Below are 56,654 nucleotides of genomic sequence, written 5' to 3'. Positions count from 1 at the left end.
TTTGCGCTGTTGCGACGGGTCTCGAGGTCTGCACGGACTGCTTCGAGCAGCTCGACTCGCTTGCCGAGACACCACAGTCCCGCCGTAGAGGACGGGGCGTTGAACGTACCAATATCGTCGATCATCTGGATCTGTTCGTTCGCGTCGCAAATCGCCCGACGGTGTCCGCGTATCGGTGACAGGGCGTTGACCTGCTGCTGCGCCGTCTGCATCTGGATTCGTGTGTTCGATAGTTCGTCGAACTGTTTGACCACCTCGTCGGCGGTGGCGAGTGTTGACGGCTCTTCGAGGACCATCGTCTTGTACAGCGCGTCGACGGTGGTGATCTGCTGTCCGGCCTGGATTCGCCCGAGTAGCGCCACGGCCTTGTTACCGTCGCCGGCGGCGCCAATCCCGAGGGCGGTATGTAGCCGCGCGACGTACTCCTTGTCGGTGTTGTGTGGTCTTAGCCCAAGTGCCTTGACCGCCTGGTCCGCGAGCCGATTCTTCGAGGCTTGTTCCAGCATGCGGAGATCGAAGGTGTTGTCGCAGGTCGCTCGCAGCTGGACGAGATCGTCGACCGAGCGGGCGGCTGACGGCACGTACCATGCACGGACCGCGGTGAAGGTCTTACCGGTCTGATCTACCCACGTCATCGCGATCGCCGACCAGGTGTCCCGGCCGTCGCCGCGCAGGACTCGGGCTTTTGTCTCGCCGGCGGTTCGGGATTCGTCGATCTTGCCGCGCGCGTAGGAGACGATGTTTCGCTGGTCCTTACCGCGTGGGCGGCCGACGATGCCGCCGTTGGAGGCACCGTTGAACGGCATGGTGTGCGGCATGATCAATGCGATGTAGGAGTCCATCAGCGTGGACTTGCCGGAGCCGGATTCGCCGCAGAGCAGAGTCGCGCCAGGAGAGAGACGCACGCGGTGGTGACCGTCGTATCCACCCCAGTTGATCAGTTGGAGGTCGCGAGCGACCCATTGCTCACCGCGCGACGCTTGAGGGATCAGCCCGAAGAGCGTGTCGATCATGGTCATTATTCAGCCCCCACCGATTCGGCGCCGCCTGCGCCATCTGCGCGGCTGCGCAGCCACTGGCTCAGCTCCCCCAATTTCTCTGTGCTCATCACGACTTCCACCAGCGGGGTGATTCGGTACCGTCCGGCGGTCTCCTCCTCGATCAGCCCTTCTTTCACCAGGCGGGCTGTCGCGGTGCGGATCTCTTGCTGTGCCTTGGCGATGTTCGGGTCCTCGGGGTTGAAGTAGGTGAGCACCGTCTGCTCGAGTTCTTCGACGTCGACTCGTGCGGTGGTTTCCCCGACGGTCCGTTCCCGCTGAAAAACGGTGCGCAGGTGCACCATTACCAGGGTCTCGGCCCGGTTGTAGGGGTCCTCCTTCAGTAGAATCGGTACGTCGAGCTCCTCCGAGCGAACCTGATACTTGTAGGCGATACCGCGATCGTGGTCGACGACGAGCCGGACGAACAGGTCGTGCAGCCGAGACTCGATGAGTTGCTGGTTCTCAAGGAGCGTGCGCCACTGGGCAGAGTTTTTGTCTGCGAACAGAACTCGTCGCTGCAGCAGCCGCACCAATGTCCGCCGCACTTCGGGTGGCAGGGTTCCGGCGTCACCCGGGAACAATTCGTCCGGGTCCTCCTCCATCGATACCGGGTTGATGAAGCCCAAGTCCTCGACCTGATTTAGTTGACGTTCTTCGTCCATCTCTATCTTCCGTTTTCTCGCGCTTTGGGGTCGACAGGACGCCGCCGAAGGCGAACTGTCGGCGGGTGCCGTCGGGTCTGATCGCCTCGACGGTGACGACTTCCTCGGTCTCGGTCATGCCCGCACGGTGTGAGAGTTCGAGCAGGCCAAGGAGATCCACCGGGCGGCGGATATCTTCGGGGGCGTCGCCGAATGCATCGGCGACGGCGGTGAAACCGTGTTCGTTCGCCGGATACTCGGCCAGGTAGGCCGCCAGCGCAAGGTAATTCGGTCCGCCCCAGACGCGGGTGTCGGTCGTCTGCGTCGTGTCGTAGTCCCACTCGGCCAGTGGCGGCGGTGGCACTGCGGGCCGGGGATCGGTGACTGTCTGACGTAGGTGGTCGATGTTCAGAGTCGGCAGCCGACGCAGCGGTTGGATCGCCTCGCCGCGGCGCAGGTCACGCATTTCCCGGTGGAGTCCGACCACCACGTCGCGCAGCAGCTCGTCGACTTGCCGGTCGCGCATCGGGTCGTGGTTCCGCACCTGGGTCGTGATCACGTGTGACGCTTGCCGTTGCGCGGTCAGTACCTCCTTGACGCCCCGTTCGATTCGGCGGGCGATTTCGGTGAACTCACGTCGCTGTGGTTCGCTCATCTGGATGGTGAACCGGTGCCGACTCACCGTGCGCAGGCGGCTGGACAGCTCGTCGATCTGCTCGGGGTCTCCGATCAGCCGCAAGGCGCCGGCGAACGCCCGCCCTTCAGGGGTCGCGTCCATGATCTGCTGCCCGCGTTCGAGGTATTCGCGCAAGACTTCGCCCGTCGGCCGGATATCCTGGCGGAGGTCAGTGACGACCTCTCGCTGTATGGCTTTGATCGACTCCGCGACCCGAGCGAAGTCCGCGGGTAGCTCTCGGGCCAGATGCAGTACGTTCTCGGCTTCTTCGACCAGTTGATCATCGTCGGCCGCCTCGATATCGCCGCCGGCTTCCATCCGCCGCAGCTCCTGCTGGCGTTGGGCGATCTCGGTTTCGAGGCGGGCGACGTAATCGGCCAGATTCGGGTCGGAGTTCTGTGCCAGCCGCTCCACCGCGTCGAGCAGAGTGCGGACCCTCGACTCCGACACCCGGGTCCGTGATCCCGCCACCCGGCCGGCGACCTCCAATGCGCCCACGCCGTGGGCGGACAGCCGGTACACCTCCGTGTTGTCTTCCAGCGCTTGGCAGATGAGCCAGCCGGCATTCACCCAATATCGGCACAGCTCGCGGGCGTTACCGGTAGGCAGCGGTAGCTGCCCGTCTTCACCATATCCGGATGACCGCAGCTGGTTCAACGCGTCACCGATCTCGGCTTGTGCGTCGGCGACCGTCACCGTGGGCCGGTCGGCAGTGAACATGCTTGCCAACATGGTGACGACGAACGGAGCGTAGGTCTGGTGGAGCAGGTCGAGCATCGGTGTCTTGAACGCCCGAAGCGCTCCTTGGTATGCGCCTTCGATATCCCTGAATGCCATTACTTCAGCGCCTGCAATCCGCTGGCTACATCGGTGTTTACCAGTTGGTCGCGTTCGGCGGCGGTGAGCCAGTGTGCTGTGGATCCGGTGGGTTCGCGTTGTACCCACAGGACGTCGTCGACGGCTTCGGCGACGGCGAGCAGGTGGCTGATGACGATGACCATGCGGTCGCTGCCGGCTTGGGTACGCAGGACGTCCAGTGCGGCTTCGAGGGCGTCCGTGTCCAGGGTGGCGAATCCCTCGTCGAGGAATAGGGATCCTAGGCGGGGGCCGCTGCGGGAGTGTAGATCGGCAAGCGCCAGCGCCAGAGCGAGGGAGGCGAGGAATTTCTCTCCGCCGGAGAGCCGCCCGGCGGGATGTTTGACGCCGGTGGCTCGGGTGACGATTTCGAAGTCTTCGGCGAAACCGAACCGGTCGCCGGTCATTTTGCCGAATAGGTCGCTGGCGATGCCGAGCAGGGAGCGAGTGTTGCTGAGTGCCAGGTGCCGCAGAAATTTGGCGTCGACGAGTTCACGCCGAAGCACATCGACGGCGGCCGCCCGGGTCTTCCCGGCCGCAATCGCGAAGTCGAGGTCGGCGGCCGGCTTCACCTGGGCGCTGGCGGTCACTTCAGCGGTTCGGCGCTCTTCGGCTTGCCGGACCGCAGTGGCTTTGGCCGCGACCAGCGGGTGCAGCGCGTTCGGCTCGGTCAGGTCAGTTGCGGGGTCGAATCCGTCTATGTCATTGAGGGTTCCGGCCAGCTCGCGCAGTTCGGTGGTGTGGGCGTCAACGGAGTGCTGGTGTCCGGTGAGGATCACGGTAAGTTCCTGGATCAGCAGGCCGGTGACCTGTGCCATATCGACGGCGAATTCCCGCACCGCACCGATGTCGGGTACTGCGGGTCGCGGCGGCGGCCGGTGGCCGAGGTGGTGCTGGTCACTGATGCGCTCGGCGGTGCCGGCCCGCGTGCAAAGTTGGTGCAGCAGTTCACCGACGGGCGTTTCGACTTGCTCGCGGATGGACTTCTCGAGCTCACGTTGGTCGGCCTGGAGTGTGTCCAGCAGCCGGCGAGCCTTTTCTCGCGAGTCGACGAGCACTCTGGTCTGTGCCAAACGGTCGGTTATCGCGGCTGCGGCGGCGGTGATTTCGGTTGCTCCGAGGTCGTGGAGATCGTTCGGGAGCAGGGTGCGGATGGACGTCGGCAACGTCGCGACATCGCTGGTGATCCGGGTCCATGCCGTGTCGAGCCGTGTCGAGCCCGCAGCGGCTTGACGACGAGCTTTCTTGAGCGCATCGCGTCGGTCTTGTAACACACGAGTTTCGGCGCCGACGGAAGCGGCATGGCTGTCGGTTTCCCGGCGCTTGGATCGTGCCCGGTCGTCGAGCTCACGTTCGGCATCAGTGATCAAGGTGACAAGGTCGGCAATCAGGGTTTCCGGATCACCGACTGTTTCCGTCACCTTGGTGATGGCCGCTTCGAGCGCCGCGGTTGCGGCTTTAGCGTCGAACGTGTCCGTGAGCGGAGCGAATTCCATGAGTGATTGGTCGGCAGCTTCGGTCGCCTCACGGGTAGCCACCCGAGCCTGCTCGAGGGTCCGCTCCTGTCGGTTCACCGTGTCCACAGCCGCGGTGGCCGTCACTTGTGCCTTGGCGAGTTTGTCGCGGAACTCGCGCCACCGCGCTCGGGCTGCGGCCTGCGCTGTCAGTGCGGCATGGATCTCGGTGCCGGTCGCGGTATCGCCGGGGGCGAAGGCGGCGGGAAGTTCACGCTGACAGACCGGGCAATCGTCGCCCGGATGTAGGTTTGCGGAGAGCACGGCGGCTTGGTTGCGCTGGGTGAGTGTCGCTACGCGGGCCTCGGATGTCTCGACATCCTGAGTAACAGTAGCCCCGTCGGCACCCAACGTCTCGAATGCCTGCGTCGCCGCTCCTTCCCGTCGCACCGCGTCCTGCCAGGTGCCAACGGCCTCAACAGTCCTGGACGCGGATGCTATCGCCGCAGTGACTGCGGCTCGTGCCGCGCTCGCTCGCGCGCGGGCGGCCGCCGCCTTCAACTCGGCGGCCTCCGCTGATTCGGTCAGCGAGGTAGTTTTCGCTGAGCGTTGGTCGAGTTCGGTAGTGGCCGCGCCGATCTGATCGTTCTCGGCGGCCAGTTGGGTGTTCCGCTCGGCTGCGTCAGCGCTGGCGATGCGATGGTCTCCGACCCGGGCGAGTAGACCGTCGATCAGAACGACCGCCTTGCCGAGAACCTCGACCCCGTCTTCCGCTGATTCCCGGGCCGCGATCCGTTCCACCAGGTCACGTTCGGCTGTGGTGGCCTCGGAGATGCGGCCGACGAGCGCGGCCTGCTGGCCGGCGAGGCGATCGGCGACCGGCTGCAGTTCGTCCAGAACCATCACCGGGTTCGCATCGGCGGAACCCTCAAGCCGGCGGGCCGCGTCGCCCACCCGTCGCATGGTCTCCCTGCAGTCGGAAATCTGTTCGCACAGAACCGAAATGGTGGTGATGACCCCGGACAGCTGTTCGGCGCGCGCTTCGAACCCCGCGGCCGACTTACCTGCGTCGTGCGCGGCCTGAGCGGGATCGTCCGGCATGGTCGCGCGTTTCAGCTCCGCCTGCCCGATCAACCCGTTCAACCGGTCGTGTTGGGCTCGTGCGGTTTCGCGCGCCTGGGTCAGCAAGTCCGCGCCAAACAGTTCACGCAGCCGGGTCGTGCGTTCCCTGCCTGAGGCGACGAGCAGTTGATCGAACTGGCCCTGCGGCAGCAGCCCAACCCGCAGAAAAGTCTCCGATCCCATCCCGAGGATCAATTTGATCCGGGCGTCGACCGCTCGGGCATTGTCGATCTCCTCGCCGGTGTCGAGATTGGTGAGGTGGTGCCGGGCCGGGGTCGTGTTGCGGAAGTTGGTCCGTGACACCCGCCAGCGATGTCCGTCGTGCCGGAACGTGAAGTCCACGTTCATCGCGTCGCATTTGTCGGCGATGAGTTGGCTGGTGCTGCGGGCGTCCCAGGTGGTCACACCGAACAGCGCGTAGGTGATCGCTTCCAGGATGCTGCTCTTGCCCGCTCCGGTGTCCCCGAGGACCGCGGTCAGCCCCTTGCCGGTGAAGTCGATGGTGGCCGGAGCCGGGTAGCTGCGAAACCCGGTGACCGACAATGTCAATGGCATCATCAGCAGGCCGCCTTTGCCTCGGTGCCGGTAGCGTGGAGCAGCCCGGCGCGGTCGGTGTCGGTGATGTCGTGCCCGCCGATCGCGGCGTTGAGTACGTTCTCCTCGCAGCACGGTGCCGGTTCGGCTTGGTCGGGTTCGTTTTGGATCTGTGCGAGTGCGGCCAGTACGTGGGCGAGCTGCTGTCCGGTGACCTTGCGGTCGGTCAGGTAGTCGCGCAGCAGATCGGTGACGCCGGGAACCTCGGCGGCGGCGGATCGGTCCAGTACTTCGCTGGTCGCGCCGGCGCGACGCTCCTGGATGTCCACGATGGTCGCTTTGGGCAGCATGGCGGCCAAGGTTTGTGACAGGTCGGTGATTGGGCCGTCGGTGTCAACGATCACCTTCACCCAGGCGTCACCGATCCGGTTGGCGCGCTGGGCGATCGAGTCCAGGGTTCCGGTCAGGTTCGCCAGCCGCCGGCCGGCACTGAGCGGAACCAGTTCGATGTGGGGATCGCGGCCGGGTTCGATCTCGGCCAGGACCACACTCTTGGTGTCCTTGGTCTCGCCGAAGTCTAGTTGCAGCGGCGAGCCCGCGTAGTGAGCGGGAAAGCCAATGGTGTCAATCCGTTGTGGCTTGTGGATGTGCCCGAGTGCGCCGTAGTCGACCAGCGGCAGACCGGCCGCCGCAACCGCGTAATCCGAGGCCAGCGAGATCTGTCGTTCCGAATACGCCGGCACCGCGCCTTCGACGAACAGGTGCGCGGCGTAGACCAGGACGTCTCCGGGACCGCGCCCCACGGCCAGCCGACGGGCGACGTCGGCCTGTACGTGCCGCATCTGCTGCGCGAACGATGCGGTGGTCGCAGCGGGATCACCAAATTCGTAGGTGAACCGGTTCGGGTGCAGGTAGGGGAGCGCGCCGATGCGGATGGTCTGCTCGCCGCAGGCGGCGGGATAGTCGGCGACCACGAGCCCGTCGGCACCGGTGGCGAAACGTACGCGGCTGGAATCGCCGGTCAGGGTGAGCATGTATTGCAGGAAGCCGAGCACCACGCGGGTGTCGTGGTTGCCGGCGACGACGACGGTGGGCGCGATGTTCCCCAGGCTGCGCAGGGTGTCGGCGGCCCGCCGCAGATCCTCGAGGTTTGGGCGCGGCCCGTCGAACAAGTCGCCGCTGTGCACGATTAGGTCAGGCGTGAAATCCTCTGCGATGGCGATGATTTCGTTGAGCACCGCGTCGAACTCGTCGTCGCGACGGTACCGGCGGTGACCGATCTGGCGGCCCAGATGCCAGTCGGAGGTGTGAAAGATGCGTGCGGTCACTGGGATTTCTCCGGGAGATGACAGACGACGAACGTTGCGCCGTCGCGAACCGAATGGAGCCGAGCACCCACGACTCTACGTCAAACTCGGGAGAAAGTCTGGAAAATTCTGGAACTCTGGTATGGTGGAGCTATGAGCGAACCGCTGGACGTGCTGGAGAGAAACATCGCCGCGCTGCGTCGAGCTATCCGCGACGCGTCCACCTCCGGCGACGCCGAACGAGCCACCGAACTCCGCGCCCAACTCCGGCGCGCCGAACGCGCGTGGGACGCCCTGCTGGACACCACCGAACCCGCGCCTGCACGCGCCGAGGATCCGGCCGCAGACGCAGCAACGAAGTCACTGGTCTCGCAGGCGATGATGTTGCCAGCGCGCGAGCATGCGCACCGTGCGCTGATGCTGTTGCAGGCCCCGGCAGCCCCGAAACTGATCGTCACCGTGCACGAGGCGTTCTTCCCTGGCGAATTGTCTGCGGCGAAATTGTCGAGCCTGCGCCGCGACGAGGAACGGTCCTACCGGACTGCGCCCGGCGCGCGTCCCTACTATCTGTGCCCGGCACTGAACTACGACCTGCTCGGTCCCGCCCGCGCACTGATCACCATCAGCACCTGGTCGCTGGAACAGCGGATCCTCGGGCCACTGTCGCCGCGAGTGGACTTCCTTACCAGCACGATCAATATCGCCGAGGCGGTCCACCTGGCCGGCGGAGTCGGCCCCACCCCGGCAGCGCTTCGCCTACTGTGGCGATTCGCGGCGACCATCACCGACGCGACCGCGGCGACGTCGACCGCCGGGGGAATCGGTATGGATCCACAACGGGTGATCGACGCCGCCGCAGCAGAACTGGCGATCCACGAATCCGCTGACCAGACCACTCGCGCCGAAGCCGCGCGGCGCGCCCGCAAACAACTCACCGAAGAACAGCAACTCTTCGGCATCTCGATGCGACAGATCAACCAGGTGCGGACCGGCAGCTGACCGGTCCGCACCAGTTCCATCCCACTGTCCTTGCTCTTCCTTACCATCACCGAGGAAATCGACTCCCTGTGACAGCCCCCGACACCCGGCTGGACGCGCTGCGTGGCTCCACGGCCCGCCTGCCCTACAACGCCAGATCCCTGGCGGCATTGGAGAACAACCCGCGGTGCTCCCTGCGCGCGGTCCTGGACGCCTCCGGCTCCGACAAACAGGCGATCGCGAAAGCCGCCGGCTACGAAACCCATTACGGGCAGTCCGTTTTCGCCATCACCCGCGGCAACTCGTTCGAAGCGATGGTCAAGGACAACGGCGGCACCGAACTGCTGCGCGTACTGCGGGAAACTCTGAAGCTGGATCCGTCCGAGGTCGCGCACGCCGACCTCAACGAGGTCTCCGGCGACCCGACACCCTCGGTCCGGTACACCCGAACCTGTCATCGGCTGGTCGCAGTCGCCCGCGGCGAAGAACAGGGCACGCTGTTCGATCACCCGATGCTGATGTTGACCGTCGGCGGGCATAGGGCGTTCCTGGAACCGGACCTGGTGGCGTTCCGGGTCCGCGGCAAGTTCCACATCGTGGAGATCAAGAGCTTCCCGATCATCGACCGGCAAGCCAACCCGGACCTGGTCCGCTCGGCCACCACCCAAGCCGCCGCCTACATCATCGCCTTGCGAGCCATGCTCGCCGAACACGGCATCGCCCCGACGGCGGTGTCGGACGAGGTAGTTCTTGTGGCACCGAAGAACTTCAGCAACCGGCCCACCGGCGAGAAGATCGACGCCCGCAAACAGGTCCGCAACCTCACCCGCCAGTTGCAACGGCTTGAGAAGATCAGCGATCTCGTCGACAAGCTGCCCGCTGGCCTCACCTTCGACCTGTCCGACGGCGTCAGCGGCGAACGTGCGAAAGAAGACCTGCAGAAGGCGCTGTCGTCTGTGGAGTCGGACTACCGGCCGAGCTGCCTGAATCACTGTGAAATGGCGTTCTTCTGCCGGTCCAAGGCCAGGGCGTGCGGATCGGTGGACGTCCTCGGTCCGGCCGTGCGCGAACAGCTCGGCGGCATCGACACCGTCACCATGGCGTTGGGTCTGGCACGCGGTGAACTGACCCCGACCGCGGATCAGGCCGAGATGGCCGCGGCCCTACGGCACGCCGCCCGCCTGCGTGCCGAACTCGCCGAAACTCCGGCAGCAGGTGCGCGATGAGCCGAGTGACCGCGCTACTGCGCCTCGAGGCAATGGAGACCATGCGGGCGGTCCCGATCACCGAGTACCGGCATCGGCGACTGTCGCCGCGGCCGCTGGTGGTCGTGCCACTATCGATGGCCGGGGAAGCCGGGGCGCCGCTGGCGGCGATCGTCGGCCAGGCCCGACACGGGCCGACACTCTTGATCATCGAGCAGCCACGTGACCGGGTGCAGCGGTTTGAATTCACCGCCGACCTGGGCCGCGAAGTCATGGGACACATCAATTCCTGCCGCATCGACCGCCGCAACAAGCCCAAGACGAGGGGCGAAGCCCAGTCCTTCTACACCGACGCCCCGCAGATCCTGGTCCCAAACTCCGGCGGTATCGGGTTCCTGGCCACCTTGGGACGCGCCTGCCGGTTCCGTGAAACCGGCGGTGATTACCCGGTTCCCGCCGGCGTCCCGGAATTCGGTCGCTGGCTGACCTTTCTCGCCGACTCCGCCGAACAAGCTGGCACCTCGATGCTGATGGCGGTCACCGACCTGCTCGCCGAACACTGGGCCACCGGGCAGAGCGGCCTCGAAGACCGGAATCTGGCGTCGCTGATGGCCTGGATCGAACCACCCACCGGAACCAGTGTCGAACAAGCGATCCTGGACGCGGAGGACCCGATCCTGTGGCCACCCGCCGGGCCGGTCACCGACCCGAACTTCGACACCAAGGACCTGGGTCCAGCGCTGCGCCAGCTCGACGCCGCCCGCGCACACGGCGACCACACCGCGCTGGCTGCGGCGCGGACCGAGCTCCGCGAACTGCTCAGCGGACAGATCAACCCGACCTGGCGGATGATGTGGCAGGCCATCGCGTTGCTGCGGGGAATACCCGAAGCACCCCGCGTCGAACGGCGATTCACGAACGACCGCGAGCAGTTCACCTACTTCTCCGACCTCCAGGACAGCCCCGACGCCCGACCGCAACCCGCCCGCGACGGCGCCGTCGCCGCAGCCCGGCGACTCGACCGGCTCGAGCGCGCGCTGGCCGATTTCGAAGCAGCCACCGCGATGGACGACAAATTCGTACTCGCCGACCGCCGCAGTGTCGGTGAAGCGTTCGCCGGCGAGGTCATCGACACCGAACCCGACCGGACCGTGCTCAGCGACAAGAACCGGGCCACGCTGCGGCCCCTGATCACCCTCCGCACCCTCGACCCCACCCGGCTCGCTGACGGCACCGAACTGATCAGCCCGCACATGCCCGACGGCCACAAAGCCACCATCATGTCGACCGTGTGGGAAGGTTCCGCGAGCATCGTGACCATCGAGGTCAACGGCGGTATGGGCACCCCTGCCAAGCCGAACCGGTCGGCAGTGCCGGATATCGGCCGCCGCATCGCCTACCTGCCGAACCCGGGCTGGCGACCGCGAGCGGTGTTCCCGGACCGGGCCGACACACCCTGGACCCACACCGATGCCGAAGCTCCCGATACCGACGACGGTGTGATCCCCGATGACGCGCACGCAGAGGAATGGGGCGATGATGATTGACCACACGAACGCCGCCGAGGCCGCCGACGCGGCCACGACCACGATCCTCACCGACATGGACGCCGGCCACCGCGCGATCGTGGTCGACTCACCACCCGGCGCCGGTAAAAGCACACTCGTAGTGCGTGCGGCCGGACACCTCGTCGACCACGACGAGCAACCGATCATCGTGGCGCAGACCAACAATCAGGTTGATGACATGATCGCGCGCCTGTCCGCCGAACATCCGAAGCTGAACATCGGACGCCTCTCGGGCAACACCTACGTCCCGACCCCGGCCGTGCGGGCCGCGGCCACAGTCGGGCAGAAGATCACCGATCTGACCGGATGCCAGATCATCGTCGGCACATCGGCGAAATGGGCGACCGTACCCGATGGACGATACGGGTGGGCGATCCTGGACGAGTCCTACCAAATGCGATCGGACATGCTGCTGCGGATCGTGGCGCGCTTCGACCGTGGCCTGTTCGTCGGAGACCCGGGACAGTTGGACCCGTTCACCATGGTAGGCACCGAACGCTGGATCGGCCTGCCACACGACCCCACCGTGAACGGGGTCACCGTCATGCTCGACCACAACCCCACCACCCCAGTGCGTCAGCTACCGGTGTCGTGGCGGCTTCCCGATACCGCGGCCCCGACCGTCGCCGACGCGTTCTACCCCGAAGCCCTCTTCTCGTCCGGCACCGGACCCGGCACCCGCGCCATGGAGTTCCGGACCGCCGGGTTCGGCCGCACCGATCTCGACGAAACCCTCGCCACCGCATTCACGGCCGGGTGGGCACTACATGAACTGCCTCGCCGTCACGTGCCCCGCACCGACGGCGAAACCATCCAGGCCGCAGCCGATCTCGCCGCCCGCATCCTCGACCGCGGTGCCGTCGCCACATGCGAACGCCACTGCGACGGCCGAGTCCTGACCGCCACCGACATCGCCATTGGCGTCGCGCACCGCGACCAAGCCGACCTGGCCCGAATCGCGTTGTCCAACACCGGTCACCCGCACGCCCCCAACATCGCGGTCGACACCGCGAACCGGCTGCAAGGCCGCGAATACGACGTAATGATCGTCGTCCACCCCCTCTCCGGCCGCCGCGACGCCACCTCCTTCCACCTCGAAGCCGGCAGGCTGTGCGTCCTCACCTCTAGACACCGACAGGCATGCATCGTGGTTGCACGAGAAGGAATCCCGGACCTGCTGGACACCCATCCGTCGACCGAGCCGGTACATCTGAGGGTGGCGGCGAAGTTTCCAGACGGGTGGGAGGCGAATCAGGTAATCATGGAGAAATTGGGGAAGCACCGGGTGGCGGCGTGATGCCGATTACTAGGTAGCTCAGCCCCGATCTGGCATCTCTGCGGCGCGGGCAGCCAGGGTATTGGCGGGCAAGGCCATTGGTGTTCTCGTTGCTGCCGCGCTGCCAGGGACTCTGCGGGTCGCAGAAGTAGACCGGAACACCGGGCGGCGACGCCTTCATGGCGTTCGTCGAAGACCCCGACCCGAAGATGATCGAACGGTGCCAAGCACCGTACGAGGCCGCTGACTGGCTGGTGGTGTGGCGGCAGGACTACCTCGTGGCCGGACCCTGGTCCGCTCACGCGGATACTTCGCGTGGGAGCGGCGAGGCCCTGCGTGTCAGGGTGAGTTGAGACCACGATCAGGATGCCGCCAATCTTTTCTTCCAGCTAGTGGCTTCCAGATATGAGCAGGGCTCGATAATGGTGACATCGAATTTGCCGTTCGGGCGGTGGGGAGAAACGTTTTCCGATGACGTTGTCGCCGCGGCGATGATCGATCGCCTGGTCCATCACGCCGAGGTCCTGACACTGACCGGGGACTCCTACCGGACCCGGCAGCGACGCGACTTGCTTGCGAAAGATAACCGGGTCACCAGCAACTGACCAACCCCGGGCTGCTCAGATTCGATTCGGCAACCGCTGCGCAGGATTCGGTCGGCATTGACAAATGGCAGCCCCAACCCGGACCGAGCGACCACGCCGTGGTCGTCCAAGCGGCGGCCTACCTGAACTGGATAGACATCCGCCCGGACCACCCTGCCTCCGGCCGCGTGTCGGTGGTCTCAAATACACTCTGTGACCATGACCACAGGGGAGTTCTCATCATTGGCGATCGACACGTTGGCAGGCCCCGGTGCCCCGGATGGGGTGGTGATCCGGTCGGACTTACTTCCACCGACTACGCACGGGTCGAACATCCGCGGGATCGTGGACAAGAACGTGTGGGATGCGCTGCGAATTCCGGTGTGCTCGGCCGCGGGAAACCGCTGTGAGGTCTGCGGTTCGCAGGCAGTCAGGAACGGCCGTCCGTCTCGTCCAGATTGTCACGAGAAGTGGGTGTTCGAGTTCCGTGACCGGCGACCAGTGCAGCGACTGGCTCGCCTGATTGCCCTATGCCCTGGCTGCCACCAGGTGCAGCACTCCGGTTTAGCGCGGGTGCAAGGCCGCGAGCATGAGGTCATCGACCGCTTGCGCAGGCTGAACAACTGGACAGAGGCCCAGGCTGGCCAGGACCTGAACCGTTCGAGCGATCGATGCATGGCGTTGGATCGGTTCGCGTGGGATTTGGACCTGTCGGTGCTGCGGGGACGGCTGATCGTCAACGGCTATCCCGACCTGTACGTCCCTGCGGCTGATCGTGCGCGGCTAGGGAATTCGTTCTTCGGTACCCCACGCGCCGGGCAAGCTGGTTTCTTCTAAGAGCGGCGGCGACGGGCTGGCATCAGCGTTCAACAACCGTGACGACACCCGGACGGATCTCGCCGCAGTACTCGGCGCGGCGTTCGGCGAGTATCACCTGACCGACATCGGCGACGTCACCCTGTTCACCACCTCACAACCGCGTCGATAACCGCTAAGCGGCCGACCCGGAGCTGCCATCCTGTTGGTCGGGCTCGGCTACCACGAGGTGCAGCGCGAGCACGAGCGGGGAGGAGCTCGAGATGGACGTGGCGTGGGATGTCCGGCAGCAGGTGATCGTCGAGGCCTCTGAACTCGCCTTCCACCAGGGTGCAGACTTGGGTCCGTTCGAGTGTCTCGGTTGTTTCCAGCCGGCCACCGCGGTCGCGGTCCACACCGAACACACCACGGCACACTTCCGGGCGAAACACCTCGAAGATTGCATGATCTCGGGCGACCCCGCCCTGATTCGCCGAGACGGCGTGCTCGCACCGGCCCGCGAACAACTCACCGATACCGCCGACTATCCCGCTCGGATGGTCGAACCCGACAAACGCGAACAGATCGATTCCGCGGCCGTGGACCCACCGGAGCGGCCCTCGACTCGCAGCAGACAACGAGCGGGATCCACCAGAGGCGGTCAGGGGCGGCGACTGAGCACCGCGACCACGATCCGGCCGTTCTGCCGCACGTTCATCCTCTACCCCAACAACCGGGCCGAGCTGTCCATCAGCCTGCCCGGTGTCGACGCAGACAAATACCTCTACGCATTCAAGCGCCTGGACAAGGAAACCATCACCACCTACCCGAACCGGCGAATCTTCTACGCAGAGGTCGCCTGGAGCATCGGCCCCGACCTCACCGATACGGCCGCAACCGTCTACCTCTACGCAGGCGAACGCGACCCCGACACACCAGCGAAGGTAACCAACCCTTACCTGGTCGTCATCGACTGGTCGTCCTGGGACAACCGGCTCCGCGCCAGCCTGCGCCGGGAAATCACCTCCGCCGCCAAACAGGCACGCGAACATGCAGGCAGCTCGGTCCGGTCCTGGATGTTCTTCCTCGCCGACCAGGACCCGACCGACCACACCACCTTCCACCTCGACCACCACGCCTACTACCGGTTCGCCACCGCCGCCATCACCTACCCGGACAGAACACCGAGGCCGCATACGCGCCGATCGACCAAACCAACGTGGGCGCGGGGCGCCAAACGCCAACCGGGCCGCCGATGACGAACCGGCGCCAAACCACGAAAGTTGTCGGTCCCCTGGTTGATCCTGTCGGTATGTCCGCTCCACGAGAGAGGTTGTCCCCCATGATATCCAGTGAGGCGCTTCCACCCACCTACCGTGAGGCAGCGCCGGCAAACTTCAAGACCACCGCACAGTTACATGCCGACGGGTTGGTTCCGAGCAACCCTCAACGACCGATTGCCTATCTGGAGAAGCTGATCGACGGAGATATCTGGCGGACCGAGCTGTACGACGTCATGACCGCAGTCTCGATGCACCAATCGCCCGATCCCGGACCCGAGACGGTTCCCCCACCGTCGGTCGAGACCGAACGGCTGTCCGTCATCCGATGGACCCGCAGGTCCCGCCCCCTGGTAGGCGGCCAGTACGTCGACCACGAAAAGCCGACAAAGAACCACGTAACACTGGACGGGACGAAAACCGTATGCGGGGCAAAGATTCCCGGTACCGCCGTCACCGTGACGACGAAATCGGACGAATGGCATCTGCAGGCGAACTGCTACAACTGCGTGTACCGGCTATGGGATTCACATGCGCCCGAAGGATACTGCCGCCCGAGCAGCGGCCAGGACTTCCCGCTGACTCGAGCGTGTGAGCACGGCCGCCGACCCCGCGACTGCATGAAATGCTCCCCGCCGAAGTCATGGTCCTGCCCGAACGGGTGTACGGAGCCGCACGACCCACTGGTGAGATATCCCAGATGCACGGTATTCCCACCACACCGAGATGTACCGGGGGGCGAGCGCTGTCCTGACGGTACCTGCGAATCCACAGAACGCGCCCTTGAGCGAGCCAATCCCGGACTGTTCTTCGATCTTGCCGACAGCGCCTCTATGACCTGCTACCACTGCCACAACGCCGTGTGCGTCAACTGCGAAAGGAACCCGGTCAACGGTCCGCTGACATTCTGCGACCCTTGCGCTGAGGCCGAGGTACGAAACCTCGAGATGCTGGACGACGGCTTGTAACAGCAGTACGAGGGAATCGACCGACTACAGGTTCTCTCCGGCCGCCTGCACGTTGCAGCAACGCCCGACGACGGAGCCGATCCTGCGCACGGCGGATAGAGGCAAACTCAACGCTCGCGATCTGGTCGGTGGTCAACACCTTGTGTTCGGCAAGTAGTGAGAGAAGACGACGGTCACGATCGAGCAGACGAAACCACGGACCCGCGTCCGGATGTCCGCCACGGTGCACGGCACGGCCGGGTGCTCGGTGCCGGACCCGGCTGTCGCTGGTCTGCGGCACCAGTTTCGGCTTGATCTGCCGCAGCCCATTCTCGAGCTTCAACCAGTTGGAGGGTCAGGTTGGATTTGTCCTGATCCAGATCGGTGATCCGCCGATCTCGATCACTAATCTCATATTTCAGGTCGGCCACGTAGTCGTCGAGTTCGGAAATAATCTCGTCTCTGGCCCGCCGCGCCACCCCTCGCGCGAGTATGTCCCGATGTTGACACTGAGTCGGGATTTCGAACCCACCCTCGGATTGTCGGCGTCAGCGGCGCGGACGCCGACGCGGTGTTCGGCGTTTGGGGTGGCGCTAATAGGACGCCGAGCAGACGCCGACCCATCCGCGCCACCAACCGCCGACCCGAACGCGGCCCCGTGGTCACCGTGGCCGGTCATCGGGCACCACCGCCCGCGACCGGTCGGGCACCTACGGCCCGGATGATCACGTCCGGCCCGTCGACCAGCATCGCCCGGTTCGTATGCCGGTCCGTTAGGTCCACAAACAAGGCGTGACCTGGGAAATCTCCCAGGTCAACAGCCGAATCAATCCAGCACAGCGCATGTACAGCAATGTATTTCATCGGTACGGCAGAGCGCACGGGGACATTTGAGCTGGACGACCTACGCGAGCTCAAGCAGCACTTCGAGACCGAAATCCGGCGCAGGAATCGCAGCAAGACGACCACTCTGGTGATGTCAGGGGCGAGACAGCTCGTTCTCGACGAGATAAGCAGAGGAGTAGGCGATCCACAGGCGATAGTGATCGATCGCCCGCCGTCTTCAGATCAGCAGCTCGGTGCGGTACTGATCGGCCAAACGCATGGCCCGCTCGCGGGATTCGGCTTGTTCGGACTCGCTCAGGGTGGGTGGTTCGGCGGTCGCGCTCTCGACCGGAACGGCGACCTGCAGGAAGTACTCCTCCTGGCCGGCGGGTGTGCACATGCACTGCATTCGAGCGGGACGGTCGGAGACATTGCGAAAGAAGTGCGGGGCGTTGGCGGGGATGTTCACCGATTCACCGGCGTGCACCACCACTTCCTCGCCGCGGAAGGTGAATAGGAGCTGTCCCTCCTGGACGAGGAACAGTTCCTCGAAATCGTGCCGATGTGGCGGCGGGCCACCGCCAGGCGGAATACGCATATCGATCAGGCAGTACCGGCCGCTGGTCTGCGCGCCGGATACCAGGATAGTGTAGACATCACCGACCAGCGCGACACTGCGCAGTTCGTCACTGCTCGGCCGGACAACGGTGAGCTGTCGATTCGGATCGTCGGATGGAATCATCGGGTGCCTCCTCGAGCGACACCAACGCTATCCGATGAGCGGAACGACCGGCCCCGTTTGCAGCAATTCCGAACCAGGACAACCATATTCGGCTGGCCTGGCCCCGTCGCTACGCGGATTGGTTGGCTCTCGCCGCAAGTGCAGGAAGCGCCACACCGCAGACGCGCCGCCAGGTCCTGCTTCTCGAAGCGTTCTGCCGCAGCTCGATATCGGGCACACCGACAGGCGAACTGGGACCTGTGGAACCACCGACCGGTTGTCGAGCGAACCTCGACCTTGGTCCGGCGATGATGTAGTCGCAATCGCCACTACGCGGCAGCGGCCCGAGGTGTCGAAGAGAAGACCGGTTGGCGGCCGAGCCGATCCGGTCGGCGGGTCACTGGGATATCGACAGGTCTCGGTCCACCTTGATCGTCATCCCGGCCGCGCGCAGCCGCGCGGCGAGCGCATCGCCCATCGCGGTGGCCGGTGTGAGGACTCCGGCGCGGTCGGGTAGCTGCGCCGTGTCGAAGGCCAGGCACAGGCCGCTCTCGGCGAGCATGACGGCGGTGGCCTGATATCCGGGATCACCCTGTCCGGCGAAGGTGGCCAGATAGTTCGCGCCCGTCACGGTCCGGGTGTAGGTCGCGGTGCGGAACCATCCTGCGGCGCGGTCCTTTTCGTTCGGTCCTGTCCCCGGCGCGGGCAGTAGGCGATCAAGCAACCGGCGTCCCGGTCGCGACCTGGACAGCACCGCCACCGCCCCCATACCGGCCGCCACTCCCCCTGCGGTCGCGGCGGCGATGAGCGGGGCGGCGGGTTCGGCGCCCGCGTCCATGACCTCCCGGTAGCGAAACTCCGGTCCGTAGGCCCACCCGAGCAGTCCGTTGCTGCGGCGGACGATCTTCGTGTTGTGCGGCGCCATGACGAAGGTGCCGACCCAGCCTTTCAGTTCGGGGGCAATGCTTTTCGCCCGTCCGAGGGCGTGGTCGGATTGGCCGCCCGCTCTTGGTTCCCGCGCTCGGTCGGGGCTCAGCGAATACGGATCCGCGATCACCGCCCGCAGGGCTGGTTCGGCGGCGATCGCCTCCCACATCGCCCGCGCGGAATCCACTGTGCCCCCGCTGACCCCGCCCTTCACCGTCGCGATCAGGGTCGTCTGCCCCAGTGCGCCCGCGTTGTCCGCGGCGGCGGTCCGGTGCAGCAGGTTGACGCTCAGGTCGGAGGGTATCGAGTCGAATCCGCACGAGTTCACGATCCTGGCGCCAGTCGCGATCGCCAGATCGTGGTAGCGGTCGATCGCGATGCGGGTGAAGATCGATTCGCCGGTGAGGTCGGCGTAGTGGGTGCCGCGCTGCGCACATGCCGCCAGTAGTGGCAGCCCGTACCGCTGATACGGACCGACGGTGGTGATCACGACGGCGGTCCGGGCGGCGAGCGCATCCAGCGCTTCGGAATCGGCCGCGTCGACAGCGAGGAGTTCCCACGCCGCCGCAACCGGCCCCAACCGGTCGCGGAGTGCGTTCAACTTTTCCACGGACCGCCCGGCCAGCGCGATCCGCGCACCGTCAGGTGCCGATGCCGCCATATAGTGTGCTGTCGTCTGTCCGACAAAGCCTGTGGCGCCGAACAATACGAGGTCGAATTCGCGATTCTCGGTCATGGTGAACCTACTTTCGATGTGGAGCAGGCAACTGGTCGATCCCGCGCCGCTCGGGTAATGAGCGGCTGTTCGTGGGTGGCGCGCACCGGAAGCCGCGGTTCCACGCCGGCGCGAGCAGTGGCCGCATTCGGTCGCGCAAGCGAGTACGGTGTACGTGCCATAAATACACCGTACCCAATTGCCCGAAAGTTTGCACTACATGCCAGATTAGCTGCATTTCGGGCTCAGCTTTCGACACGGTCGACTACAGCAGCAGACTTTCGACACCAAACTGCTAGCGTGACGAAAATAGATCGAATTCCCACCTACCAGGTCTGCGCCCGTTCGGCGAGCACCTGCGCGAGATCGCTCCGAAGCCCCTGCCCCATCGAACCAGGTTCGATCGGACTCGCCGACGCGGCATCGACGAAACGGCAGGTAGGCTTGCCTGGCCTCGATCAGCAATCACCGTAGTCCCGATTTCAAACCCTCGATCTCACCGAGGAGGCAAAGATGATGCCGGTGGCCCGCGACCCCGTCGGAGACGGTCTGGAGCTGGCGCGGACGCGACTCGTTCGCTACGACGTGGCCTTCTCCGAAGAAGCGATCGAACAAACGCTTGCCGGCGCGAACGAGTTGCTGCGTTCCGGACCAGCGGTGCCCGACCGCGCGACCGAACTCACCATCGAAATGGTGGCCATCGCCGCGACAATGCGCATCCACTACGGGGAGCCCGAACTGTCCTTCAACGAACTGGCATCGTTCGTCGATGTGTTCCGCCGCTTCATGAACAGCTGGTGGCATGAGTAGCGACGAGCCGACCAGCCGCGTGAACGACACGATCGGCCGACGACTCGAGAAGTACGCCCGGTTTCAAAAGCTGACCATCTACCTGGGTGGCGGGCTCGGTGGTCTCGTACTCTTCGGCGATCTGGCCAAGGACGTCTTCCTGCTGGTCCCCGACTGGCTCCGCGCGGCTTTCATCGCCGCGGCGCTGGTGACCGGTGGCTGTATCGGGTATGCGTACAGCGGATTTCAGTGGGCCGAGACCCTGCTACAACGTGAACTCGACGACAACCACCTCTGGGTCAGGTCGTCGAAGATCAGCGAGGTCGCCGGTCATGAATGGCCGACAGTCGCGTACGTCGAGTACAACCTGGCACCGGCGCTCATCGGATTGACCGCATTGCTGCTGTTGATCGCCGCGGTGTGGTCCGTCGTTGCCCCCTACTGAACCGACAGCCCATGCTCAGCTACCTTGCCGTTCGGACGATTCGGTCGCCGTCGACAGACTCTTCCCCGAGTGGACCGAATACTTTGCCGTTCCGGCGCGCGTGACGGTCGATCAGGCGATGGATCGGGGTGGCGGCGAAGGTGGTGATGATGGTCATCAGGGCCAGGATGGTGTAGAGCTCACCGGTGATCAAGCCTGCGGTCAGGCCGATGTTGAGCAGGATCAGTTCCATCAGACCGCGCGCGTTGGCCAATGCGCCCATCGCGGCCGATTCTCGCCAACCCATGCCCTGCCACCGTGCCGCCAATCCGACGGCGCAGAATTTTCCGGCGAACGACACCAGCAGAACGAGTGCCGCCATCAGCAGGACATCCGGTTTGAATATCAAGCGGAGCTGGGTGTTCAGCCCGGAGTAGATGAAGAACGCGGGCAGCAGGAGATAGGCCACCAGCGGTTCGAACCGATCGCGGATGCGGTCCAGAAGCTCACCCCGCGGCATTACCGCCCCGGCCACGAAGGCGCCGAACACTGAGTAGATGCCGACCCAGTCGGTGAACCAGGCGGCCAGCAGCACCACAATGAGAATGATGGACAGGTGCGCGACAGGCAGGCCCCCCACCTGCTGGGTGTTCCCTGGCGGAGTCCAGGTGTTCAGCTTCGCCAGCCAGCGTCGCGCCACGAACACCATGAACACCAGAAATGCCAGGCCACCGGTGACGGTCCACAACGCACCGCTCATATTCTCCTTGGTCGTGGCCACCACTGTCGCCAACAGGATCCACGCGCACGCATCGTCAACGGCCGCGCACGACAGTGACATGGTGCCCAAGCGGGTATTGAGCAGTCCGGATTCGTAGATGATCCACGCCAGCATCGGAAACGCGGTGATGGCGACTGCGGAGGCCATGAACAATCCGCCCTGCCAGCCGACGACTTTGCCGGTGAAGTAGTTGCCGTGGCCGACCATCCACCAGCCGACCAGACCGCCGAGCAGCAGCGGAACGGACACGCCCGCAAACGATGTCGCACCCGCCTGGCGTAGATGCGCACCGAGGATGTTCAACTTGAACGAGGCGCCGACCAAGAACATGTAGAACACCAATCCGACCTGGCCCACCACGTAGATGGCCACCAGATTCGGATGGGTGATCGACGTGTCGCCCAGTGTCGTCGGAAACAACCATTTCTGTGCCTTCGGTAGGACCGCTCCGAGCACGGACGGACCCAGGACGAATCCGGCGACCATGATCGCGACCACCTGTGTCTGCCCCATGCGCCGGAAAACGAACCAGAGCAGTCGACACGTCACCAGGATGAGGGCCACCTGGAGAAAGAAGTGGGTAGTGACCTCGAGTAGCGTGGGCACGGCAGGCCCCTTTCCCTATTCGTTGGCAACTTCTTCATTGATCGATCCGATATTTTCGCTGTAGAGCGGTAACGCTCTGGTTGCCCGACGAACATCGAAGATCACGCCACGTTGCCAAAGGAATATTAGGCAGCTTCTCCTTGTGCGCATACCCCCCATTCGGGGAGGCCGCTGCCCCTGGAGCCCGCGCGGCGGTACCGCCGTACACATTCCCCCCGAATGGGGGGAAGCAACGGCGGAGATAAGCCGGTACCCTCGGACCGAATGGGCAACCGGGGCACCCATGGCTAATTCATGCGGTCGTTCCCTGAATATGCCACAGGAGAATTTACTTCCCGGTCACACTGGAAGAATTCACGCGCGACCCACGTCCAAATCGGCGGAGCGACCATCATCCTGACACCCGGCCCGCTCCACGGCGTTCCGCAGCGGCAAGGAAGGTCTCCAACACGCTGTTGAACCCTGGCGCACGCGGTACGGCATGCCCGGCTCCGGGTACGCAGGCGCGCTCCGCGCCGAGTAGGTCGGCGACCGCGTCGCACAGTCGCTCGAGCGCGGGATGGCTGTCACCCGAAACAACAAGCGCCGCAAGCCCCGCCGCGGCGAGCACCTCGAATCGAGGAGTCGCCTCCCACGGATCCCGATGCCTACGCGCCAGTTCCAGTGCCCGACGGATGTCATCCGCACCGGCGGACATGTTCTCGTCCACCCCGGCCAAGGAGAAGAACTCGCGTTCGGCCTGCCTGTCGTCGGCGTCGGCCGCGAACCTGGTGGTCAGCGCCGCCAACTCCCGAACGGACTCGTCCCCATCGGCCGCGACCCACAGCGGCACCTCGATCAGGGTCAGTGATCGAATCCGGTGCGGCACTTGTTCGGCCGCGAGACACGACCCCAAACCGCCATAGGAGAAGCCGACGAGGTGTACGGCCTCGGGCTCCTGGTCGATCAACTCCACCAAATCCTCGGCATCGACGAAGAAGTCCTGCCACGAGGCCGCAGGGCTCGGGGGAAATCCTCGCCGACTCGGGATGATCAGCGACCAACGGGATTCCAGATCCGACTGGCGCGACCACGTGACGCGGGCAGGCATTCCGCCGTGCACCAGCACAACCGACGGGCCTGAACCCGACCGTCGAACAGACAGGGGCGCCGGGGACGCCGCGCCCATCGGATCTCGCATACCTACCCTTCGGATATGAGGCGGTGCAGTTCGGCGGCGGCCACCGCGAATTCGTCGGTGGTGAAACGATAGGCCGTATCGAGACCGCCATCGTCGGGGCGCAATTCGTCCACGCCGAACCGGCCGCGCACCCGGTCCATGACCCAGGTTCGATCGCCGCGCCGGACGGTCAGATAGAAACCTCCGTTGGGGAGTTGATCGACCTCCGATGCCGTTCCCGGATAGGCGCTTTCGAGCGCTCGGGCCAGCTTTCGCGGGTCGTCCGTCACGGTTTGCCACCTCCCGGCTTGCTGAAGACCACGGTGGGATCACCACGCCGGGTCTTGAATGTCATACCACCGTTCGCGTCGATGTCGATGGTGTGCCCGCGTGTTCTGGCTCGGATGCTACCGTCCGCCGCGCGCGTCACGCTGTCCGCCAGCGGCGGGTACATCCGGCCGTCCGATTGATTCGGCGCGGGCGGCGGTGTCTTCTTGGGGATGCCGGACAGTTCGTCTTCCACCTGGTCCAGGGTTCGGGAGATTTGTGCGAACGCCTCGTCGGCGCTCGACGCGGGTGGCTGAGCCCGCAGTCGCGCGAAATACACATCGAGGCGTTCGTGGATGTTCATCCTCGGTGCGATCGGCGGCTTCCCACTGCCCTGTTTCGGCACCGTCCGACGGGTCGCGATCAGTCGACCGCGCCCGCCCGCGCTCTCCACGCCAACGGCGCCCGCGCCGATGGTGATGAGGAAGAATACTGTCGGGACAACCCCCAAGAAGAACAATTGGTTGTACTCCTCCATCACCTTCAGGGCTTCTCGCTTGGCAGCCCATAGGCGCGGCGTTTTCTCGGTGATGGAGTCGATCGCGATATCTTTCGTGACGCCATAGGGATAGGTCACCGTCAACCATTTGGAGAGATTTCCCTTTTCGGATCGATAGTCCAGGTCATACCGGGTCGATTCGAAATCATCGGGTCCCGGCGGGGTGACGGTCGGCCATCCCTCGTAGAGCCACAGCGGGTCCTTCTGCTGCCCGGCCTCGTCCACCGACTCGCCCCAAGTCTTCGGCTCCTTCGCCAGACCGGGCACCACCAACAGGGGAATCTCGGCGGGATAGGTGAGGGTCCACGGATCGGCGCCTTCGAGACCGACCTCGAACCGCAGTCCGCTGCGGACCGCGGGTTCCCGAATCGACCATTGTCGGTGCGGCAGATCGAGCGCGAGCCGGTACCGGCCGGGCTTCAGATCCGTGCTCACCTTTCCGAGAATCATTCGCCCGACCACCCAGAAGCCGACGCGCCCACGAGCGAGCGAGATCACCAGGTATTCGACACGCGAGCCCGCCATGGGATCCGCCGGTGCCGTCTCGACGTCCGCATCGTCCTTCGGGGCTCGCGCGAGCAGGACCGGCATCCGAATCGATTGCGGTCCACGGGAATCGCCGTGTCCGTGCACCGGGATGCCGGTGAAATCCCGATCGATGTCGAGGCGTCCGGGGACCGGTCCTCGGGCCGCGGCGCTCTGTTGAACGACGTGGGTCAACTCGTGCGCCAACAACCTCGACCCGGTCGAGCTCGCGGGACGGTACCGATCCGCCCCGAACACAACATGATGACCGACGGTGTACGCGAGGGCCTGCACCGCCTCCGCCGACTCGGCCGCCCTGGTATCGGTATGCACCCGAACATGACTGAAGTCGTGGCCGAATCTCGATGCCATGGCCATTCGGGTTCGTTGATCGAGCGGGTGTCCGGGCGAGTGCAGAACCTCGTGCACGATCGGAGGCGCGGCTTCGGGCATCCGCCGGGATCGATCCGCGGCCTGCTTCGCACCGACCCCACCGCTCATGGTGACCCACGCTCCGTTACTCGCTCGCCCGCCATCGCATCAAGTAACCCCCGGAGTTCCGCGCCGCGACAATGAATCCCCGGATCCGTCTTTGCCTGAACCCGATCCGGACCTCAACCATTCATGTGCGAAAGCCGCTCGCGGAAAGGAAGATTCGTCGGCACAGACATCGCTTTGAATCTCCCTTTCGGAGCAAATATCGGATGAGAACTCACTACATTTCGACAAGGTGCGGCAACATCCCGCGCTCGGTCTGCTCGCCCCGAGTGGATACAGCCGGTCGGTCGCCGAATCAGACTGCGCGGCTTCATATCCGCGACACCCGCTATCGCATGCACCGCGAACATGCGGCCGACCAGGGCCGATCACAGTCCACCTCTTCGACACCGACGATTCGCTCCCCTGCGACCACCTGATATGCAACTATTTGACTGCGTTAACTTGACGATAGCAATCACCGACTCGGGGAGGATCGAGAGCGTTCGGCCATTTCGCGCCGCTACCTGTGCTCATCTCACACCTACCGCAGGCGGTCCCTCGAAACGACGGAGAGGGACATACCCATGCAGCCTGCCGACCTGGCACGACCATATTCCACACTTCGAAAGAGATTTTGATGTCCACTGATGAGGCGTCCCGAATCGACGAGGTCGGCGATATCTACGACGCGATGGCCGATATGATCGAGGTCCAAGGGGGAAGTATTCATGTGGGATATTGGGAGTCCGACGATGATCGGACACCTCTTCTGGAGGCCATCAACCGATTGACGGACATCGTCTGCGGAATGCTGGATCTCCAACCCGGACAGCAGGTACTGGATATCGGCTGCGGAGTCGGCGAGCCTGCCATCACCCTCGCGCAACGCACCGACGTGAATATCACCGGGGTCACCAACAGTCGGTGGCAGGTGTACGAAGGCACCCGACGCGCGAATGCGGCCGGCTTGCGCGGACAGGTGCGCATCGAATTCGGTGACGCCGCCGCCCTGTCGTACCCCGACAACTCTTTCGACGCCGCGCTTGCTTTCGAATCGCTTCCGCACGCACAGGATCGTGGGCAGTGGCTGCGCGAAATGGCACGCGTGGTGCGGCCGAGCGGCCGAGTCGTGCTGACCGAATTCACCTGCGATGACGCGTTGTCCAGCGATGAAGCGGCGATTCTGCGCGGTGTCGGCCTCCAGCCACCGACGACCGAGCACGAAGTTGTCGAGGATGTACGCCGCAGCGGGTTGCTCGTCGACGAAGTCCGTCCCTGTAGCCAACAGATCCGGCGATCCTATTCCGCGTACTTCGACCGACTCGCACGAATGCGGCCGAGCCTGGTGGCGGCAATCGGCCAAGAACGAGTCGAGGCACAGGAACAGGCGATGCGTCTGCTGCTGCCGATCTATCGCGACAAGATCGGCTACGCGATTGTTGTGGGCCATCTCCCATCGTGAGCACTACGATTCTCGGCGTGGGCGAGCGGAGGCGTTCCAGGTCGGGAGCTCGACATATGCTGTCGAGCCTGCTGGTGGCGCTCTCGGTCGCCGCCTTGTCGGCCGCCGGAACAGCGCGGGCGGAGGCCCGGCGATGGGGCGGCCGCAGCGCCTGGCACCCTGCGCCGCTACGACCGCGACACCGGCGCGGTCGACATCCTGCTGACAAACCTCAACGGCCCCAACGGGCTACTGCTGCTGCCCGAGGGCGACCTGCTGTTCACCACGATCGGCATCTCCGGGACACCGGACGGTATCTCCCGATACCGGCCCGCCACCGGGGAATACACGCGAACCTGGTCGAATCTGCCGTGGACCAACGGCATTGCGCCGGCACCGGATGGAAAGTCCATCTACACCGACAATCTCACGCTGCGTGTCTTCCAGATTCCCTGGACCGGCCGAATGGGGCGACCGTGGTGGTCGGCCCACCACGGTTGCTCGCCCTGCCCGACGATATGGAGGCGACCAGGAACGGTTCGCTCTACCTCGCGGGCACCTGCGGGGCGCGGTCTACCGGATCGATCCGGCCACCGGAGCCGCCTGCACCATCGTCACCGGGCTCCGCAAACCCGGCGCGACCCGCATGCCACCCGACGGCGCCACCTCGGTCCGGATGGCCAGGGGTGGGCGCTGTTCGTCACCAGCATGGACGGGTCGCTGCGCCGCCTGCGTGTCGACCTGACTCCGGCTGATCCGACACACCGTTGACATCGGTTGCGACGCAGCGGGTTTCCATCATCGTGGGCGTCGCACCGTTTGCTGGGTTTCCGAGGTCGCGACCAAGAACGCGGCGGTGCGTGCGCGCAGACCTGCACGCCGGTCCGCGATCAACTCGTCGGTCGCCGGGTCGTACCGACCGACGGACGGTTTCCGGTTCGCATTCACGTTGCAGTCCAAGTCGGCGCACAGGTGCAGACCGCGTCCGGACAATCGCTGCCGCCGGTCCTTGGACGGGCGACGCGCGGTGAACAGCGCGACTTCGTTGAATCGGCGCGAAGATCGGCACAGATCGCACATCATCGCCCTGGATCCGAGCTCGGCGCGGGTGGGTGTCTGCTCCAGCAGTACGCCCACCGCGGCGCCGTCGATCTCGGTAACCAGGTAGACGCGCCTCGGGGAGCGTTGATCTCGCCACCCGAGGTATTCGAGCCTGTCCCAGTCGATCTCGTCGAACCAGGTCGGCAGCCGCACCCGGCTGCCCGGCGGGTCGGTATTCACGATGGCGGCGCGTACCTCGTCTCGGGTCATGGGTCGCATGACGGATTCCTTTCGGATGTTGGGAAATGATTGCTCGGCGGGGCAGTCGTATCTGCTCCGCCGAATGCTCGGGTTGAAGGGCGCGGGTCTGCGCGATGTCGCGGATCGGCCGCAGCGTCAGCCGCAGTGGGTGCTCGTCACCGGCAACGCGAGATCGACGCCGAGTTCGCCGCAGGCCGGTCGTTGGTGGATGACCAGCCATTCACCGTCGGGCCGGGGCGTCACGCTCACCGTGTCCATCCGACCGCGACAGGTTGCCCGGCGATCGGCGGGAATCCGCCGGTCCACGTGCACTGGCGTCGAACAGTTCGGGCAATGATCGCGATGCCCGGCGCGTGCACCGGCACATCGAGACAGCAACCGACGCAACGGAAATCGGCCTCGCGATGGACAACGGCGACATGCGTGCACCGCACCCGCCTGCGACGCGGTCGACGCGTGCCGGGACCGCAGACACGACGCGCAGTCGTTGCGACGTGCGCCCGCGCAAGTGGATACGACGAGTCCGCACCACATGCGGGTGAAGGTTTCGAGCTGTTGAGAGGTGCTGATGGTAGACACCCGGATACTCCTTGCGCTGAAAGTCCGACAGACAGCAGGAGCAGGCCGAGCGATCCTCGACAGGACCTACCCGCGATCGAAATCTCCCGGATTCACGAGGGTTCGACGGGTAGGTCGGGAAAGGGGCACCGGAACAGACGCGTCCGGCGCGCCGGAATCAACGGCGGGGTGGACGCACGGTTACGCGGCGCTGCGAGGCGCGCTCGGCGCTGGCCGGGACATCAACACCATCCTTCTAGAACCGTTCATACAGAAAACGACCGGTACGGTCGCGATCCACTGTAGCAGCCCGACCGCAACCACCGTCAACCGAGATATCGGCAACCGAAGCGACCTGCGGCTTGTCCGTGAGCGATGACAAATTGCGAATGTCCGCCATCGATGACATTTGAGTCATGTCCGCGTACGATGACATCGTGCCCGAAGAATTCCAGGTCACCGATGCGCAACGTCTCGGCGCGATTGTCCGGGAGTTGCGGCAAGCACGGGGGTTGACCCAGGCGGAACTTGCCGCGCGGGCTCATGTCTCGCGCGGATATCTCATTCGACTCGAAAAAGGGCACCCAACTGCCGAGTTGGGGACGATCCTGCAAGTGCTGACCGCACTCGGCGCTCGGCTCGGCGTGACTGCGGTCACCGAGTCCGACGAGGAGCGCCTACTGCGTGAGGCGTTCGAGAGGATCGTGGATGGCTGACGAGTTGGTGGTGTTTCTGGCGGGGCGGCTCGCCGGTTACGTCGATCGCTCGCCGGGTGGGCGGTACCGACTCACCTATGCCCCCGAGTACCGCAGGCACGGCCAGGTGCCGCTGAGCCCTGTCCTGCGGATCGGTGACGGACCGTTTCGTTCCGAGCATGTGGAGGCGTTCCTCGACGGCTTGTTGCCGGAGAAGGTCGACGTACGCACGGCTTGGGCGGCCGAGTTCGGCACTACCGATGAGGTGATCTCCCTTCTGGGTGGCATGGGTCTGGATTGCGTCGGCGCTGTGCAGTTCGTTCGCCCCGGCGACGAGCGAAATATCTTGGACCGCAACGCGGAGTACCCGGATCGGACCGATCGAATGATCGGGGCGCGGTTGCGGGCTCTCCGGGAGACCGGTGCCTCGTGGACGTTGCCGGGCGAGCACTGGAGTCTGCCGGGCGCGCAGGACAAATTCACACTGACCGCGCGACGCGGCCGGTGGAGCGAACCATTCGGGTCGGGATCCTCGACGCACATCGTCAAGCCGGGCATCCATCGGCTGCACCATCAGGCAGTGCTGGAATACGCGACCATGCGGGTGGCTCGCAGGCTCGGTTTGCGAGTGGCGAACGTCGAGTTGTGCGATTTCGCAGGGGAATCCGCGATCGTCGTCGAGCGCTTCGACCGGATCAGCGTGCAGGAACAGATCTTTCGGCTGCATCAGGTCGATTTCTGCCAGGCGATGGGCCGTACGCCCCCGACGGGCGGGCTCGGATGGCGCCGCTGTACGACCTGTCCACCGCGATGGCCTACGAACCGCGACGCGGTGGCTACGACCTGTCCGGAGCGGCCATGTCGATCGGAGGCAGGCGGAAGTTCGGGCAGGTCATCGAGAAGAACTGGATTCGTCACGCCCACGAGATGGGAATGGATCCCGGTGAGCGACTTGATCGTGCCGCGAAGATGGCCGCCGCGATCACCGACCTGTTCCGGGACGAGTTGGCCGACCTCGGCAAGCCAGGGCGTGAACTCGCCGATCACCTGCTGCCTCGGCTGTCGAGACATGCCGCGGAGATTGTCCGGCGGACGAAACCGGCTGCCACGGTGATGAATACGCCGATCGGGCAGGGACGGGATGCGCTGGGTAGGTTCAGCGGCGGAAAACAGAGCCGTCGATACCGTGCGCTACGGGTTGGTCGATAGGGTGAGCCGCATTTCGAATTCCAGGCGCGGATCTTCGGGGGAGATGGTTCCGGTGACGCCGGTGCGGCGGAAACCGTGGCGGTGATAGAGGCGTTCTGCGGTGGCGTTGCCTGCGGAGACCTCCAGGTGGATGTCGGGATAGTTCTTGGCGGTGGCCCAGTCGATGACGGAGCGGACGAGCAGGTCGGCGACGCCGGTGCCGCGCGCTTCGGGAGTCACCCACATCGAGATCAGATGTGCGGCATTGTCTTCCGCGATGGCGCCGACGGTGCCGAGATCGTGATCGTCCGCGGTGGCGAGGAACTGGGTGCGCAGGGCGAGCAGGTCGCGCCAGTTCTGGTCGGTGCGGGTCTGTGCCCAGGACAGGGTGGAGCCGAAGGCGTAGGGGGCTTCGGCCAGGGCCAGCAGGCGGATGCGGCGCAAGCGCTGCCAGTCGTCGGGGCCGAGTTGGTGGATGCGGATCGACTCGATATCCATGGCGTTCATCATTGCCCACCGCGACCGGCTCCGACACAGCAGGCGGCACAGTGAAACATCCTGGTAGGCGGCATGGCCCGTTGCCTTGACCTGCACTATGGTTCAGCTTCTACGGTTGACTCCATGATTGATGCGCTGATCGTGGTCGATATGCAGAACCTGTTCGTCGACGTGGTCGGCGCCGAGGGTCCACGGGTCATCGCCGCCGTGAACCGGCAGGTGGCGCTGGCGGTCGAGAGTGGTCGCCCGGTGTTCTACACCCGCGACTTCGCGCCGATCGATCTTCCGGATGGTGATCCGGAGAACCGGACCGGACTGCATCCCGATCTGGATGTTCGAGGCACTGTCGTGGAGAAGGGGCCGGGAAAACGCGGCGGCTTCTCCGGCTTCGTCCTCGGCCCGGTGCTGGAACCCCAGCAGGCATACGGAGGCGGCAGTCTGGGACCGTTGGTCGGGCTGGTCCGCGCCAGCGGGGCCGGTTCGGTGACCGTCGTCGGTATCGCCACCGACGTATGCGTCGCCGCGACAGCGCGCGATGCGGTGCGCCTCGGCTACAAGGTGACGGTCCCGGTCGAAGCCACGGCCTTCGGACACGCCCATCCCGAGGGGGACCGAGCCGCGTTGGCCGAGTTGCGGGATGCCGGAATCCTCGTCGTCGAGTAGGCGCGGCCGGTTGCGGAACCCGACGCTTCGACAAACAGTGACGACAGGCGGGCACCACCTGCGATTCGGAGCTACCGTGAAGAGCAGAGTCCGGAGGCGGTCATGGGCGATGACTTCGACGAGCACACCCCGCGCGATCGCACGTGGGCGGGTTCGACCGATCACGCCGACCGATGCCGCATCCGCACCGATATCTGAACTCACACACCATCATCCGTACACCGGGGGAATCCGATGTCTGATCTCGACCACGCAATTCGCGCACTGCGGGAGGGCCGCCCCTTGGACCGCGGCCAGCTCGAGCTGATCCGAAATGCCGAGCGGCTGCGCGAGCAGCAGCGCGAACGGGAACGCGCCGAACAGGCCAGAGCCCTCGCACGGGCTCAGGAGGCCGCCGCGAGGGCGAAGGCCGCCCGCGATGCCGCGGTGCGCGCCGAACGAGCCAGGGCCGCACGGGAATCGTATGAGCAAGAGGTGCGCTCGATACTTCCGATCGAAGTCGCGGCCGTCCTGCTGCTCGGACAACCGGAACCGCTGGATCTGACCCTCGATGCGCCCGCCCCCGAACTGTCCGCCGAAACCACCCGCGCCGGAAGGGAAGCGCGCGCCCGAGCGCTCGAGCCGCGCGGAATGGAGCGCGAGCGATAGATTCGGCGCTTGCGGCTCTAAGGTCTAGGTCCGGATGCTGCTCGCCCAGTGCGGGTTTCGTCCGGATGCCGCTACGACCCGGAGGAACGGGTCGGTGCCGTCGGTCCACGCGACCGCTTGGGCGAACATGTCGTAGGCGCGGTACCGCTGGGCACCCGAATCGATGATCTGCTGCAGGGTCGCCGCCGACGCGGCGGACATTCTGAACTTCTGGCCGGTCGCGACGGCCACATCCCACCCGTGCAGTGCCAGCTCGGGAAGCAGCATCGTAGCGACAACGGGGGCGGGCGTCGACGTCCCGCTGAGGTCGATCTCCCCCTCCCACACGCCGGGATCGGTCCAGGCGTGCACTGCTCGATCCAACTGTGCCGCATACGCTTCGGCCCATTCCGGGTCGGTCGTGAAGTCACGATCGCGCAATTCCTCGGGAATCGATCGGCGCAACGCTCGACACTCCAGCCCGTAGGACGAGTGAAGCACCCAATGGTTGACCAGCGCACGTAGATCGAATTCAGTACACGGAGTCGGCATGGACAACTGGTCCGCACCCACTCCCCTGGCTACCCGAGCGGCTTCGGCGGCACACTCCTTCATCGCGGAAAAGATCTCATTCACGGCTGGAAGGCTAGGGGGCTACCGACGACCAAGTATTGGAAAAATACGACACTGCGGTGCCCTACCCCGCCGACGCGACGAATTTCGGACTCGGGTCTGCCTGCCGAATCAACCCGGATGGACAACTCGGCGATCATCGCCCGCCAGACGCACCGAGATCGCGCCGGCGAGCAGTGCCAGCGCCACTGTCCAGAGCAGGCGACCGCCGAGGACGAATGGTTGAAACGGCAAGGGCAGCAGCGGGAGTAATGCCAGCGCCAAAGCGGCGACGGTTCCGGATGTCAGCCAGAATCGGCGCGGCCTACGGCGAACGGTGGGCGGTGCGCCGTGCCATTCTCGGAGCAGTCCGCGACGGCCGATGAGGTAGAACACTCCGACCGCGAGCAGTGCGCCACCGAAAGTCGAGGCTTGTTGGAGCAGATACCACCACGGCTTGCCGAGCGGACTCTGTTGTGTCAGAACGGGAAAGCTCGCCACTCCCCAGCCGTGCCCGCCCGCGGGATCGTGGGTGAATCCATCCCAGAAGATGTGGGTGAGCGCGCCGAGCAGAATCGAATATCCGGTGATGTACCAGCGATGTCGCACCGAGCCGAGCACACCATAGGCGGGCAGGTCGAATTCGCCCAGGCGCGGCAGGTGGGCGGCGATCGTCCCGGCGGACCGACGGATGACCACTGTCGCCACTATCCCGATCGGCAGGCACCACCACAGCAACGCCGAGAGCGAGTGCGGCTCGGGCATCGAAATCAATCCGGCCAGTGGATATGCCGCGTCCGGCACCGCCGATCCGACAACCAATGCGACACCATCGAGGTGGCGCGGCCAACGAATCTTCAGCGGCAGCACCGCTAGCGCATGCGAGGGAAAGGTGAGTGGCACGGTCAAGTGTATCCGCGAGCGACCGTCGACCCGGCGGGGTGCGAATTCCCAGCCGGGTCGACGGTAGGCATTCGACTACGCGTTCGAATTCCGCCGCCGGAACGCCGAAGTCATTCCACCCGTTCGAATTTCCAGAGTTGGTGGGGCATGAATTGCGGAGGCATCGAGCGCGTCGAGATGATGGGCGAGATCATGATGGCCGGAGATTCGCCTTGGTCGGTCGGAAGCGTCCAACCCAGTTGCGGTTGATCGGCGAGCGCGATTGTGAAGGCATTCTGGACTTCCCGATGGGTAATCACCCATTCCCGCTCTTGTTCGGGATGGATACTGGCGATGACCTTGTTCTCCGCGACGCCGGTGTGCGGATAGCGGCCGACCGAGAGCCGATACCGATCCTGCCCCACCTTCACCACCTTCCATTCGGATATCGGGGCTCGGGCGCGGACCGGTTGGACCGCAGGCAGGATCGGAAAGACACCGATTGGCGGATTTCCCTCCGCCAGACTGGAAATCCGGAAAACATTGCCATCGGCGATCTCGGATTGATCGGCGACCGCGATCGGAGCGGCAACGCCCATCATGCCTGCGACCGCGAGCCCGACGGCAACGATGCCGAGCATTCGCGATATCCCGCGGGTGATGCGAATTCCCTTCTTCGACACGCGATGGCACTCGCCGCCACCGACAATCGGATCGGGGACCCCGACCGCGAACCACCTGCCCTCGGCACGGTGTGCACGCATAGCACTACCCCTTCCATAGCTGGTGAATGTTCGACCGACCCGCCGAGTGATCAACCACCCCGAAACGGACCGCGACTCAGGCTAGCAGCGAAACAGGCCGAATCCCCGAAATGGAGTGGCAGGCGGTGTCGCGTCGATTTCACTCGCCACAGATGGGTTCTCGTGCGCTACCCGAAGGAGAATAGGGATCTAATCCGAAAGGCCCGGTTCGGTTTCCAGAATTGCCGCGTTCCGGGTGTTTTGGGCGGCGATTTCCTGAAGCGTGGCCAGATGGGAGTCCAGCCGGATGCGGCCGGATCCGGTCAGGGACAGCCATGTTCTGGGGCGGCGCCCGATATAGCCTTTGCGGATTTTTAGGTGGCCCTCCGATTCCAGAGCGGTGGCCAGTTTGCTCAGGGTCGGTTCGGAGATTTCGCAGTTCTCGCGGACCGCGCGGAACTCGGCCTCGACGCAACCCGAGAGGAACGCGACCACGGCCAGCCTTGTCGGGTGCAGGAAGGCGGGTTCCAATCCTTGGTGCGCCTTGGTCATTGGTGCAGCCGGGCCAGGCGGAACCATTCGGTCAGGCCGAGGGTCAGACCCATGCTGACGAGCATCCACCCCGCTCCCGCCGTCAGGCCGACGACCAGGGTGATAGCGGCCGCCGCCAGGCTCGGCGCGCTATCGGCCCAACGCTCGCGGTTCGATCGCGCGGCAGGCCGGCGGAGGACGCCGCCTCGGCGGGTCATCACCACGATGACGACGGCCATGGCCACCCAGGCGACGAGGCCGACCGCGAGGAGCACCACATGCGATGCCGGGGAGACGTTCACCAGCGCCGAAGCCCCGCAGACCACCGCACCGGCGGCCCATAGCACGCCGACCAGCGGCGGATACCACTTCGGCGCCCGGTTGCGAGCGGCGGCCCGCTGCGCGTCGGTGGCGATGCGGATTGCTTGTTCTGCGTCCATATCTGGTCATTCCTGCCGAGCGCGGCGAGCTGATCCCGCCGCGAGGTTGTACCCAATCGTGGCATCTACTTTCCTTATTGGCAAGTAGATGCCCGTGGGCAGGCTCAGATCGGCGCGACTCTCTGAATATCGGTCGACTGCACCTATCTCGAAATAGATGGAACCGACCGGCCGCCCCGTACGTCCTATATCGCGACAGCATTGACGGCGAGAGGGGTCTCGCCACGAACGATTGGGGTCGTGGTGCGCAGCAAAGTTGGCTGGATGCTATTGGGGATCTTCGGGCTATTCGTAGTGCAGGGATTGTTCGGGGCGCGTCCGGGCGCACGGGGAATCACGGTGTCGGCCATGACTTTCGGCGAAAGCAACGAGGCGACCGTCACCGTGGCCCCGGCCTCGCCCGGATTGGTCGGGGTCCTGCATCAGGCCGCTGCCATCGCCACCGGGCACGGACACGACATGGTGGGGGCCGAACACCTACTGGCGGCGATGCTTCCGGAACAGGGCGAAGTAATTCAAGGCGAACTCCGCTAGCGGATGGGCACGGCGAACCCGTGCCCATTTCCATTGCGAAGGTTCATGAACCGCCGCCGCAACTGCTTCCGCCGCCGCCACAGCTGCTGCCACCACCACAGCTACTGCTGCTGCCACCGCCGCAACTGCTGCTGCTTCCGCCACCGCAGCCACTGCCTCCCCCGCATCCGCTGTGCGAATGCCCGTGATGGCCACCCGAGGAGGATCCGGAATCGGAGGTCCCGGAATCGTAGAAACCGCTCGCACCACCGGAATCCGGCGACGACGAACCGTAAGACCCGACAACCCAAGGGCTCACACCCGAAGCGGCCCTTCGACGCTCTACCACTCCCCGGAAACTCCGAACAATCCACACCGGAATCGCGAAGATGAGCAGTACGCATCCGATACCGAGAAGCAAGGCCAAGATCCCTCCCATGCGACAACCGTAGCCCGATAGAGTGAACCGTGTCGCTTTTCAGGAGGGGTCGCCGAATCGACCGGGAGACAGTCGCGGCGGCGGTAGCGGCATTGGAACTTCCTGAGGCAGTGTTCAAAACCTGCCCGTGGCAGCCGAGGGAGTTGGTCGAGACGGGCCTGCGGCAATGGCTGCGCTGCTGCGGCGCCGCCCTGCGCGACGACCAGATCATCGGAATGCCTTCGCACGCGGTGGATGAGGCGTGGCACGGCTTGATCCTGTGCACGCAACGCTATGCCCGCTTCTGCACCGACGCGTATGGGCGCTTCCTGCACCATCATCCGGAGGGCGCGGGTCCGCCGAATCCGGCACACGGCACCATGGCCCAACAATTGGGCCGCACGGTGGTCGCCTGGTCGATGATGCGCGAACCCGGCGAGGAATGCGTCCTGTGGGACCTGGACCGCGGGGTCGGCGTCGAAAACCCGTGGGGCATCGACGCCACCCGCGTCGAAGCCATCGAGGCCGAACTACTCCGAACCGCATAACCTACGTGCCCGCGAAGAGTTGCCGCGTGCGATGGTCGTCAACCGAAGAAGGGCTATCGGCGTGCCCGATGCCGGAATGGATGGTCAATCTCGCGCCGATCGCGAGGGGGGTCGGCGCGCGCGCAGACTCTGGATCGCATAGACGATCGCGCTGACGGCGAGCAAGGCCGCGGATAGCAGGAGCCAGCGCTGGAGAAACGGTTGCTGGGTGCCTCCGGTGGCCGCGTGATAGGTCACCGCACCCTGCCGGATGATGCCGGGGAAGAACAGTAGAAACGACAGCCCGATGCCGAGCAGGGGCACCCGGACATAGTTCAATGGCGACACCCGGAGTCGAGTTCGGGCCGACGCCGCGGCCAGGATGCGATCAACGAGCGCGTATGCGGGAAAAAGTATGAGGTCGTGCGCGATAATGGCCGCCACGAACCATACCGCGATCGCCTGCCACCACACCTGATGGTTCCACAGGGCATCGAATCCGAGCACCCATACGGTGTACCCCGCGAGCGCGAATGCCATCAGCAGTACGAGTAAATGCAGTGGGTGTGCTCCGTACGCACGTTTCCAGCGGCGGATCAGCCTGGTCGTGCTCATCTCAAACCTTCCGGAATTCAATGCTGGAGACCCATTTCGTATTGTGCACCCCCGGCATGGCGGGGACGATGATTCGCGCCGGGTATCCGTGGTCGAGCGAGAGATCCGCGCCGTTCACCCGCAATGCCAGCAGTGCGTCGGAGTCGAGCACCTGATTCGCTTGCAGGAGCGCGCGATTGAATGCTCCGTCCCTTTCCAGCGAGGTAACCACCGCGGAAAGGGGTTGCTCGACACCGGCATGTCGGGCCAGATCGGAAAGCCGCACCCCGGTCCAGGTCTGCACGGTGGACCACCCCTCGACGCAGGCGATGGGCAGCCGGGCGACATGTTGGGGCATGGCCAGCAACTCCCCTCGGCCGAGGCGTACCGCAGCAGGCCCGCCCAATAAACTCAGCGTCCAGGAATCATCGACATCGGCGGTGGCGATTCGGGCCGCGGCGGCGGTGCGGTTGATCTGAAAGTCGTTGGCGTCGTGGCCTTCTCCACCGCCGCGCGGCAGCAGCAGTGCGGCCCGGCGGGTGAACCCGCCGAGGGTCTGGCCCGCGCTGAGCACGACGACGAACAGGACGCCACCGCCGACGAGTGCCAGGGCGCCGCGCCGGCTCATGGTCGGCTCGGCGGGATCGGTGGCGACCAAACCGTCCGCATCCGCCGGTTCTGGCTCGGTATCGGCACGGGAGGTGCGCAGCACCGCCCACAGTGATCGTGACCGCAATGCGGTGATCATGCGCGGCAATTTGATGGCCACATGGGCCACGAATCCGGCGATGAACACCCACGCTCCGAAGTAATGAGCGGTGTAGAAGGAGAATCCGAAGATGTAGTCGTACTGGATATTGAGTATTCCAGTGGCGATCTCGAACAACACGCCACCCACCAGCAGCACCAACGACACCCGTTCGATCGCCTCGGCGACCGACCGCACCGGAGGCCGCGCGAACAGTCGCGGGATCACCGACCACAGCTTCGCCGCCACCACCGGTACCAGCGCGAGCCCCATCCCGACATGCAAGCCCTGGGTGAGCCGGTACAGCCACGAGGGGCGAGTCGGCCAATCGAAGGTGGGCAGTCCGAGGCCCCTGACGGGTGACGGGATCGCTTGCCCCAGCTGCGGACCGTAGGCGATATACGACAGTAAGCCGGTGAGGACAACAATCGAAAGACCCACCAGCAGCACCGAACCGAACACCGAGGTCAGCCACGGACCCCGCAGCGGGCTGCGCCACCGAGGGCGCGGCAATGATCGAATGCGCTCATTCATGGTCATTCCGTCTCTCGCCCCGCGAAGCCGCGGATATTTTGCGTTCGTGTCGGAACTCGGTGACACCGCGTTTCAGCGGTGCGATGAGTTGAAGATACCTCGCGACCTCCGGTGTTCTGGTCGACACGAGCGCTGAAACCCCGTTTCGGGATCCATATTTCCCGGCCCGAACGGGGCGAATGACGAAATAATGACAGTTCCGACAGATGTAGGCCATGACGGTTTCGACGCGGCGGCTCGCCGATCGACGCTGCTGCCGTGGGCGGGCGGTCACGGCCAACCCCACCCGCGTCGAAGCGGAGCTGCTCCTAACCGCGTGAACTACGTCAACTTCACCCGCGCCGCGAAGAACCGGACCAACCCCGGCGCAACCCGATTCACCACATACTGCACCCGCGCCTCCGGCGTCACCGGCACGATCCCGCTCTACCGCGCGCACAATCTGCTCGGCCACCTTTTCCGGGCCGTACCCACGCCTGCGGTAGAGCCCGTCATAACGCTGCTGCTTGCGACGTTCGTCCTCGACACCGAGACCCGAGAAACGGGTATTGGCAACAATATTGGTGTGAACTATTCCGGGGTAGACGGTTGAGAATGCACCAATTGCACGTTTCTGGTGGCGAGGCGATCGGCGTACAGCGCGCCCCGTTCATCGGAAAATCGAACTGATTGTGCACCAAGCGATTCCAGTGACGTACGTCACCGAGTCGTCTGGAACCTGCTGCGCCACAAGGGCGTCAAAGAACAGTGAAGGAATCGGACTGTCAGATGGGAAATCCATGAACACTGCAATGACCGCCCGCCGGTTCGTCGCGTCGATCGCCCTGTCCGCAGCCTGCGCCGCAGGGGCGTCAACGATGGGGGTAGGGCTCGCGGCGGCGGAGGCACCGCCTGCTGCAGCTCAGACGATCGGCGCTACGCAGCCGGGATGGCAGTTCGAATTCACCGCCACCTACAAGGCAACGGTGTCCTGCTACTTCGAGAACTTGGACAGGACAGACGCCACGGGTCCGTTCACGTTCACCGGCACCGGTAAGACGAAGGATGGTGCAGTGAATGATGCGAAGAACAACGCTCAGAAGGCTGTACCAGCAGGAAAGAAGTTGAAGCATTGCCGCACAGTGAGCGTAGGCAAGTAAATTGGTAGAGGAGTATGGATTACATGGACAACGATGATCGCCGCATCTGGCAGATCGCAGTAGGGCTCGGGTTACCTGACCTCACTGGGCCTGGATCTCTTGCTAGCGAGGAGATCCACCCGATCGCGCTGATCCTTGAAGGGAGTGCGCATCGGATCCGCGGCGTGAACAGGATTCCGTGCTATTCCGAATTCGGCCAGGTCAGTGAGATCGACAACTTGGCTGAACGACTTCAGGGTGACGCCTATGATCCGGTCAATGTGCCGGTCGAATGCACCCTCACCGTATATGTTGCCGACGACGAACTGGACGAACTACTGCCGGTGATCATGGAAGACCTCGGCATCGATAAGGACGGCTACTCAGCTGCGGCTGGCCGAACGGTCACCCTCGGTCTGCGCGACATCTCGTCGAGATCTGAGCCGAACGGTGTCTACCAGGGCCTCATCGACCAGTATGAAAGTCAAAGCGGAGCGGACTGAGACACGCTGTTCAGCGGGTTGCCACATAAGGCCGTGTTGTGCGCGGTTACAGAGCGCACAACACGGTGGATGGCCGCCGTCACTGGTGATCGAGTCGAAACAGTGTCCTTCCCGCGGGATCGGCTGAATATGTTGGTCCCACGGTCGAATACTAGGTGAGCTTCACCCGAGCTGCGAAGAACCGCACCATTGCGGGCGCGAACCTGTTGAACTGCAACTGCATTCGCGCTTCCGGCGTGATCGGCACGATGTCCCGGTCGCGTTCGACGGCCCGTACGATCTGCTCGGCGACCTTGTCGGGGGTGTAGCGCCGCATCCGGTACAGATTGTCGTAGCGCTCCTGCTTCTGCTTCTCCTCCGCCGCGCTCACACCCGAGAATGTGGTCGTGGCAACGATGTTCGTGTGGACAACACCAGGGCAGAAGGCGCGAAGTGCACCAATTTGTTATGTTTCCAGAGCCACGGCGCAGGTGCGCCGCGAACGGCTAGTCCGTAGCGCGACAACCGGATTGACGATGCAAGGCACCCCTGATCGTGCTCCAGTGGACCCCCATCGATATGCCGAACAGGTGGCCTCTGATTCGAGATGTGCCATGTTGAGCGTCGAGTCTTGGACTGAGCGAGTTGCAACCACGGAGCAAGGCACGGCGCACCGGCAAGCCGAGATCGATTACCGCAGCGTCCCGGCCGTCCGACCGCAAGTCACCCTAGTGCGGAGGAAGATCCCGGTGCCCATTCATGAGCGCGGAAAGCAATTCACGCAGATGACCAGGGACGTCATCGAATTCGATTCGTTCCAGCGGCAAAACCTCGGCGCCTGGGTCGGGGTGCTCCAGCAGTTCGCCGTTCTGCCACCCGGTAAACGCGCCGAGTGTGAACTTCAGCTCGCCGCCACTCAGGCGGCGGGCAGCGTGGAGCCATTGGCCGTGTGTGTTCTGAATCCACAGATCACTACGGCCATCTCGATAGACCCCCGGCTGCGATGGGAGGCCCATCAGTCCTGGATTCCGGCATAGTTCGCGAGAGCGCGCAATCCGCTCGAGGCGCGTCGCTGCTGTTCGGCGGTCGTTTTTATGACCGTCTTGACTGCTCGGGAATGCCTGAAGTACTCGGGCGCGCACAATCGCGCCTCTTGCAGAGCATCAACGGCCTTGTCTGGTTTGCCAGCGACGAGCGCGGCTCGCGCGAGGTCAAGCCAGAAATGCGCCTGTCGCTCGCGGGGGAAGCTCGTAGGCAACTGGACCGTTTCGGCGATCTGATCCGCTACGCCGATGCGACCAAGATCGACGGCTGACCCGATCTCCCATAGCTTCAGGTTTGTCGGACCAACAACGGTTCCCAATACCTCACGATCGCCGACGCGCGCCGCTAGCGCGGTGGCCTCGGCATAGTGGGTGTCGGTCGTATCCGCGTCCCAGCCTGTTGCGGCTAGGCCCGCTCGTCGCATGTGAAGCGCGCACAGCACTGCCGCCCCGGTCAGGTCATTGGCCAACGGCTCGACATCGGCGATAGTGCGGTCGGTGAGCTGAATGGCCTGTGCGCTCGCGCCAATTCGAGCCAGCGCCGCAGACTTCACGTAGCGCGTCGTCGCCAGCAGGAGAGGATCATCCGATTGCGACGCGGCCCAGACCATTCGATCGGTGGCCAGCATGGATAGGTCGTGATGTCCCAGTTTGTGGCTGAGGGTATTCGCAGCGCGGTAGGCGTAGGTCAGCAGCGAATATGCCTCGGCACCGTCGCGCTGCGTCGCCGTGAGGAGCTGGTCCGTGAGGTCCGGCAGGAGTTTGGTCATCTTGTCGTAGGCTGCCGCGTGCCGCCATTCCATCATCCGAAGAACCAACGGGCGCAACCGATCCAACGGCTCGGGTTCAAGGTCGGGCAGCAGGTCGGTAGCGGCCAGCACTCGCCGGACAGTCGGAATGATGCCGTCGAGATTCGGATACTCAGAGTCTTCCCCGTACAGCAATGAAGCCTCGACACCGAGCGCGGTCGCGACGTAGCCGACCCACACCTGGGAGGCCGCAGCGTGCCCACTCTCGACCTTGGCCAACGTTTGTTTCCCAACGCCCGCGGCCCGCGCGAGCTGAAGCTGCGTCATCCCACGCAGCTTGCGATACTTCGCGATTCGCCGACCGACCGAGTCCTCTTCCTGCATGGATCTCACGCTACGCCGCACCAAGTTTCCAGGGAAACACTGAAGGAAACTTTTAGGAAACTTCACGACATGTGACCTGCGTAACGTTCCCAAGTGCCCCGGTGCCGGGCCGGCCATCCCCCCGACTCCGGGTGCACACCATTCGTTGCGGACTTCGAGGTACGACATGACCTCTACGGCTTGCGATCCAACTGCCCAACTACGGCGATACGCCGACCGCGCGCGTCGGTCCGAACACCACAGCCGCCAGCGGCTCCGCGCGCACGAGACCAACTTCAGCGATCCGATTGAGGTTTATCGATGAAGCTTCGTAATGCGGTGCTTTCGCGCATCCACTACTACCGGGATGTGTGTGGACTCCCCGCAGTCCTGCACGCCGCCACAGGCCGAATCGCGATACGCATCTCACCCCAGCTCGGGGCGATCAGTCTGCCCGGTGTGCTCGGCGGGCAGGTCGCGGCGCGGCTGGACTATTGGCATGGGGTGCTCGTGCCGGTAGTAATGCATCCCGCGACCGGACGCCGGATCTTCCTCGTACGAAACGACATTGACGACCGTGCCGGGGTGCAGGAATGGCTGCACCCCGTCAACGGGGACGTGCTCGATACCGATGTCGAGGTGGCATTGCCGAGCCCGGTGCTCGGTGTCGAGCGGTGGACGTGGGTGGATTGGCCGCAGGACGCCTACCTGCCGTCCGGGGCGGATGTGCTGGCGGCGATAGGCGACTGCGCGGGCCTGGCGGTGGCCCGTGCCTGATGAGCTGAAACTAGCAGTGCCGGACCGTATTCCGGGGACACACATCCACCCCGCGCTCGATGCCGGGGCAAAGCATCAGCCGCCATCAGAGTGGGTCGATTACCTGCGGGCGGCGAGTCCCACGGAGGAACCGCTCGCGGCGGTCGCGCAGGAGGCGCAGGCATGAATGACCTTGTGTGGGGCGAGGGATTCGACCCGACCGCAGTCGGCATGTACTTGTCCCTGGCGCAGCCGGTCTTAGACGGATTGCGCCAACTGATCACCGAGCATGCGGAACTGGAGGCGAAGCGGTGACCCGTCCGAGCGCTTTGGGGTATCTGCGCCGCGACATTGCCGGTATCCACCAGACAGCGATAGAGCCCCGGATGCGCAGTGCAGCAGGAAATTTCGGGTACAGCCTCATCAAAACTCTGGCGCTTTCCGACCCGGACACAGCGGAGAACGTCCTGATTGCTTTGGTGTCCACTCTCGGCGTGCCCGCCGTGCTTGTACCCAGCGTCGAGCATTTCGAGGGAGGTCGGCCGCCTGAGCCGCTGCTGAGCTTGGTGGACGTGCTGGTGATGGAGCCGAAAACGAAGTTCGACCGGATCAAATTCAAACAGGCGGCATCGTGACCTGGGGCCTCTTCGCGGCGGCGATTTACCCGGCCACGGCTTTCGTGTGGCAGCTATGGCAGTACCGACGACAAGCACACGGAGATGATCCCGGCACCGGTGAAGGCTGGGACGAGCTGTGACCTGGATAGACGCAGTCGCGGCGGTGACCGGCGTGGTTGTGATCACCGCGTGGGAGCGGATATCGCCTGTGCGGTGGCGGGGACCGCACGGGGACCCCGCGACACACGATGACCTGAATGACCGCGTAACACGTTGTGACACAACATATTCAAGGAGGACACCGCATGCGTGACCCGAGTCCTCAGCAGCCCCACCGGCCGCGGCTTCCCGCTGTGGTGGAGATCGTGGCCGCAACGCACGGAGACATCCTGCAGGAGCATCCGGCCCGCGCGATTCTGGACGAATCGAGGCCGAACGCAAACGGCGCACTCAGGGCGGTGACGACCACGCGGGGTGCCGATTCCCGCCGCGTGGCGGGGTTCGTTCTCGGGTGGGCGGTCGGCGTTCTGGTCGGCTGGGCGGCCGGATGGGTATGGGAAACGGCGGTGTGCCGGTGATCGCCGGGCGGGGTTCGGGTGTCGTGGTCCCGACGGGGCAGGTGATCGTGAGCGCGTGGGACAAGCGGCTGGCTCCCGAGACAGCGGGCGTACCAGCGTTGTTGGCGGCGGCCATCGACATCGCGAAGTGCCAGTGGAGTATGCGGGTATGGGTCCTGCAACGCGCGGTGAAGCATCCGGACGCCACGGCACCCGAACTCTTGGCCAGAGAGGGCGATTTCCCGGTGCATCACGCGCTGGAGTTGGCGGTGCGGCGGGTCGAGATAGAAGACCAGTTCGCCCGTCACCTTCCCGGCGACTCTGCCGCGCCGCCGCTGGAGTTCTCGCCCGGCGAGGCGATAGAGAACATGGCGCGCGCTTGGACCGCGATAGAGGCCGACCGCCAGATCGCCCGCTACGAGCGCGAGCACGGCCGGGTACCACCGGACCACGGTGCGGCACCGAACAAACGGGAACTCGAACACTGGACCAGCGCCTACGAGGCCATGGTTGCCGACCTGACCGCCGGGCGACGCCACTACCGCCTACCTGACCACCCCACCCCGGCGGAATCGACCGAGGATCGGACCGGATACGCGAGTCTGATGGACGATACTGACCTGTCCGACACCCCGACACGAACACGGAGGCACCGGGTGAGCGACGAGCAGCTTGGCTTCGATATCGACGTTGAACAGACCGCTTGGGGCAAGTGGGTCGATCCGGACCGGCGGGCCGCGCAAGTGCGGAAGTTCCTGGACTACGCCCAGATTCCGCGTATCCCCACGAAACCGTGGCCCGAAGACTCACCGGAGCTGAAGCAGCTCGACACCGTTGTCGAGCGCCTGTTTCCGGACTTGGCTACCGCAATGGCCCCGGAGAACGCCGATATGGCGGATGCTTTCATCTGTTTTCTCGGTGAGTGCTTCATTAAGTTCGCGGGCGCACGCTGGGAGCCCTATGAATGGTTCGGCCGCGACAAGTCGTTCTATGACGACGTGAATCCGATGCTCGAGTATGGTTTCGATACCGATGGCGATACTGCTTTTGGGTTGATGAAAGTAATGATTGATCATTATGATCCCGCCGACGGTGGCATGTTCGCCGGTATGGCCGAGATGATGCGCGAGTTCGCGGAAGAATACGCGGCGTCCAACAGCGACACATAGACATACAGTTCTTTCTTGCATATGACAGTAACCGGGGGTGGGTTCCGTCATGCCCGACGAATACGATCAAATCCGTGAACCATACGACAACCCGGCTCGAGGAAGGATATTCGAGAACGGTATCGAGCAACTGTTTCATGATCGACAGAACGGTTATGTGCCGAAGCCCGATTCGTACTCTACATCGATCGGCCCTCGGCACTACGACAAGGCGAGGGCCGACGAGCACGGCAGAATCCACGCCGCCGAAGACAAATCAGGAAAGACCGGCAGCAGGAACGATCTACGAGAGTTGGAGAAGGACCGCGAACTGCTCCGGAAAGGTGTCATCGAAACGCTCCGCGTCCGGACCGTAGCAGGTGAGAAGATGTCATCGGCCTACCGGGAACTTCTGACGGAGATGCAGCAGGAACTCGGCAGCCGGGTAATCCACCAGGAACTCACAAGGGAACAAGCCTGTTTAGCATTCGATATGGGGCTCGCCTACGAGAAAGATGCCCGGCAACTCGAGCTTAGGACACGGCTGGAATTGGACCGCGCCGAGCGGGCGCGATTGCGGCTGGAGAATATTCGAGAAATAGTGAAGGCACGGGAACGCGCCGAAGCTCTCGAAAGGGCCGAACGTGCCCAACAAGCCGGAGAGCAAGAACAAGCCCGGCAACGCGATATAGAGAAAGCGCGGGAACGGGCCGCCCTGTTCCGCGACATGGAACGGTTCCGGGAAGGTGTCGAGCGCGGACAGGTGGAAGCCCGCGAAAGGGCCGAGCGGGACCGAGAGGCAAGAGAACAAGACCAAGCCCGGCAGCGTGAGGAAACCGCCAGAATACGGGACCAGCTCAGTAAGGATATCCAGGCTCAAACCAAGCAGATAGCGCGGGATCGCGAATCCGGTCGAGAAATCGACCCCGACAGGCTCTACGAAATTCACAAAGACCTCGTGCAGGGCTTGAATGTGGTTCGAGAGCGGGAACGGGAAGACACCCGAGAAATGCTTGAGACGCTGCATGTGAGCAGGGATCAGGCACGCAGCATGGAACTCGCGTTCGAGTTGTCCCGCGAGGAAAAACGCGAAGACGTGGTGAAGGGCCTGAATGAAATAGCGCTCACCGTGCAGCGGGAAGACCAGCGACGCGAAGCGGTGGAGAAGGATCGGCGCGAGCGGGAGGCGCAACAGCGCGAGCGGGAGGCGCGCGAAGCGTACGGCCAGGCGTTACGACAGCGCGGAATACCGCCCGAGATAGCCGCGCTCGTGCAGCACCAAGAAGCGCTCGACCACGCGATGGAGCGCGGCCGTGAGCTTGGAGTCGAGCCGCCGCAGGTGCAGGGCCGCAGCCGGGGCGACCCCAGCGGCAGAGGCATCGAACGCACACGGGACTGATGCCAGACCGAGAAGCCTCGACAGCACCGGACCGGGTCACGCCCGCACCGAGCGCGATTCACTACCCGATTCCACCACGCGCGCTTGGCCGGTTCATTTGAATTGATCGCTACCCGATTCGGATCGTCGAGGGTATCGTCTGGCGCGAGCCATTTTGTTAGCAGGTAACGTAAAGGTCGGCTCGTAACGAGGACCGGGCCGACCACCGTAGTGGCCGACCCGGGACCGGGTTCAGCGCTGAATGATCATGTAGATCAGCAGCAACAGCAGCGCTGGACATGGGCAGCGCAAGGGAATCTCAGCGGTGAGTGCTATCACCGCTGAGACTCTTGCCCGTGCGTCACCCCGGCACCCATCATCTGGCACCAGCGTTCCTCCTTTCAGGACGGGTCGCCAAGCACACTGCTCGGCGACCCGTCCCGCAGGAGGGGAAGCAGAGAGAACCGTAGCCGAAATAGGCTCCGCAGTAGGCGAAATCACCGCAACGTCGATCGCTCGATGCGTCTGGACGCAGCATTTGTCGCGGTTGTAGCCTCGTCGCAATCACACGAGGGGAACTTATGAGGACTGCCGCACTACTCGCCGCTGCGCTCACCGGACCACTACTCGCGGGTTGTGGTGCAGCCGACAAGCCCGCCGCTGCGCCCAGTTCGTCACCTGCCGGCACGACAACGACGTCGACCGCGGCCACTGTGTCGGCCAAGTCCCCGCGCGGCAACCTGGTGAAGCCGATTGGGTCCGAGGCGGGGATCGGGAAACCCGGTGTCGTGCCGGTGATCTCGTGGACGGTGACCAACGTCCAGGTGGGTGCACCGTGTACCGCCGCCTCGCCGCAGCCCGCACAGAACGGGCATTTCGTCGTGGTGTCGGTCGAAGCCCAAACCTCCACGGATCTCGAACCGTCGAGGCTGCCCGGTGGGTTCTTTCACCCCGGCAACTACTGGAATGTCGTCGACGCCACCGGCGTTACCCGCGTCCACCCGGATACCGATCCGACCTACCGCTGCACCAAGGCGGATTGGCCGGTCGACCTCACGCCGGGATCGCGGTATCAGTTCCACCTCACATTCGATTCACCCACCCCAACAGGCTTTTTGACGTTCGTACCCACAACCGGCCAGCCCGGGTGGGAATACCCGTTCTGAGCGGGTAACCCGGACACGACAGCATCGCCCCAACCGCGAAACCGGTTGGGGCCATGGTCTTTCGGTGTGTCCGCGCTACAGGTCGTATGCCTGGATAGAATCGACGGCGGGCGAGCGGTATTCGCTCATGAAGAGGGGATAGTTGCCCTCGACAGCGAACCCCCACCGCCGATTCGTCGGTCCGCTGCCGACGATGTTGTTGATATCGGTCCAGGTCAACAGCGCTGCGCCGTTGCGGTAGGCGGTGAATACCTTGCCGACTCGCCGGAATTCGATCAGATCGCCCGCGGCGATGTTGGTCACGGTCGACGCCTGCACCGTTTGGCCGGTCTGATCGGTGGTGACGCCTGAGCTCGGTGGTAGCCCGGACTGGGTCACGATGCCGCATCCGCTGCCGGTGCTGACCACCAGGTAGCACATGACCCCGGCACCGAACGCATCGGCGACAGCGAGCACGATCGCGGTGAAGTTGTCCGTCGCCGAATTCCCCACAGGCGCAATGAGCTGCGCCTTCACGGCGTAGTTGTCGCTGCCGAATCGACCGGCCGCAGCGCCGCCGCCCTGGTAGCTCGCCCAGCATCCCGCGCGGCCGTCGCCGCGGTTCATCGTCTTCATCTGTGCGCGGTTGGTGGCGATCCTCGGTGCCCCGTTACGGTCGATACGCCAGTCCGTGCCGAGCGAGACATCGTCGGCCCGGTCGAACGAGTCGGCCCAGCGGTAGCCGACCGTCACGGCGGCCGAGGTTGTACCGCCGCCGGTCGCGGGTGCGGAACTCGTTGCCGTGCGCGCAATCACCACCGATGCGGTGCCGTCGCCGTTCGCGGCGGCGGGGATGGGTGCGCCGGGCGTGATGGTCGCGGTGCCTGCGCCCATCGCGGTTTCGGTTGCCTTGACCGCGGCGTGCTCCGAAGCCGCCTGAACTACGTCAACTTCACCCGCGCCGCGAAGAACCGGACCAACCCCGGCGCAACCCGATTCACCACATACTGCACCCGCGCCTCCGGCGTCACCGGCACAATCCCACGATCCCGCTCGACCGCACGCACGATCTGCTCGGCCACCTTCTCCGGGCCGTACCCACGCCTGCGGTAGAGCCCGTCATAACGCTGCTGCTTGCGGCGTTCATCCTCGGCATCGAGACCCGAGAAACGGGTATTGGCAACAATATTGGTGTGGACTATTCCGGGGCAGATGGTGTGGACGGAGATGGCGCTGCCCGCGAGTTCGGCGCGCAGGCAGTCGGAGAACATGAAGACCGCCGACTTCGAGGTGGCGTAGGCGCTGAATCCACGCTGCGGGCTGTAGGCGGCCATACTCGACAGGTTGACGATATGTCCGCCGAGTCCGCGATCGGCCATGGCCTTGCCGAAGGTGCGGCAGCCGTTGAGTACGCCGCCCAGGTTGACGCGCAGGACGCGATCGAATTCCGTTGCGGGCGTATCGAAGAAGTCGCCCGCCTGCCCGATGCCCGCATTGTTGATCAGAATGTCGGGCACGCCGTGCGCGGCCAGGACCGCGTCGGCGTGCTCGGCCACCTCGTTCGCGTCCGAGACGTCGAGCGAATAGGCATGCCCCACACCACCTTCGGCGGCGATCAGCTCGACGGTGTCCTTCGCGCCGAGCACATCGAGATCGGAGACGACCACTTCGGCGCCGCGCCGGGCGAAGGCGAGCGCGGTCTCGCGGCCGATACCGCTGGCGCCGCCGGTGATCACCACCAGTTGATCCTCGAAAGCTTTGCGCGCACGTCCGACTTCGGCGCGACGCAGTGCGCGGGGGGACGGTTCGCCGCCGAGCGCATCGGCCAGTTCGATGGCCGAAGTGGCGAGCAGTTCCGGATGGGAGAACGGAACCCAGTGTCCCGCAGCGACATTGCGCCGCCACAGGCGCGAGGTCCACTTGGGCTCGTCGTCGTAGCCCGCGGGTCGCACCGCGATATCGCGGCCCGCGACGATCAACTGCACGGGCACCTCGGTGCGGCGTTCGCGGGGCGCGAGCATGCGCTGGACGATATTGGCACGGTAGATCAGCAGACCGTCCACCATGTCGCGTCGGAAGCTGGGTCCCAGTTCGATATTCGAGGGCGCGGTGTCGTTGAGCAGTCCGACGAAGCCGCGCCACAGCCGTTCGGTGCCGATGACGCCGAAGGTGGCGCGCGGCAGGCCGGGGGTCATGAAGAAGAAGGTGTAGGCCGAGGACAGCGCCTGGGTGAACGGCTGCCAGACATTGCGCGGCGTCGGCCGGGCCAGCCTGTCGCGCATCCATTTGGCCAGGTGGTCCAGGTTGGGGCCGGAGACGGAGGTGAACGACGCGACCCGCGTCTCGGCGGCCGGTTCGCACACCGCCTCCCACACCTGCACCGAACCCCAGTCGTGGGCCAGTACATGCACGGGCCGATCCGGGCTGACGGTGTCGATCACCGCGTAGAAGTCCTTGGCCAGTTCTTCCAGCCGGAAGTCCTGTGTGCGGGCGGTTCTGGTGGATTCACCGTGGCCTCGGGTGTCGTAGGTGACCACGTGGAACCGTTTGGTCAGCAGCGGAACCACCCGATCCCACAGATGGTGGGTGTCGGGCCAACCGTGCACCAGCACAATGGTTTCCGCCGTCGGGTCGCCGCTTTCGAAGACGGCGATATCGAACTCGCCGCTGCGCACGGTCCGCCATTTCGCGGGTTGGTTCGTGGCTGTCATCGATCTATCTCCTTGCCTGCGCGATCCGACTGCGGCCGCGGCATCTTCACAGGTCCAGCACGAGTCGTCCACCGGTCGCGCGGGATACGCAGACCAGCATCTCCCCCGCCGCGTGTTCGGCGGGGGTCAGCACGGTTTCGCGATGGTCGGGCTCCCCCGCGAGGACACGCACCTTGCAGGTGCGGCAGAATCCCTGCCTGCACGAATAGGGCCGATCGGGTTTGCTTTCGAGAATCGTGTCGAGCGCGGATCGATTCGCTGCCACCTCGACCACCGTTCCGGTGGAGGCGAATTCGATCTCGAACGGCACGCCGTTGACGACCGGCGGCGGCGAGAAGCGCTCGGAATGCAGCTCCACGCCGGGCATTTCATTGATCGCGGCGGCGATCGTCGTGGTCATCGGCACCGGGCCGCAGCAGTATACGGCGGTATCGGCCGTGACACCGGGCAGCAGCGCGGCGGCGTCGGGCAGGCCGTGCTCGTCATCGGTGCGAACTCGCACACGACCGCCGAAGCTTTCGACTTCGTCGAGGAATGGGATGGTGTCGCGGGCACGGCCGGTGTAGACCATGGACCAGTCGACGCCCAGTCGATGCGCCAGTCGCATCATCGGCAGGATCGGGGTGATGCCGATCCCGCCTGCCACGAAATGCAAACGGGCGGCGGGTGATCCGTGCCCTGGCACGGCAAAGGGGAAGGCATTGCGCGGGCCGCGCACCACCACCCGCGTCCCCACCGGGAGCGCGTCGTGTACCTCGATCGAACCGCCGTTGCCATTCGGTATGCGGCGCACCGCGATTCGATAGGCGCGGGTATCGGCCGGATCGCCGCAGAGCGAATACTGGCGCAGCAATCCGGAGGGCAGTTCGATATCGAGGTGCGCGCCGGGCCACCAGCGCGGCAGCTCCCGACCGCCCGGCGCTCGCAGCAGCAGGCTCACCACATCCTGATCGTGTGCTTCGACGCGGCGTTCGGTGACCACCACCTCGATGCGGCGGTCGTCGACCTTCGGCCTCAGGTCGCGACGGTTGACGACCGCGGTCCAGCGCACTCGGGCCGAGGCTACCGCGTCGAGCACCTGGATGGCCCGGTCGCGGTCGCGTTTGCCGAACAGGTCGGCGGGTAGGTGTGCCGGAACCTCTCTCACGAGGCCACCGCGCGCGCCGCCGGGGACTGGGCCAGGTAAGCCACGGCCTGGGCGGTCGAGCCGACCGATTCCGGGGTGTAGCCGGGCTTGAAGGTGGACAGCGCACTGCGCAGCAGTGATGGCACACCGGGCAGCGCGCCGCGCCACATCGAGCCGAAGATGCGCAGGACCAGGCGCGGGTAACCCATATTCGGGAGTGTGGCGTCCTGGTGCACCAGGAATTTCGCGCCGCGACCGATGAGGATCAGGAAGATCGGGAAGGTCACCGTCATGACCGCCGCCCGGCGCAGGTAGCCCACGTCGAAGTAGGACGCGACATCGTGCGCCACGTGACGATGCTCGACCTCCTCGGCGCCATGCCAGCGGAACAGATCGGCCACCCCGGGATCGGCATCGAACTTCTCGAGGTCGGCATTGAGCACCCAGTCGCCGAGGTAGGCGAAGAAGTGTTCGAGCGCGGCGATGAAGGCCAGCCGCTCGACGAGCATCTGTCGACCGGCGACGGTCTCATCGCCGCGCGAGCCGAGGGTGTTGCGGAACAGGTATTCCGCTTGGCGCACATAGGGTTCCGGGTCGATGCCGTGCACGGCCAGCACCTCGTTGAGCACCTTGTCGTGCGTTTCGGCGTGCATGGACTCCTGGCCGATGAAGCCGAGCATGGCCTCGCGCAGCTTGTCGTCCTTCACATACGGCAGCGCCTCGGAATAGGTGGCGCAGAACATCCGCTCGCCCTCGGGCAGTAGCAGATTGAGCGCGTTGATCACGTGCGAGCCGATCGGCTCCGTTGGCATCCACCGCAGCGGGGTGTCGGTCCAGTCGAATCGCACATTGCGGGCATGCAGCGCGACCTCACCCGGATCGATCTCCGGTCGCCGGTGCCGGCGAAGTAGCTTCATCGGTACTCCTCGATGTTCACCGTGTGCGGCGGCACGATCGCGATCGTGCCGCCGCACACGTTTCCTGCATGGCCGTAGCAAGAATCATACACATACATGCAACGTTGAGTTACATACACAGTCACCGACCTGTTCACACCCCGAAAAGCCTTAGGGGAGTTGAGGATTCCGCCGTTGACAGCATCCGAATACCTCCTTTGGTAGCCGATAACTAGAACGAGTTCTAGTAGTCTCTCGCTATGGAACGATTGACCGGATTGGATGCGAGCTTTCTCTACCTGGAGACCGGAACCCAGCATCTACACGTGTGCGCACTGCTGATTCTGGAACCGACCCCCGACCAATACTCATTCGACGGATTCAAGGCCGAACTGGCCCGGCGCCTGCCACTCGTTCCGCAGATGCGGCGGCGCGTGCACGAGGTGCCATTTCACCTGGACCACCCGGTATGGGCGGATGATCCGAATTTCGACCTGGACTACCACGTGCAGCGGGCCGGCCTGCCGAGCCCCTGCGGGGAGGCCGAATTGGCCGAATTGGTCGGCGAAATCGCGAGCAGACCCATGGACCGCGACCGCCCGCTGTGGGAGATGACCGTGGTCGAGGGCCTCGACGCGGGCAAGGTCGCGGTGATCTGCAAATACCATCACGCCGCGGTGGACGGCATCACCGGAACCAACATGATGATGCATCTCTGCGATCTGACCCCCCGCGATCCGGTCGGCGAATCACCCACGGACAGCAGCGAACTCGCCTCCGCTCCGAGCGAGCCCGAACCGAATGATTGGAAGCTGCTCGCCGAGGCCATCACGCACTTCCCGGCCAGGGCGGGTCTGGTCGGCATGGTTCCCAGAACTCTCGGCATCATGGCGAGCGCGGCGCAGCGACGACGAAACAATATGGCGGGCATGGCTGTTCCGTTCACCGCGCCGCGCACACCGTTCAACCGCGCCATCTCGGCACGGCGCTCGGTGGCATTCACCGGGGTGGATCTGGCCGATATCAAGCGGATCAAAACGGCCTTCGAGGTCAAGGTCAACGATGTGGTGCTGACGGTGGTGGCCGGTGTGCTGCGCACCTACCTCGACAAACACGGCCACCTACCCGAGACCTCGCTCATCGCCTCGGTCCCGGTCTCGGTGCACGAATCCACCAGGCACACTTCGGGTATCAACAAGGTATCCACGCTCTTCTCCCGACTCGGCACCGATATCGCCGATCCGGTCGAACGGCTGCGGCTGGTGGCCGCGGCCAATCGCGGCGCCAAGTCCGAACACGATCTGATCGGCGCCGACTTCTTGCAGGACTGGTCGAAATACGCCCCGCCCAACACCTTTCGGCTCGCCTCCCGCATTTACTCGGCGCTGAAGCTGTGCGAGCATCATCCGGTCGTGCACAACCTGGTGGTGTCGAATGTGCCGGGTCCTGCGGTGCCGCTGTATTTCCTCGGCCTGCCGATCGATGCGATGTACCCGTTCGGCCCCGTCTTCCACGGCGCGGGTTTGACGGTGACGGTGCTGTCCAACAATGGCGATCTCGACTTCGGCTTCATCGCCTGCCGGGATCTGGTGCCCGATATCGAGGAGCTGGGCGCGGCGGTGCCCGAGGCTGTCGATGAACTACTCAGCGCGGCACGACAATTGGCCTCGCCCCAGGGAGCGAGATGATTTCGCCGACCTGCCCGCCACCTCGTCGCAGGCGCGCACCAGCACCGGAACGAAGCGGTCGGCGCGCAGGACACATGCCGTGTGGCCCGCGTTCACGAGATGGATCGCGGCATCGGGAATCATCGTGGCCATCTCCAGTTGCCTGCGCACCGGAATGGCGTGATCACGGGTGGTGATCACCACGGCTGTCGGATGGGCAATCTCGGGAAGCCAAGCGGTGGCGTCGAATTCACCGATGTCGGCAATGGCCATGGCAGAGGACCAACCGCTGGTGCTCCGGAGTTCACGCAGTGCCCAGCGTGTGAATTCGCCCGAGGCGCTTTGGGATACGGGATGGGTGCGCAGTCGATCGTGATGCGCGGTCGCCGCGCGTTCGGCGCAGGGACGCACGGATTCGGCGAATGCGCCGTACGTCCGGTGAAAGGCGCGCTCGCGCAGGGTTTCCCGGAATCGGTACGGCGTCGCGCAGAGCACGAGTCCGCGCATCCGATTCGGATGGCGCCGCGCGGCGAGCAGGGTCACCGCACCGCCGAGGGAGTATCCGGCGCACAGTGCCGACTCCAGTCCGAGTGCGTCGAGCACCGCTGGGATGTCATCGGCACAGTCGACAACACGAAAGCTGCCCGCGCGAATTCCGCGACCGTGCCAGCGCTGATCGAACAGCAGCACACGGAAGCGTTCCGACAGCGCTGTCAGCGCGGGAAACCAGTTGAGTCGGGCCGTGCACGCCACACCGTGCAGCAAAATCAATGCGGGCGCGCCGGGCGGGCCGGGGATGTCCACAAGATATGTTGTGCCACGATTGGGCAGGTCGATCATCCGCCCGGCGGGCACCGCGCCCTCCGGCACACCGAATCGGGTGCGCAGCCGCGTCATTGCCACTCCATCGCCGATAACTAGAACTCGTTCTATGGTGATGGTAGTCCGTCCGGAACCCGAGCGTCGTTGGCCCATCGGGCGATTCGGCCGGGAAAATACCCGATGACCAGCGATGGAGGAGTCCGGATGGGACGTTTGACCGGCAAGGTCGCCTTGATCAGCGGTGCGGCGCGCGGCATGGGCGCGGCACACGCGCGAGCCATGGTGGCCGAGGGTGCGCGGGTGATCCTCGGCGACGTACTCGATGCCGAGGGCGCCGCCGTGGCCGCCGAACTCGGCGACGCGGCGAGCTACGTCCCGCTCGACGTGCGCGATCCGGCGCAGTGGCAGGCCGCCGCCGACGCGGCGGTCGAGCGATTCGGCGGGCTGAATATCCTGGTCAACAATGCGGGCATCGCCAATGGCGATCTACTGGTCGACTTCGCACTGTCCGAATGGCAGCGGATCATCGATATCAATCTCACCGGGACCTTCCTCGGAATGCAGGCCGCAGGACGCGCCATGATCGCGGCGGGCGCGGGCGGTTCGATCATCAATATCTCCTCGGTGGAGGGATTGCGCGGCAGCGCAGGCCTGCACGGCTACACCGCCACCAAATTCGCGGTGCGCGGACTCACCAAATCCACCGCACTCGAGTTGGCGCAGTACCGAATTCGGGTCAACTCCGTCCACCCCGGGCTGATCACCACGCCGATGACCGAAGCCATTCCGGCCGCAATGCTGCAGATCCCGCTGGGCCGCGCCGCCGATCCGAGCGAGGTCTCCGCACTGGTCGTCTATCTCGCGAGCGACGAATCCTCGTACTCGACCGGCGCGGAATTCGTGGTGGACGGCGGGCTCACGGTGGGCATCCCGCACACAGCATCTTCCTGAGCGCGCCATAGTCGGCGCGGCGAACCGCGCTCCGGCCCCGAATACCCTAGGGTGTTCGCCATTGAGCACCGACCGATCGGTATTCGGGGCCGACGGCGTAATTCGTCCCCATCTCGCACATCTTTCGTGAACCGCCACCGCTCATGCTCGAGTACGCCGCGTGCGGCCGCACCTCGGAATTCGAGCGCGGCCGACCGCCCGGTGGGCACGCATTCCGGCCGCACCGGGAGATCGATCCGCACGAATCGTGGCCCGCCCGCGCGGGCTGAGATGAATTCTCCGCGAAGTCGGCGTGTCGCGTGCCAATGAATTGCCAACCGGCACCAAGAATTCCACGCGGCAACAGGACAGCTACCGACAGGTCGAAGACGAGGAGGCGGAACCGTTGAGGTCGACGATCGCGCGCATCGGGGCGAATGCGGCGAAAATTCTCGCGATAATGGGCGCCGCGGCGGCACTGGTGACCGGAATGTCCGCCAGTGCGGTCGCCCAACCGCTGTATCCCGCACCGGATCCCGATCCGTTCTATGCCGCACCACCGGATCTGCCCGCGCTGCAGCCCGGTGATGTC

The 56,654-nt window shown here is 64.8% G+C and carries 56 protein-coding genes and 4 pseudogenes (2 of these 60 only partly in view); 31 read left to right on the top strand and 29 right to left on the bottom strand.

Translation table 11 applies throughout. The features are described from left to right. The 5 genes in view from D5S18_RS29690 to D5S18_RS29670 are tightly spaced (each overlapping or abutting the next) and all read right to left on the bottom strand, a layout consistent with a single transcriptional unit that may run on beyond the window. On the bottom strand, positions 1-1,019 hold the 5' end (the start) of the coding sequence (locus D5S18_RS29690; RefSeq protein ID WP_120044401.1) for an ATP-binding protein. The gene continues 2,338 nt to the left of window position 1, outside the view; the window shows 1,019 of its 3,357 coding nt (coding positions 1-1,019); it begins with the start codon at positions 1,017-1,019; its stop codon lies off the left edge, out of view. Further along, positions 1,019-1,702, bottom strand: coding sequence for a DUF4194 domain-containing protein (locus tag D5S18_RS29685; RefSeq protein WP_120044400.1), 684 nt, complete (start codon positions 1,700-1,702; stop codon positions 1,019-1,021). Before D5S18_RS29685 ends, D5S18_RS29690 begins: the two co-directional genes overlap by 1 nt. Continuing rightward, on the bottom strand, positions 1,608-3,194 hold the full coding sequence (locus D5S18_RS29680) for a DUF3375 domain-containing protein (protein ID WP_120044399.1): 1,587 nt from the start codon (positions 3,192-3,194) through the stop codon (positions 1,608-1,610). The genes D5S18_RS29685 and D5S18_RS29680 overlap by 95 nt, the downstream gene beginning before the upstream one ends. Next, positions 3,194-6,346, bottom strand: a complete 3,153-nt coding sequence (locus D5S18_RS29675) for an AAA family ATPase (RefSeq protein ID WP_120044398.1) — start codon at positions 6,344-6,346, stop codon at positions 3,194-3,196. The genes D5S18_RS29680 and D5S18_RS29675 overlap by 1 nt, the downstream gene beginning before the upstream one ends. Continuing rightward, positions 6,346-7,650 (bottom strand): metallophosphoesterase family protein, encoded by a 1,305-nt coding sequence (locus D5S18_RS29670; protein ID WP_120044397.1) that lies wholly within the window; start codon positions 7,648-7,650, stop codon positions 6,346-6,348. Before D5S18_RS29670 ends, D5S18_RS29675 begins: the two co-directional genes overlap by 1 nt. 132 nt (positions 7,651-7,782) lie before the next feature. Between D5S18_RS29670 and D5S18_RS29665 the strand changes: the two genes are divergently transcribed. From D5S18_RS29665 to D5S18_RS35105, 8 genes and pseudogenes are all read left to right on the top strand, one after another. Continuing rightward, positions 7,783-8,628, top strand: coding sequence for a hypothetical protein (locus D5S18_RS29665; protein WP_120044396.1), 846 nt, complete (start codon positions 7,783-7,785; stop codon positions 8,626-8,628). A 68-nt stretch (positions 8,629-8,696) separates the two neighbouring features. After that, positions 8,697-9,833 carry a hypothetical protein gene (locus tag D5S18_RS29660; protein WP_120044395.1) on the top strand — a complete coding sequence of 379 codons (1,137 nt, stop codon included), beginning with the start codon at positions 8,697-8,699 and terminating at the stop codon, positions 9,831-9,833. Then, a complete protein-coding gene (locus D5S18_RS29655) occupies positions 9,830-11,359 on the top strand; it encodes a hypothetical protein (protein ID WP_120044394.1) in 1,530 nt (509 codons plus the stop codon). The genes D5S18_RS29660 and D5S18_RS29655 overlap by 4 nt, the downstream gene beginning before the upstream one ends. Beyond that, a complete protein-coding gene (locus D5S18_RS29650; RefSeq protein WP_239004077.1) occupies positions 11,349-12,677 on the top strand; it encodes an AAA domain-containing protein in 1,329 nt (442 codons plus the stop codon). The genes D5S18_RS29655 and D5S18_RS29650 overlap by 11 nt, the downstream gene beginning before the upstream one ends. A gap of 338 nt (positions 12,678-13,015) precedes the next feature. Beyond that, positions 13,016-13,261: pseudogene (locus D5S18_RS29640) on the top strand (ATP-binding protein); the annotation flags it as partial. A 198-nt stretch (positions 13,262-13,459) separates the two neighbouring features. After that, complete coding sequence (locus D5S18_RS34620; RefSeq protein ID WP_147404283.1) at positions 13,460-14,077, top strand: hypothetical protein; 618 nt, start codon at positions 13,460-13,462, stop codon at positions 14,075-14,077. A gap of 242 nt (positions 14,078-14,319) precedes the next feature. Continuing rightward, complete coding sequence (locus D5S18_RS29630) at positions 14,320-15,294, top strand: hypothetical protein (RefSeq protein WP_120044390.1); 975 nt, start codon at positions 14,320-14,322, stop codon at positions 15,292-15,294. An 83-nt stretch (positions 15,295-15,377) separates the two neighbouring features. Then, on the top strand, positions 15,378-16,283 hold the full coding sequence (locus D5S18_RS35105) for a hypothetical protein (RefSeq protein ID WP_158608025.1): 906 nt from the start codon (positions 15,378-15,380) through the stop codon (positions 16,281-16,283). A gap of 1,042 nt (positions 16,284-17,325) precedes the next feature. On the opposite strand, the gene D5S18_RS29620 is transcribed toward D5S18_RS35105, so the two are convergent. Then, positions 17,326-17,829: a cupin domain-containing protein gene (locus tag D5S18_RS29620; protein WP_120044388.1), complete on the bottom strand. Its 504-nt coding sequence runs from the start codon at positions 17,827-17,829 to the stop codon at positions 17,326-17,328. Positions 17,830-18,205: 376 nt separating this feature from the next. Beyond that, positions 18,206-19,471 (bottom strand): saccharopine dehydrogenase family protein, encoded by a 1,266-nt coding sequence (locus D5S18_RS29615; RefSeq protein WP_120044387.1) that lies wholly within the window; start codon positions 19,469-19,471, stop codon positions 18,206-18,208. A gap of 492 nt (positions 19,472-19,963) precedes the next feature. On the opposite strand from D5S18_RS29615, the gene D5S18_RS29610 reads away from it, so the two are divergent. Together D5S18_RS29610 and D5S18_RS29605 are read left to right on the top strand one after the other, a co-directional pair. Then, positions 19,964-20,260, top strand: coding sequence for a hypothetical protein (locus D5S18_RS29610; RefSeq protein ID WP_120044386.1), 297 nt, complete (start codon positions 19,964-19,966; stop codon positions 20,258-20,260). Beyond that, positions 20,253-20,684, top strand: a complete 432-nt coding sequence (locus D5S18_RS29605) for a hypothetical protein (protein ID WP_120044385.1) — start codon at positions 20,253-20,255, stop codon at positions 20,682-20,684. Before D5S18_RS29610 ends, D5S18_RS29605 begins: the two co-directional genes overlap by 8 nt. Positions 20,685-20,703: 19 nt before the next feature. Here the strand turns inward: D5S18_RS29605 and D5S18_RS29600 are convergent, their stop codons facing one another. The 4 genes from D5S18_RS29600 to D5S18_RS29585 all read right to left on the bottom strand — a co-directional run bounded on the left by D5S18_RS29600 (position 20,704) and on the right by D5S18_RS29585 (position 25,013). Further along, positions 20,704-22,050 carry a cation:proton antiporter gene (locus tag D5S18_RS29600; protein WP_120044384.1) on the bottom strand — a complete coding sequence of 449 codons (1,347 nt, stop codon included), beginning with the start codon at positions 22,048-22,050 and terminating at the stop codon, positions 20,704-20,706. Between the two features lie 391 nt (positions 22,051-22,441). Next, positions 22,442-23,218, bottom strand: a complete 777-nt coding sequence (locus tag D5S18_RS29595) for an alpha/beta fold hydrolase (protein ID WP_120044536.1) — start codon at positions 23,216-23,218, stop codon at positions 22,442-22,444. A 14-nt stretch (positions 23,219-23,232) separates the two neighbouring features. After that, positions 23,233-23,499 carry a hypothetical protein gene (locus D5S18_RS29590; RefSeq protein ID WP_120044383.1) on the bottom strand — a complete coding sequence of 89 codons (267 nt, stop codon included), beginning with the start codon at positions 23,497-23,499 and terminating at the stop codon, positions 23,233-23,235. Beyond that, a complete protein-coding gene (locus D5S18_RS29585; RefSeq protein WP_282434910.1) occupies positions 23,496-25,013 on the bottom strand; it encodes an eCIS core domain-containing protein in 1,518 nt (505 codons plus the stop codon). The genes D5S18_RS29590 and D5S18_RS29585 overlap by 4 nt, the downstream gene beginning before the upstream one ends. A 664-nt stretch (positions 25,014-25,677) precedes the next feature. Between D5S18_RS29585 and D5S18_RS29580 the strand changes: the two genes are divergently transcribed. Next, positions 25,678-26,502 (top strand): SAM-dependent methyltransferase, encoded by an 825-nt coding sequence (locus tag D5S18_RS29580; protein ID WP_120044381.1) that lies wholly within the window; start codon positions 25,678-25,680, stop codon positions 26,500-26,502. Positions 26,503-27,279: 777 nt separating this feature from the next. On the opposite strand, the gene D5S18_RS29565 is transcribed toward D5S18_RS29580, so the two are convergent. Further along, positions 27,280-27,801: an FBP domain-containing protein gene (locus D5S18_RS29565; RefSeq protein WP_120044378.1), complete on the bottom strand. Its 522-nt coding sequence runs from the start codon at positions 27,799-27,801 to the stop codon at positions 27,280-27,282. A gap of 117 nt (positions 27,802-27,918) precedes the next feature. Continuing rightward, positions 27,919-28,317 carry an RNHCP domain-containing protein gene (locus D5S18_RS35955; protein ID WP_239004089.1) on the bottom strand — a complete coding sequence of 133 codons (399 nt, stop codon included), beginning with the start codon at positions 28,315-28,317 and terminating at the stop codon, positions 27,919-27,921. A 440-nt stretch (positions 28,318-28,757) separates the two neighbouring features. On the opposite strand from D5S18_RS35955, the gene D5S18_RS29555 reads away from it, so the two are divergent. From D5S18_RS29555 to D5S18_RS35950, 3 genes and pseudogenes are all read left to right on the top strand, one after another. After that, complete coding sequence (locus D5S18_RS29555) at positions 28,758-29,057, top strand: helix-turn-helix domain-containing protein (protein WP_120044377.1); 300 nt, start codon at positions 28,758-28,760, stop codon at positions 29,055-29,057. Next, a pseudogene (locus tag D5S18_RS36475) lies at positions 29,050-29,787 on the top strand (HipA domain-containing protein); the annotation flags it as partial. The gene D5S18_RS29555 and the pseudogene D5S18_RS36475, both read left to right, overlap by 8 nt. A 29-nt stretch (positions 29,788-29,816) precedes the next feature. After that, positions 29,817-30,245, top strand: coding sequence for a HipA domain-containing protein (locus D5S18_RS35950; RefSeq protein WP_239004075.1), 429 nt, complete (start codon positions 29,817-29,819; stop codon positions 30,243-30,245). On the opposite strand, the gene D5S18_RS29545 is transcribed toward D5S18_RS35950, so the two are convergent. Beyond that, complete coding sequence (locus D5S18_RS29545; RefSeq protein WP_158608024.1) at positions 30,228-30,722, bottom strand: GNAT family N-acetyltransferase; 495 nt, start codon at positions 30,720-30,722, stop codon at positions 30,228-30,230. The genes D5S18_RS35950 and D5S18_RS29545 overlap by 18 nt on opposite strands. 123 nt (positions 30,723-30,845) lie before the next feature. Between D5S18_RS29545 and D5S18_RS29540 the strand changes: the two genes are divergently transcribed. Together D5S18_RS29540 and D5S18_RS29535 are read left to right on the top strand one after the other, a co-directional pair. Then, positions 30,846-31,385, top strand: coding sequence for a cysteine hydrolase family protein (locus D5S18_RS29540; RefSeq protein WP_120044374.1), 540 nt, complete (start codon positions 30,846-30,848; stop codon positions 31,383-31,385). 234 nt (positions 31,386-31,619) lie between these two features. Then, entirely contained in the window at positions 31,620-32,033 is a 414-nt protein-coding gene (locus D5S18_RS29535; RefSeq protein ID WP_147404280.1) for a hypothetical protein, read from the top strand. Positions 32,034-32,057: 24 nt separating this feature from the next. Here D5S18_RS29535 and D5S18_RS29530 read toward each other — a convergent pair whose 3' ends face one another. From D5S18_RS29530 to D5S18_RS29510, 5 genes are all read right to left on the bottom strand, one after another. Further along, positions 32,058-32,648 (bottom strand): TIGR03086 family metal-binding protein, encoded by a 591-nt coding sequence (locus tag D5S18_RS29530; RefSeq protein ID WP_203236967.1) that lies wholly within the window; start codon positions 32,646-32,648, stop codon positions 32,058-32,060. A gap of 108 nt (positions 32,649-32,756) precedes the next feature. Beyond that, positions 32,757-33,527, bottom strand: coding sequence for a DUF4184 family protein (locus tag D5S18_RS29525; protein ID WP_239004088.1), 771 nt, complete (start codon positions 33,525-33,527; stop codon positions 32,757-32,759). A gap of 110 nt (positions 33,528-33,637) precedes the next feature. After that, positions 33,638-34,270: an I66 family serine proteinase inhibitor gene (locus tag D5S18_RS29520; RefSeq protein ID WP_120044371.1), complete on the bottom strand. Its 633-nt coding sequence runs from the start codon at positions 34,268-34,270 to the stop codon at positions 33,638-33,640. A 189-nt stretch (positions 34,271-34,459) separates the two neighbouring features. Then, the gene (locus D5S18_RS29515; protein WP_203236966.1) at positions 34,460-34,780 is read right to left on the bottom strand and encodes a transcriptional regulator; all 321 of its coding nucleotides are present in this window, start codon (positions 34,778-34,780) and stop codon (positions 34,460-34,462) included. 17 nt (positions 34,781-34,797) lie between these two features. Next, positions 34,798-35,220 (bottom strand): hypothetical protein, encoded by a 423-nt coding sequence (locus D5S18_RS29510; protein ID WP_120044369.1) that lies wholly within the window; start codon positions 35,218-35,220, stop codon positions 34,798-34,800. A 348-nt stretch (positions 35,221-35,568) separates the two neighbouring features. Here D5S18_RS29510 and D5S18_RS29505 point away from each other — a divergent pair, with 348 nt between their 5' ends. Beyond that, positions 35,569-35,754, top strand: a complete 186-nt coding sequence (locus D5S18_RS29505; RefSeq protein WP_147404278.1) for a Clp protease N-terminal domain-containing protein — start codon at positions 35,569-35,571, stop codon at positions 35,752-35,754. Between the two features lie 447 nt (positions 35,755-36,201). Next, positions 36,202-36,699, top strand: a complete 498-nt coding sequence (locus D5S18_RS29495; protein ID WP_239004074.1) for a UCP032817 domain-containing protein — start codon at positions 36,202-36,204, stop codon at positions 36,697-36,699. Between the two features lie 84 nt (positions 36,700-36,783). Here the strand turns inward: D5S18_RS29495 and D5S18_RS29490 are convergent, their stop codons facing one another. From D5S18_RS29490 to D5S18_RS36655, 3 genes and pseudogenes are all read right to left on the bottom strand, one after another. After that, entirely contained in the window at positions 36,784-37,293 is a 510-nt protein-coding gene (locus D5S18_RS29490; RefSeq protein ID WP_239004073.1) for a hypothetical protein, read from the bottom strand. Position 37,294: 1 nt separating this feature from the next. After that, the gene (locus tag D5S18_RS29485) at positions 37,295-38,554 is read right to left on the bottom strand and encodes a molybdopterin-dependent oxidoreductase (RefSeq protein ID WP_120044532.1); all 1,260 of its coding nucleotides are present in this window, start codon (positions 38,552-38,554) and stop codon (positions 37,295-37,297) included. A 321-nt stretch (positions 38,555-38,875) separates the two neighbouring features. After that, a pseudogene (locus tag D5S18_RS36655) lies at positions 38,876-39,146 on the bottom strand (SDR family oxidoreductase); the annotation flags it as partial. A 187-nt stretch (positions 39,147-39,333) separates the two neighbouring features. Here D5S18_RS36655 and D5S18_RS29475 point away from each other — a divergent pair. Together D5S18_RS29475 and D5S18_RS29470 are read left to right on the top strand one after the other, a co-directional pair. After that, a complete protein-coding gene (locus D5S18_RS29475; protein ID WP_147404276.1) occupies positions 39,334-39,693 on the top strand; it encodes a hypothetical protein in 360 nt (119 codons plus the stop codon). A 23-nt stretch (positions 39,694-39,716) separates the two neighbouring features. Continuing rightward, positions 39,717-40,175: a hypothetical protein gene (locus D5S18_RS29470; RefSeq protein ID WP_147404274.1), complete on the top strand. Its 459-nt coding sequence runs from the start codon at positions 39,717-39,719 to the stop codon at positions 40,173-40,175. Positions 40,176-40,326: 151 nt separating this feature from the next. Here D5S18_RS29470 and D5S18_RS29465 read toward each other — a convergent pair. Then, positions 40,327-40,596, bottom strand: a pseudogene (locus D5S18_RS29465) (SDR family oxidoreductase); the annotation flags it as partial. A gap of 307 nt (positions 40,597-40,903) precedes the next feature. On the opposite strand from D5S18_RS29465, the gene D5S18_RS29460 reads away from it, so the two are divergent. After that, a complete protein-coding gene (locus tag D5S18_RS29460; RefSeq protein WP_147404272.1) occupies positions 40,904-41,191 on the top strand; it encodes a hypothetical protein in 288 nt (95 codons plus the stop codon). On the opposite strand, the gene D5S18_RS29455 is transcribed toward D5S18_RS29460, so the two are convergent. Beyond that, the gene (locus tag D5S18_RS29455) at positions 41,170-42,330 is read right to left on the bottom strand and encodes a helix-turn-helix domain-containing protein (protein WP_158608021.1); all 1,161 of its coding nucleotides are present in this window, start codon (positions 42,328-42,330) and stop codon (positions 41,170-41,172) included. The genes D5S18_RS29460 and D5S18_RS29455 overlap by 22 nt on opposite strands. A gap of 300 nt (positions 42,331-42,630) precedes the next feature. On the opposite strand from D5S18_RS29455, the gene D5S18_RS29450 reads away from it, so the two are divergent. From D5S18_RS29450 to D5S18_RS34615, 7 genes are all read left to right on the top strand, one after another. Continuing rightward, complete coding sequence (locus tag D5S18_RS29450; RefSeq protein WP_147404270.1) at positions 42,631-43,086, top strand: hypothetical protein; 456 nt, start codon at positions 42,631-42,633, stop codon at positions 43,084-43,086. 162 nt (positions 43,087-43,248) lie between these two features. Beyond that, entirely contained in the window at positions 43,249-43,380 is a 132-nt protein-coding gene (locus tag D5S18_RS36215; protein WP_282434906.1) for a hypothetical protein, read from the top strand. Beyond that, positions 43,377-43,700, top strand: a complete 324-nt coding sequence (locus D5S18_RS29445) for a hypothetical protein (protein WP_120044361.1) — start codon at positions 43,377-43,379, stop codon at positions 43,698-43,700. Before D5S18_RS36215 ends, D5S18_RS29445 begins: the two co-directional genes overlap by 4 nt. A gap of 335 nt (positions 43,701-44,035) precedes the next feature. Then, a complete protein-coding gene (locus D5S18_RS29440; RefSeq protein ID WP_120044360.1) occupies positions 44,036-44,260 on the top strand; it encodes a hypothetical protein in 225 nt (74 codons plus the stop codon). Continuing rightward, positions 44,251-45,408, top strand: coding sequence for a hypothetical protein (locus D5S18_RS29435; protein ID WP_147404268.1), 1,158 nt, complete (start codon positions 44,251-44,253; stop codon positions 45,406-45,408). Before D5S18_RS29440 ends, D5S18_RS29435 begins: the two co-directional genes overlap by 10 nt. Before the next feature lie 49 nt (positions 45,409-45,457). Then, entirely contained in the window at positions 45,458-46,786 is a 1,329-nt protein-coding gene (locus D5S18_RS29430; protein WP_147404267.1) for a hypothetical protein, read from the top strand. An 860-nt stretch (positions 46,787-47,646) separates the two neighbouring features. Beyond that, on the top strand, positions 47,647-47,931 hold the full coding sequence (locus tag D5S18_RS34615; RefSeq protein WP_147404265.1) for a hypothetical protein: 285 nt from the start codon (positions 47,647-47,649) through the stop codon (positions 47,929-47,931). Positions 47,932-48,006: 75 nt separating this feature from the next. Here D5S18_RS34615 and D5S18_RS29420 read toward each other — a convergent pair whose 3' ends face one another. Genes D5S18_RS29420 through D5S18_RS29405 form a run of 4 tightly spaced genes read right to left on the bottom strand, consistent with a single transcriptional unit; the run spans position 48,007 to position 52,664 of the window. Beyond that, entirely contained in the window at positions 48,007-48,804 is a 798-nt protein-coding gene (locus D5S18_RS29420; RefSeq protein ID WP_120044356.1) for a hypothetical protein, read from the bottom strand. A gap of 47 nt (positions 48,805-48,851) precedes the next feature. Then, entirely contained in the window at positions 48,852-50,621 is a 1,770-nt protein-coding gene (locus D5S18_RS29415; RefSeq protein ID WP_120044355.1) for an SDR family oxidoreductase, read from the bottom strand. Positions 50,622-50,667: 46 nt separating this feature from the next. Further along, a complete protein-coding gene (locus tag D5S18_RS29410; RefSeq protein WP_120044354.1) occupies positions 50,668-51,768 on the bottom strand; it encodes a PDR/VanB family oxidoreductase in 1,101 nt (366 codons plus the stop codon). Beyond that, positions 51,765-52,664 carry a metal-dependent hydrolase gene (locus D5S18_RS29405; protein WP_120044353.1) on the bottom strand — a complete coding sequence of 300 codons (900 nt, stop codon included), beginning with the start codon at positions 52,662-52,664 and terminating at the stop codon, positions 51,765-51,767. The genes D5S18_RS29410 and D5S18_RS29405 overlap by 4 nt, the downstream gene beginning before the upstream one ends. 239 nt (positions 52,665-52,903) lie before the next feature. Between D5S18_RS29405 and D5S18_RS29400 the strand changes: the two genes are divergently transcribed. Next, positions 52,904-54,331 carry a WS/DGAT/MGAT family O-acyltransferase gene (locus D5S18_RS29400; RefSeq protein WP_120044352.1) on the top strand — a complete coding sequence of 476 codons (1,428 nt, stop codon included), beginning with the start codon at positions 52,904-52,906 and terminating at the stop codon, positions 54,329-54,331. Here the strand turns inward: D5S18_RS29400 and D5S18_RS29395 are convergent. Next, the gene (locus tag D5S18_RS29395) at positions 54,284-55,207 is read right to left on the bottom strand and encodes an alpha/beta fold hydrolase (RefSeq protein ID WP_120044351.1); all 924 of its coding nucleotides are present in this window, start codon (positions 55,205-55,207) and stop codon (positions 54,284-54,286) included. The genes D5S18_RS29400 and D5S18_RS29395 overlap by 48 nt on opposite strands. A gap of 129 nt (positions 55,208-55,336) precedes the next feature. Here D5S18_RS29395 and D5S18_RS29390 point away from each other — a divergent pair, with 129 nt between their 5' ends. Then, on the top strand, positions 55,337-56,083 hold the full coding sequence (locus tag D5S18_RS29390) for a glucose 1-dehydrogenase (RefSeq protein WP_120044350.1): 747 nt from the start codon (positions 55,337-55,339) through the stop codon (positions 56,081-56,083). A gap of 439 nt (positions 56,084-56,522) precedes the next feature. Continuing rightward, positions 56,523-56,654: the 5' end (the start) of a lipase family protein gene (locus D5S18_RS29385; protein ID WP_120044531.1), read on the top strand. It continues 1,044 nt past the right edge of the window; 132 of the gene's 1,176 nt are visible here — the first part of the coding sequence; the start codon lies at positions 56,523-56,525; its stop codon lies off the right edge, out of view.

It is taken from the genome of Nocardia panacis, from assembly GCF_003598715.1.
GTDB lineage: Bacteria > Actinomycetota > Actinomycetes > Mycobacteriales > Mycobacteriaceae > Nocardia > Nocardia panacis.
Note: the sequence above shows the minus strand (reverse complement) of the source record. Positions and strands in the feature narration are given on the sequence as shown.

Coding starts and splice junctions, on each gene's coding strand:
- D5S18_RS29685 (WP_120044400.1), bottom strand. CDS start 1,702: ATGGACGAAGAACGTCAACTAAATCAGGTCGAGGACTTGGGCTTCATC.
- D5S18_RS29680 (WP_120044399.1), bottom strand. CDS start 3,194: ATGGCATTCAGGGATATCGAAGGCGCATACCAAGGAGCGCTTCGGGCG.
- D5S18_RS29675 (WP_120044398.1), bottom strand. CDS start 6,346: ATGATGCCATTGACATTGTCGGTCACCGGGTTTCGCAGCTACCCGGCT.
- D5S18_RS29665 (WP_120044396.1), top strand. CDS start 7,783: ATGAGCGAACCGCTGGACGTGCTGGAGAGAAACATCGCCGCGCTGCGT.
- D5S18_RS29655 (WP_120044394.1), top strand. CDS start 9,830: ATGAGCCGAGTGACCGCGCTACTGCGCCTCGAGGCAATGGAGACCATG.
- D5S18_RS29650 (WP_239004077.1), top strand. CDS start 11,349: ATGATGATTGACCACACGAACGCCGCCGAGGCCGCCGACGCGGCCACG.
- D5S18_RS34620 (WP_147404283.1), top strand. CDS start 13,460: ATGACCACAGGGGAGTTCTCATCATTGGCGATCGACACGTTGGCAGGC.
- D5S18_RS29630 (WP_120044390.1), top strand. CDS start 14,320: ATGGACGTGGCGTGGGATGTCCGGCAGCAGGTGATCGTCGAGGCCTCT.
- D5S18_RS35105 (WP_158608025.1), top strand. CDS start 15,378: ATGATATCCAGTGAGGCGCTTCCACCCACCTACCGTGAGGCAGCGCCG.
- D5S18_RS29620 (WP_120044388.1), bottom strand. CDS start 17,829: ATGATTCCATCCGACGATCCGAATCGACAGCTCACCGTTGTCCGGCCG.
- D5S18_RS29615 (WP_120044387.1), bottom strand. CDS start 19,471: ATGACCGAGAATCGCGAATTCGACCTCGTATTGTTCGGCGCCACAGGC.
- D5S18_RS29610 (WP_120044386.1), top strand. CDS start 19,964: ATGATGCCGGTGGCCCGCGACCCCGTCGGAGACGGTCTGGAGCTGGCG.
- D5S18_RS29605 (WP_120044385.1), top strand. CDS start 20,253: ATGAGTAGCGACGAGCCGACCAGCCGCGTGAACGACACGATCGGCCGA.
- D5S18_RS29595 (WP_120044536.1), bottom strand. CDS start 23,218: ATGGGCGCGGCGTCCCCGGCGCCCCTGTCTGTTCGACGGTCGGGTTCA.
- D5S18_RS29585 (WP_282434910.1), bottom strand. CDS start 25,013: ATGCCCGAAGCCGCGCCTCCGATCGTGCACGAGGTTCTGCACTCGCCC.
- D5S18_RS29580 (WP_120044381.1), top strand. CDS start 25,678: ATGTCCACTGATGAGGCGTCCCGAATCGACGAGGTCGGCGATATCTAC.
- D5S18_RS29565 (WP_120044378.1), bottom strand. CDS start 27,801: ATGCGACCCATGACCCGAGACGAGGTACGCGCCGCCATCGTGAATACC.
- D5S18_RS35955 (WP_239004089.1), bottom strand. CDS start 28,317: ATGTGGTGCGGACTCGTCGTATCCACTTGCGCGGGCGCACGTCGCAAC.
- D5S18_RS29555 (WP_120044377.1), top strand. CDS start 28,758: ATGTCCGCGTACGATGACATCGTGCCCGAAGAATTCCAGGTCACCGAT.
- D5S18_RS35950 (WP_239004075.1), top strand. CDS start 29,817: ATGGCGCCGCTGTACGACCTGTCCACCGCGATGGCCTACGAACCGCGA.
- D5S18_RS29545 (WP_158608024.1), bottom strand. CDS start 30,722: ATGGATATCGAGTCGATCCGCATCCACCAACTCGGCCCCGACGACTGG.
- D5S18_RS29540 (WP_120044374.1), top strand. CDS start 30,846: ATGATTGATGCGCTGATCGTGGTCGATATGCAGAACCTGTTCGTCGAC.
- D5S18_RS29535 (WP_147404280.1), top strand. CDS start 31,620: ATGTCTGATCTCGACCACGCAATTCGCGCACTGCGGGAGGGCCGCCCC.
- D5S18_RS29520 (WP_120044371.1), bottom strand. CDS start 34,270: ATGCGTGCACACCGTGCCGAGGGCAGGTGGTTCGCGGTCGGGGTCCCC.
- D5S18_RS29510 (WP_120044369.1), bottom strand. CDS start 35,220: ATGGACGCAGAACAAGCAATCCGCATCGCCACCGACGCGCAGCGGGCC.
- D5S18_RS29505 (WP_147404278.1), top strand. CDS start 35,569: ATGACTTTCGGCGAAAGCAACGAGGCGACCGTCACCGTGGCCCCGGCC.
- D5S18_RS29490 (WP_239004073.1), bottom strand. CDS start 37,293: ATGAGCACGACCAGGCTGATCCGCCGCTGGAAACGTGCGTACGGAGCA.
- D5S18_RS29485 (WP_120044532.1), bottom strand. CDS start 38,554: ATGAATGAGCGCATTCGATCATTGCCGCGCCCTCGGTGGCGCAGCCCG.
- D5S18_RS29475 (WP_147404276.1), top strand. CDS start 39,334: ATGAACACTGCAATGACCGCCCGCCGGTTCGTCGCGTCGATCGCCCTG.
- D5S18_RS29470 (WP_147404274.1), top strand. CDS start 39,717: ATGGACAACGATGATCGCCGCATCTGGCAGATCGCAGTAGGGCTCGGG.
- D5S18_RS29455 (WP_158608021.1), bottom strand. CDS start 42,330: ATGCAGGAAGAGGACTCGGTCGGTCGGCGAATCGCGAAGTATCGCAAG.
- D5S18_RS29450 (WP_147404270.1), top strand. CDS start 42,631: ATGAAGCTTCGTAATGCGGTGCTTTCGCGCATCCACTACTACCGGGAT.
- D5S18_RS36215 (WP_282434906.1), top strand. CDS start 43,249: ATGAATGACCTTGTGTGGGGCGAGGGATTCGACCCGACCGCAGTCGGC.
- D5S18_RS29430 (WP_147404267.1), top strand. CDS start 45,458: ATGCCCGACGAATACGATCAAATCCGTGAACCATACGACAACCCGGCT.
- D5S18_RS29420 (WP_120044356.1), bottom strand. CDS start 48,804: ATGGGCGCAGGCACCGCGACCATCACGCCCGGCGCACCCATCCCCGCC.
- D5S18_RS29415 (WP_120044355.1), bottom strand. CDS start 50,621: ATGACAGCCACGAACCAACCCGCGAAATGGCGGACCGTGCGCAGCGGC.
- D5S18_RS29405 (WP_120044353.1), bottom strand. CDS start 52,664: ATGAAGCTACTTCGCCGGCACCGGCGACCGGAGATCGATCCGGGTGAG.
- D5S18_RS29400 (WP_120044352.1), top strand. CDS start 52,904: ATGGAACGATTGACCGGATTGGATGCGAGCTTTCTCTACCTGGAGACC.
- D5S18_RS29395 (WP_120044351.1), bottom strand. CDS start 55,207: ATGACGCGGCTGCGCACCCGATTCGGTGTGCCGGAGGGCGCGGTGCCC.
- D5S18_RS29390 (WP_120044350.1), top strand. CDS start 55,337: ATGGGACGTTTGACCGGCAAGGTCGCCTTGATCAGCGGTGCGGCGCGC.